Origin of the sequence: Nonomuraea sp. SYSU D8015, from assembly GCF_008065375.1 — a bacterium.
Classification (GTDB): Bacteria; Actinomycetota; Actinomycetes; order Streptosporangiales; family Streptosporangiaceae; genus Nonomuraea.
Genome location: NZ_VJYI01000005.1, coordinates 571,081 through 625,469, shown reverse-complemented (window position 1 = coordinate 625,469; position 54,389 = coordinate 571,081). Strand labels below are relative to the sequence as shown.

60 protein-coding genes (2 of these 60 only partly in view) are annotated in these 54,389 nt (G+C 71.6%); 32 read left to right on the top strand and 28 right to left on the bottom strand.

Annotated features, from left to right (window positions below):
- Positions 1–320, bottom strand: the start of a protein-coding gene (locus ID574_RS25215; RefSeq protein ID WP_188191398.1) for a sensor histidine kinase. It extends 910 nt beyond the left edge of the window; 320 of the gene's 1,230 nt are visible here — the first part of the coding sequence; the start codon lies at positions 318–320; the stop codon falls past the left edge of the window.
- Between the two features lie 440 nt (positions 321–760).
- Between ID574_RS25215 and ID574_RS25210 the strand changes: the two genes are divergently transcribed.
- Positions 761–1,810 carry an esterase-like activity of phytase family protein gene (locus tag ID574_RS25210; protein WP_442939321.1) on the top strand — a complete coding sequence of 350 codons (1,050 nt, stop codon included), beginning with the start codon at positions 761–763 and terminating at the stop codon, positions 1,808–1,810.
- Between the two features lie 51 nt (positions 1,811–1,861).
- Here ID574_RS25210 and ID574_RS25205 read toward each other — a convergent pair whose 3' ends face one another.
- A complete protein-coding gene (locus ID574_RS25205) occupies positions 1,862–2,779 on the bottom strand; it encodes a CHRD domain-containing protein (RefSeq protein WP_188191397.1) in 918 nt (305 codons plus the stop codon).
- Positions 2,780–2,880: 101 nt separating this feature from the next.
- On the opposite strand from ID574_RS25205, the gene ID574_RS25200 reads away from it, so the two are divergent.
- Entirely contained in the window at positions 2,881–3,333 is a 453-nt protein-coding gene (locus tag ID574_RS25200) for a GrpB family protein (RefSeq protein WP_188191396.1), read from the top strand.
- On the opposite strand, the gene ID574_RS25195 is transcribed toward ID574_RS25200, so the two are convergent.
- On the bottom strand, positions 3,244–4,050 hold the full coding sequence (locus ID574_RS25195; protein ID WP_188191395.1) for a hypothetical protein: 807 nt from the start codon (positions 4,048–4,050) through the stop codon (positions 3,244–3,246). The two genes, ID574_RS25200 and ID574_RS25195, sit on opposite strands and share 90 nt — an antisense overlap.
- A 198-nt stretch (positions 4,051–4,248) precedes the next feature.
- Here ID574_RS25195 and ID574_RS25190 point away from each other — a divergent pair, with 198 nt between their 5' ends.
- The 3 genes from ID574_RS25190 (at position 4,249) to ID574_RS25180 (ending at position 6,342) form a co-directional block, all read left to right on the top strand.
- Positions 4,249–4,641, top strand: a complete 393-nt coding sequence (locus tag ID574_RS25190; RefSeq protein WP_188191394.1) for a hypothetical protein — start codon at positions 4,249–4,251, stop codon at positions 4,639–4,641.
- A 70-nt stretch (positions 4,642–4,711) separates the two neighbouring features.
- Positions 4,712–5,377 (top strand): helix-turn-helix transcriptional regulator, encoded by a 666-nt coding sequence (locus ID574_RS25185; RefSeq protein WP_188191393.1) that lies wholly within the window; start codon positions 4,712–4,714, stop codon positions 5,375–5,377.
- Positions 5,374–6,342, top strand: coding sequence for a threo-3-hydroxy-L-aspartate ammonia-lyase (locus ID574_RS25180; protein ID WP_188191392.1), 969 nt, complete (start codon positions 5,374–5,376; stop codon positions 6,340–6,342). The genes ID574_RS25185 and ID574_RS25180 overlap by 4 nt, the downstream gene beginning before the upstream one ends.
- Here the strand turns inward: ID574_RS25180 and ID574_RS25175 are convergent.
- On the bottom strand, positions 6,329–7,312 hold the full coding sequence (locus tag ID574_RS25175; RefSeq protein WP_188191391.1) for an MDR family NADP-dependent oxidoreductase: 984 nt from the start codon (positions 7,310–7,312) through the stop codon (positions 6,329–6,331). The two genes, ID574_RS25180 and ID574_RS25175, sit on opposite strands and share 14 nt — an antisense overlap.
- Before the next feature lie 101 nt (positions 7,313–7,413).
- Positions 7,414–8,262 carry an SAM-dependent methyltransferase gene (locus ID574_RS25170; RefSeq protein WP_188191390.1) on the bottom strand — a complete coding sequence of 283 codons (849 nt, stop codon included), beginning with the start codon at positions 8,260–8,262 and terminating at the stop codon, positions 7,414–7,416.
- A 184-nt stretch (positions 8,263–8,446) separates the two neighbouring features.
- Here ID574_RS25170 and ID574_RS25165 point away from each other — a divergent pair, with 184 nt between their 5' ends.
- Together ID574_RS25165 and ID574_RS25160 are read left to right on the top strand one after the other, a co-directional pair.
- Positions 8,447–8,821, top strand: a complete 375-nt coding sequence (locus ID574_RS25165) for a BlaI/MecI/CopY family transcriptional regulator (protein WP_223167043.1) — start codon at positions 8,447–8,449, stop codon at positions 8,819–8,821.
- A complete protein-coding gene (locus ID574_RS25160; RefSeq protein WP_188191389.1) occupies positions 8,818–9,768 on the top strand; it encodes a M56 family metallopeptidase in 951 nt (316 codons plus the stop codon). The genes ID574_RS25165 and ID574_RS25160 overlap by 4 nt, the downstream gene beginning before the upstream one ends.
- A 50-nt stretch (positions 9,769–9,818) precedes the next feature.
- Here ID574_RS25160 and ID574_RS25155 read toward each other — a convergent pair whose 3' ends face one another.
- The 6 genes from ID574_RS25155 to ID574_RS60060 form a co-directional block, all read right to left on the bottom strand.
- Positions 9,819–10,997, bottom strand: coding sequence for a TolB-like translocation protein (locus ID574_RS25155; RefSeq protein ID WP_188191388.1), 1,179 nt, complete (start codon positions 10,995–10,997; stop codon positions 9,819–9,821).
- Positions 10,994–11,473, bottom strand: a complete 480-nt coding sequence (locus tag ID574_RS25150; RefSeq protein ID WP_223167042.1) for a SigE family RNA polymerase sigma factor — start codon at positions 11,471–11,473, stop codon at positions 10,994–10,996. The genes ID574_RS25155 and ID574_RS25150 overlap by 4 nt, the downstream gene beginning before the upstream one ends.
- Positions 11,474–11,571: 98 nt before the next feature.
- Positions 11,572–11,784: a dihydrofolate reductase family protein gene (locus ID574_RS25145; RefSeq protein ID WP_188191455.1), complete on the bottom strand. Its 213-nt coding sequence runs from the start codon at positions 11,782–11,784 to the stop codon at positions 11,572–11,574.
- A 46-nt stretch (positions 11,785–11,830) separates the two neighbouring features.
- Entirely contained in the window at positions 11,831–13,111 is a 1,281-nt protein-coding gene (locus ID574_RS25140) for a BtrH N-terminal domain-containing protein (RefSeq protein WP_223167041.1), read from the bottom strand.
- A 289-nt stretch (positions 13,112–13,400) separates the two neighbouring features.
- Complete coding sequence (locus tag ID574_RS25135; RefSeq protein ID WP_188191386.1) at positions 13,401–13,913, bottom strand: MarR family winged helix-turn-helix transcriptional regulator; 513 nt, start codon at positions 13,911–13,913, stop codon at positions 13,401–13,403.
- Positions 13,914–13,972: 59 nt separating this feature from the next.
- Complete coding sequence (locus ID574_RS60060) at positions 13,973–14,803, bottom strand: Rv1678 family membrane protein (protein ID WP_223167040.1); 831 nt, start codon at positions 14,801–14,803, stop codon at positions 13,973–13,975.
- A gap of 299 nt (positions 14,804–15,102) precedes the next feature.
- Here ID574_RS60060 and ID574_RS25125 point away from each other — a divergent pair, with 299 nt between their 5' ends.
- The 3 genes from ID574_RS25125 to ID574_RS25115 all read left to right on the top strand — a co-directional run bounded on the left by ID574_RS25125 (position 15,103) and on the right by ID574_RS25115 (position 18,021).
- Positions 15,103–15,642, top strand: coding sequence for a hypothetical protein (locus tag ID574_RS25125; protein ID WP_188191385.1), 540 nt, complete (start codon positions 15,103–15,105; stop codon positions 15,640–15,642).
- Positions 15,643–15,678: 36 nt separating this feature from the next.
- Entirely contained in the window at positions 15,679–16,596 is a 918-nt protein-coding gene (locus ID574_RS25120; protein WP_188191384.1) for a DUF4097 family beta strand repeat-containing protein, read from the top strand.
- 96 nt (positions 16,597–16,692) lie between these two features.
- Positions 16,693–18,021: a hypothetical protein gene (locus ID574_RS25115; RefSeq protein WP_188191383.1), complete on the top strand. Its 1,329-nt coding sequence runs from the start codon at positions 16,693–16,695 to the stop codon at positions 18,019–18,021.
- 468 nt (positions 18,022–18,489) lie between these two features.
- Here ID574_RS25115 and ID574_RS25110 read toward each other — a convergent pair whose 3' ends face one another.
- Positions 18,490–19,032: a hypothetical protein gene (locus ID574_RS25110; protein ID WP_188191382.1), complete on the bottom strand. Its 543-nt coding sequence runs from the start codon at positions 19,030–19,032 to the stop codon at positions 18,490–18,492.
- 204 nt (positions 19,033–19,236) lie between these two features.
- On the opposite strand from ID574_RS25110, the gene otnK reads away from it, so the two are divergent.
- Positions 19,237–20,496: a 3-oxo-tetronate kinase gene (gene otnK, locus ID574_RS25105; RefSeq protein ID WP_188191381.1), complete on the top strand. Its 1,260-nt coding sequence runs from the start codon at positions 19,237–19,239 to the stop codon at positions 20,494–20,496.
- Between the two features lie 163 nt (positions 20,497–20,659).
- Here otnK and ID574_RS62265 read toward each other — a convergent pair whose 3' ends face one another.
- Positions 20,660–23,407: a helix-turn-helix transcriptional regulator gene (locus ID574_RS62265; RefSeq protein WP_188191380.1), complete on the bottom strand. Its 2,748-nt coding sequence runs from the start codon at positions 23,405–23,407 to the stop codon at positions 20,660–20,662.
- Between the two features lie 102 nt (positions 23,408–23,509).
- On the opposite strand from ID574_RS62265, the gene ID574_RS25095 reads away from it, so the two are divergent.
- The gene (locus ID574_RS25095) at positions 23,510–24,124 is read left to right on the top strand and encodes a LysE family translocator (RefSeq protein WP_188191379.1); all 615 of its coding nucleotides are present in this window, start codon (positions 23,510–23,512) and stop codon (positions 24,122–24,124) included.
- Between the two features lie 19 nt (positions 24,125–24,143).
- Positions 24,144–24,683: a TetR/AcrR family transcriptional regulator gene (locus tag ID574_RS25090; RefSeq protein ID WP_188191378.1), complete on the top strand. Its 540-nt coding sequence runs from the start codon at positions 24,144–24,146 to the stop codon at positions 24,681–24,683.
- Positions 24,684–24,714: 31 nt separating this feature from the next.
- Here the strand turns inward: ID574_RS25090 and ID574_RS25085 are convergent, their stop codons facing one another.
- Positions 24,715–26,169, bottom strand: a complete 1,455-nt coding sequence (locus ID574_RS25085) for a flavin-containing monooxygenase (protein ID WP_188191377.1) — start codon at positions 26,167–26,169, stop codon at positions 24,715–24,717.
- 96 nt (positions 26,170–26,265) lie between these two features.
- Entirely contained in the window at positions 26,266–26,439 is a 174-nt protein-coding gene (locus tag ID574_RS25080; protein WP_188191376.1) for a hypothetical protein, read from the bottom strand.
- A 105-nt stretch (positions 26,440–26,544) separates the two neighbouring features.
- On the opposite strand from ID574_RS25080, the gene ID574_RS25075 reads away from it, so the two are divergent.
- Positions 26,545–27,327, top strand: coding sequence for an SURF1 family protein (locus tag ID574_RS25075; RefSeq protein WP_188191375.1), 783 nt, complete (start codon positions 26,545–26,547; stop codon positions 27,325–27,327).
- A gap of 3 nt (positions 27,328–27,330) precedes the next feature.
- Positions 27,331–27,642: a DUF3817 domain-containing protein gene (locus tag ID574_RS25070; protein WP_188191374.1), complete on the top strand. Its 312-nt coding sequence runs from the start codon at positions 27,331–27,333 to the stop codon at positions 27,640–27,642.
- Between the two features lie 19 nt (positions 27,643–27,661).
- Here ID574_RS25070 and ID574_RS25065 read toward each other — a convergent pair whose 3' ends face one another.
- The 3 genes from ID574_RS25065 to ID574_RS25055 all read right to left on the bottom strand — a co-directional run bounded on the left by ID574_RS25065 (position 27,662) and on the right by ID574_RS25055 (position 29,983).
- Positions 27,662–27,856: a hypothetical protein gene (locus ID574_RS25065; RefSeq protein ID WP_188191373.1), complete on the bottom strand. Its 195-nt coding sequence runs from the start codon at positions 27,854–27,856 to the stop codon at positions 27,662–27,664.
- Between the two features lie 105 nt (positions 27,857–27,961).
- Complete coding sequence (locus ID574_RS25060; RefSeq protein ID WP_188191372.1) at positions 27,962–29,032, bottom strand: protein kinase domain-containing protein; 1,071 nt, start codon at positions 29,030–29,032, stop codon at positions 27,962–27,964.
- A 66-nt stretch (positions 29,033–29,098) separates the two neighbouring features.
- On the bottom strand, positions 29,099–29,983 hold the full coding sequence (locus ID574_RS25055) for an arylamine N-acetyltransferase family protein (RefSeq protein WP_188191371.1): 885 nt from the start codon (positions 29,981–29,983) through the stop codon (positions 29,099–29,101).
- 72 nt (positions 29,984–30,055) lie between these two features.
- Here ID574_RS25055 and ID574_RS25050 point away from each other — a divergent pair, with 72 nt between their 5' ends.
- From ID574_RS25050 to ID574_RS25040, 3 genes are read left to right on the top strand one after another with little or no spacing between them, the layout of a single operon-like run.
- Positions 30,056–30,739: a response regulator transcription factor gene (locus ID574_RS25050; RefSeq protein ID WP_223167039.1), complete on the top strand. Its 684-nt coding sequence runs from the start codon at positions 30,056–30,058 to the stop codon at positions 30,737–30,739.
- Positions 30,736–34,113 (top strand): DUF4153 domain-containing protein, encoded by a 3,378-nt coding sequence (locus tag ID574_RS25045; RefSeq protein ID WP_188191369.1) that lies wholly within the window; start codon positions 30,736–30,738, stop codon positions 34,111–34,113. The genes ID574_RS25050 and ID574_RS25045 overlap by 4 nt, the downstream gene beginning before the upstream one ends.
- 8 nt (positions 34,114–34,121) lie before the next feature.
- A complete protein-coding gene (locus ID574_RS25040) occupies positions 34,122–35,663 on the top strand; it encodes an N-acyl-D-amino-acid deacylase family protein (RefSeq protein WP_188191368.1) in 1,542 nt (513 codons plus the stop codon).
- Positions 35,664–35,686: 23 nt separating this feature from the next.
- Here ID574_RS25040 and ID574_RS25035 read toward each other — a convergent pair whose 3' ends face one another.
- On the bottom strand, positions 35,687–35,839 hold the full coding sequence (locus ID574_RS25035) for a hypothetical protein (RefSeq protein WP_188191367.1): 153 nt from the start codon (positions 35,837–35,839) through the stop codon (positions 35,687–35,689).
- A 156-nt stretch (positions 35,840–35,995) separates the two neighbouring features.
- On the opposite strand from ID574_RS25035, the gene ID574_RS25030 reads away from it, so the two are divergent.
- The 4 genes from ID574_RS25030 (at position 35,996) to ID574_RS25015 (ending at position 39,803) form a co-directional block, all read left to right on the top strand.
- Complete coding sequence (locus ID574_RS25030; RefSeq protein WP_188191366.1) at positions 35,996–37,003, top strand: BtrH N-terminal domain-containing protein; 1,008 nt, start codon at positions 35,996–35,998, stop codon at positions 37,001–37,003.
- Between the two features lie 136 nt (positions 37,004–37,139).
- Complete coding sequence (locus ID574_RS25025) at positions 37,140–38,207, top strand: alanine racemase (protein WP_223167038.1); 1,068 nt, start codon at positions 37,140–37,142, stop codon at positions 38,205–38,207.
- 9 nt (positions 38,208–38,216) lie between these two features.
- On the top strand, positions 38,217–38,597 hold the full coding sequence (locus tag ID574_RS25020; RefSeq protein WP_188191365.1) for a RidA family protein: 381 nt from the start codon (positions 38,217–38,219) through the stop codon (positions 38,595–38,597).
- 9 nt (positions 38,598–38,606) lie between these two features.
- Positions 38,607–39,803, top strand: coding sequence for a hypothetical protein (locus ID574_RS25015; RefSeq protein WP_188191364.1), 1,197 nt, complete (start codon positions 38,607–38,609; stop codon positions 39,801–39,803).
- A gap of 2 nt (positions 39,804–39,805) precedes the next feature.
- Here ID574_RS25015 and ID574_RS25010 read toward each other — a convergent pair whose 3' ends face one another.
- The 5 genes from ID574_RS25010 to ggt all read right to left on the bottom strand — a co-directional run bounded on the left by ID574_RS25010 (position 39,806) and on the right by ggt (position 43,643).
- A complete protein-coding gene (locus ID574_RS25010) occupies positions 39,806–40,183 on the bottom strand; it encodes a VOC family protein (protein ID WP_188191363.1) in 378 nt (125 codons plus the stop codon).
- Positions 40,167–40,931: a class I SAM-dependent methyltransferase gene (locus ID574_RS25005; RefSeq protein WP_188191362.1), complete on the bottom strand. Its 765-nt coding sequence runs from the start codon at positions 40,929–40,931 to the stop codon at positions 40,167–40,169. Before ID574_RS25005 ends, ID574_RS25010 begins: the two co-directional genes overlap by 17 nt.
- Before the next feature lie 237 nt (positions 40,932–41,168).
- Complete coding sequence (locus tag ID574_RS25000) at positions 41,169–41,639, bottom strand: Clp protease N-terminal domain-containing protein (protein WP_188191361.1); 471 nt, start codon at positions 41,637–41,639, stop codon at positions 41,169–41,171.
- A gap of 9 nt (positions 41,640–41,648) precedes the next feature.
- On the bottom strand, positions 41,649–41,852 hold the full coding sequence (locus ID574_RS24995; protein ID WP_188191360.1) for a helix-turn-helix domain-containing protein: 204 nt from the start codon (positions 41,850–41,852) through the stop codon (positions 41,649–41,651).
- A gap of 60 nt (positions 41,853–41,912) precedes the next feature.
- Positions 41,913–43,643, bottom strand: coding sequence for a gamma-glutamyltransferase (gene ggt, locus ID574_RS24990; RefSeq protein WP_188191359.1), 1,731 nt, complete (start codon positions 43,641–43,643; stop codon positions 41,913–41,915).
- A 94-nt stretch (positions 43,644–43,737) separates the two neighbouring features.
- Here ggt and ID574_RS24985 point away from each other — a divergent pair, with 94 nt between their 5' ends.
- The 5 genes from ID574_RS24985 to ID574_RS24965 all read left to right on the top strand — a co-directional run bounded on the left by ID574_RS24985 (position 43,738) and on the right by ID574_RS24965 (position 48,173).
- Positions 43,738–44,847, top strand: a complete 1,110-nt coding sequence (locus tag ID574_RS24985; protein ID WP_188191358.1) for a sensor histidine kinase — start codon at positions 43,738–43,740, stop codon at positions 44,845–44,847.
- On the top strand, positions 44,844–45,491 hold the full coding sequence (locus ID574_RS24980) for a response regulator (RefSeq protein WP_188191357.1): 648 nt from the start codon (positions 44,844–44,846) through the stop codon (positions 45,489–45,491). The genes ID574_RS24985 and ID574_RS24980 overlap by 4 nt, the downstream gene beginning before the upstream one ends.
- A gap of 204 nt (positions 45,492–45,695) precedes the next feature.
- Positions 45,696–45,848 (top strand): hypothetical protein, encoded by a 153-nt coding sequence (locus ID574_RS24975; protein ID WP_223167037.1) that lies wholly within the window; start codon positions 45,696–45,698, stop codon positions 45,846–45,848.
- Between the two features lie 17 nt (positions 45,849–45,865).
- The gene (locus tag ID574_RS24970; protein WP_188191355.1) at positions 45,866–46,738 is read left to right on the top strand and encodes an urease accessory protein UreH domain-containing protein; all 873 of its coding nucleotides are present in this window, start codon (positions 45,866–45,868) and stop codon (positions 46,736–46,738) included.
- Positions 46,739–46,793: 55 nt separating this feature from the next.
- Complete coding sequence (locus ID574_RS24965) at positions 46,794–48,173, top strand: tetratricopeptide repeat protein (RefSeq protein WP_188191354.1); 1,380 nt, start codon at positions 46,794–46,796, stop codon at positions 48,171–48,173.
- Here the strand turns inward: ID574_RS24965 and ID574_RS24960 are convergent.
- The gene (locus tag ID574_RS24960) at positions 48,170–48,538 is read right to left on the bottom strand and encodes a VOC family protein (RefSeq protein WP_188191353.1); all 369 of its coding nucleotides are present in this window, start codon (positions 48,536–48,538) and stop codon (positions 48,170–48,172) included. The two genes, ID574_RS24965 and ID574_RS24960, sit on opposite strands and share 4 nt — an antisense overlap.
- Before the next feature lie 61 nt (positions 48,539–48,599).
- Here ID574_RS24960 and ID574_RS24955 point away from each other — a divergent pair, with 61 nt between their 5' ends.
- A complete protein-coding gene (locus ID574_RS24955) occupies positions 48,600–48,917 on the top strand; it encodes a PadR family transcriptional regulator (RefSeq protein WP_223167036.1) in 318 nt (105 codons plus the stop codon).
- Positions 48,914–49,363, top strand: a complete 450-nt coding sequence (locus ID574_RS24950) for a VOC family protein (RefSeq protein ID WP_223167035.1) — start codon at positions 48,914–48,916, stop codon at positions 49,361–49,363. Before ID574_RS24955 ends, ID574_RS24950 begins: the two co-directional genes overlap by 4 nt.
- Here the strand turns inward: ID574_RS24950 and ald are convergent.
- Together ald and ID574_RS24940 are read right to left on the bottom strand one after the other, a co-directional pair.
- Positions 49,360–50,469, bottom strand: a complete 1,110-nt coding sequence (gene ald, locus ID574_RS24945; RefSeq protein WP_188191351.1) for an alanine dehydrogenase — start codon at positions 50,467–50,469, stop codon at positions 49,360–49,362. The two genes, ID574_RS24950 and ald, sit on opposite strands and share 4 nt — an antisense overlap.
- Positions 50,470–50,522: 53 nt before the next feature.
- A complete protein-coding gene (locus ID574_RS24940; RefSeq protein WP_188191350.1) occupies positions 50,523–51,905 on the bottom strand; it encodes an aspartate aminotransferase family protein in 1,383 nt (460 codons plus the stop codon).
- Positions 51,906–52,147: 242 nt separating this feature from the next.
- Here ID574_RS24940 and ID574_RS24935 point away from each other — a divergent pair, with 242 nt between their 5' ends.
- Complete coding sequence (locus tag ID574_RS24935) at positions 52,148–53,503, top strand: dipeptidase (protein ID WP_188191349.1); 1,356 nt, start codon at positions 52,148–52,150, stop codon at positions 53,501–53,503.
- A 7-nt stretch (positions 53,504–53,510) separates the two neighbouring features.
- Here ID574_RS24935 and ID574_RS24930 read toward each other — a convergent pair whose 3' ends face one another.
- Positions 53,511–53,966 (bottom strand): NUDIX domain-containing protein, encoded by a 456-nt coding sequence (locus tag ID574_RS24930; RefSeq protein ID WP_188191348.1) that lies wholly within the window; start codon positions 53,964–53,966, stop codon positions 53,511–53,513.
- A 69-nt stretch (positions 53,967–54,035) separates the two neighbouring features.
- On the opposite strand from ID574_RS24930, the gene ID574_RS60045 reads away from it, so the two are divergent.
- Both ID574_RS60045 and ID574_RS24925 read left to right on the top strand, forming a co-directional pair.
- A complete protein-coding gene (locus tag ID574_RS60045) occupies positions 54,036–54,188 on the top strand; it encodes a hypothetical protein (RefSeq protein ID WP_223167034.1) in 153 nt (50 codons plus the stop codon).
- Positions 54,189–54,198: 10 nt separating this feature from the next.
- Positions 54,199–54,389, top strand: partial view of a hypothetical protein gene (locus tag ID574_RS24925; RefSeq protein WP_223167033.1) — the 5' portion only. 118 nt of this gene lie beyond the right edge of the window; only the first 191 of its 309 coding nucleotides appear in the window; its start codon is at positions 54,199–54,201; its stop codon lies off the right edge, out of view.

Genomic DNA, 54,389 nt, shown 5'->3' with positions numbered 1-54,389 from the left:
AGCAACTGGGTGTACCACTGCCAGGCCCCCGGCGGCTGCTGGGCCAGCAGGAACACCGCCAGGCTGGCCCCGGTGAACACGCACACCACCGGGAACGGGAAACGCCGCCGCACCAGCACCAGGAACGCGGTCAGCAGCGCCCCGCCCAGCCACAGCGCCAGGACCGGCCGGTCAGGCAGGTCCGCGGGGTTCCTCAGCTCTTCGACCAACGCGAACAGGCCGATCACGGCGGCGAGGAGCCAGTCGATCGTCCTCAGCCGCGTCGTACGTCGCCCGGCGCCGCTGTCGGACACGGCAGGGGAAGGGGGAGAGTCGGCCATGAGCGGAGCCTAGATCACCACATGAGGGTGGTCATCAGCCCAGCGCCGCACCCCGTGTCCCCCTCTGGGCGGATTCGCGCGGATCACGACATCCCTCGCCAACCATCCCCACCCACGGCGTATGCGGGTGTTCACTCCGGCTTCGGCGATCGGACATCGAACCTCGGTACTTTGCACCCCTATCTCCAAACTTGCCCCAAGGGAAGCGTCATGTCTCGTCACCTCATCGCCGCGCTCGCCGTCGGCACGGCACTGGCCACCACGATGGCCGGACCGGCGGCCGCCTCACCAGGAGGGCCGGCGCGGGTCCTGTCCGACGTGACGCTGCCCGCGCGGACCTGGCCACGTTCGAGGCGGGCATCGTACGGGACTCCAGAGGGGTCAAGCTGGGCGGCGTCGGCAGCGGCCTGTTCCCTGCCGGACGCCCGGGCGTGTACTGGATGGTTACCGATCGCGGCCCGAACGGCGAGCCCAAGGTCAACGGCGAGAAGCGGCGGACGTTCCCGGTGCCGGAGTTCGCGCCCGCGATCGTCCGCGTGGCCGTGCGGGACGGCAAGGCGCGCATCGTACGGAGCATCCCGCTGAAGAAGTCCGACGGCACGCCGATCACCGGCCTGTCCAACCAGGCCGGTCACGACGAGACGCCCTACACCTGGGACGGCCTGACCCGGCTCTCCTACGACCCGAACGGGCTCGACACCGAGGACGTCGTCACGGACGGGCACGACGGCTTCTGGCTGGTGGACGAGTACTCTCCCTCGCTCGTGCACGTGGCCGGCGACGGCCGCGTCAAGGCCAGGTACGTCCCCAAGGGACTCGGCCTCACCGGAGCCGGTTACCCCGTGCACGAGACGCTGCCCGCGGTCTTCGCCACCCGCCAGCAGAACCGCGGCATCGAGGCGCTCGGCATCTCGCCCGCCGAACGCGCCCTGTACCTGGCCGTACAGAGCCCGCTGGCCAACCCGGACAAGGCGACCGGCAAGGCCTCCAGCGTCGCCCGCATCCTCCGCGTGGACCTCCGGACCGGGCGGCCCACCGGCGAATGGGCGTACAAGATGGAGGACGTCGCCACCTTCGACCCGGCCGCGGAGCAGGGCGACATGAAGATCTCCGCCCTCACCGTGCTGCGGCCCGGCCGCCTGCTGCTGCAGGAACGCACCGACGCCGTCTCCCGCCTCTACACCGTCGATCTCCGCAAGGCGACCGACCTCCTCGGCGGCGTCCACGACGATCCGGCCACCACGCCGTCGCTGGAGGCGGCCCTTCCCGCGGACGTCACCGTGGCGGCCAAGTCACTGGCCGTGGACCTGGCGGCGATCGACGGCCTGCCCGGCAAGATCGAGGGCGTCGCGGTGCTCGACCCCAAGACGATCGCCGTCGCCAACGACAACGACTTCGGCCTCGGTACCTTCGGCCCCGACGGCCGCCTGGTGGATTCCGGGGTCACCAGCCGCATCCTGACGATCCGGCTCCCCCGGCCGCTTCGCTAGCTCACGCGCCGTGCGGGCCCGTGCCCCCACGGCGCGTGCTCGGGCCTCCTGTCACCAGTCGCCGTCTTCGTAGTCGTTGCCCTTGTAGAGCTGGCCGCGTACCGCGCCGCCGGGGAAGACGGCGTTGTGCAGGTTCGTGTACCAGTTGCTCGGGTTGTTCCAGATGCGCTTCGACACGGCGGGGGAGGTCGTCGCGCTGCCCGCGAGCCCGTTGACGCTGGGCGGCAGGCCCTTCTCTGCCTCGAAGAAGGGCACCACGACGGGCCCGTTCTTGCCCTTCGGGGCACGGTGGATGTGTGCCATGGTCGGTGCGGCGATCTTCTTCCAGGCGGCGGCGAACCACACGCGGTTGCCCGCCGGTTGCACCAGCCAAGCGGCCCGGCCGTTGCTGTCGCCGACCTTCGTCTTGGGCGCCGGCACCTCCTGCCGTCCGTTGGCCTGCGTGGTGAGCGTTTCGGTGAACCCGTGCGTCAGCACGGACTCCAGCTCGACGGGGCGGACGCGGTGCAGCTGGGCGCGTACGGCCCCGCCGCCGAACTCGGCGTTGTGCAGGTTGGCGTACCACCCCATGGGGTTGTTGACTATGCGACCGAGCAGGTTGAGGTCCTTGACGAAGACCGTTCCCTTGATCGCGTGGAGTTGAGGGGGCAGCGCCGTGCCGATGAAGGGGATCCTGACTTCCCCGTTCTCGCCCTCATCGCCTACATGGATGTGGAACCCGCTGGGCGCGGAGATCTTGTGCCACCGGATGGCGTAGTCGACCCGGCTACCGTGGATCCGGAACACGGCGAGCGCGCTGCCGTCCGGGTCACCCACCTTCATGCCCTCGACGGGCACTTCGTTCTCGCCCAGGAGCGAGGCGGCCAGATACACGGGAGTGCTCGCCTGCGCTGTGGCCGGATTGACGGCGGTGGCGACCAGCGCCGTGGCGATGGCCAGGCCAGGGACGGCGAGGGTGCGCATGTTCATGACTGAACCTTTCAGCTGCCTCGACTGTGAGGCCTAATTGGGTGCTCCCTCGGGGGTACGGGCAGCTGCCGGAGCGGGGTTCAACCATGGCGTGTGGATAAATGATCGCAAGCAGGGCCGTGCCCACCCTGGCCGCCAAGCCGATCATCGACCTGAGCCACCACCCGCACGTCGTCACGGCCGACATCTGGGACACCGAGCGGCTGCTCCGCGACCACCTGCGGGCGAACCCGCAGGCGGCCGCCGAGTACGCCGGGCTGAAGCGGCGCCTCGCCGCCGCCGGTCACGCGGCCTGCCGCTGGTCTCCGTATGGGAGGAGGGAGCGCCCTACCACCCCGCCCCGACGGTTCACAAGTGATCTCCAAGTGGCCGCCGCCATAGTACGGGGCATGAAGACGAAGACGATCACCCTGACGGCGGCTCTGCTCGCCGCCGTCGGCCTCGCCCCGGCCGCGGTGGCCGCATCACAGGACGGCGGCGCCCACGTGCTCGCCGCCGACGGCGAGGGCGAGTACGACATCAAGGACGTGCCGCACGCGCTGCTCAAGCGGTGACCCCGATGGCGGGCGGCGACCACCGGGTCCATCGTGCCGGCTCCTCGGTGCAAAGCCGTGCGCCAGGTCCTCGTCGTCGACCTCGGTACGCCAGGCCATGCAGTGGAGGAACTGGCGGGCGACCACGGCCGCCTGGAACGGCGTCACGGCCAGCGCCGTCACGAACCCCGCCAGCCCCCATCCCAGGGTCGTGAGCGGCTCGGGGAGCAGGCTGAGCCCTCGCTGAAGCCCCCACACCGCCGCGGCGGGCAGGATGACGACGCCGAAGGCCAGCGTGAACGGGGTCGGCAACTCGCGATACTGGATCAGGTGATAGGCGCGGCCGATCGCCCCCAGCGCCGTGCAGCCGTGCAACACGACGCTCGGCACGGCCAGCAGCCCGGGCATGGCCACGAGCGCCAGCACCGCCGACGCCATGGAGGCCGCCCACTCCGCCTCGGTCGCCAGCAGCACGCCCGCCCCCGCGGCCACCGTCAGCACACCCGTCCAGATCAGCAGCGGGCCATCGGAGATTCCGATCAGCTGGAACCGCCCGTTGACCACCGCCGCCGAGCCGCTCGACGCCACCGCCAGCACCAGCAGGGAGAGCGTGGCGAGCGGCACGTGCACCATCACACCTGGAAGGGCCAGCCCGGCCAGGTGTCGTCCGGCGCTCAGATAGCTCTGCAGCAGCACGCCGGGCCAGCGCAGCCGCTCGACGTGGTCCAACGAGGTCATGGGCCAAACGCTGACAGGACGTTCGTCCCGTTCGCTGCCTACTCATCGCAAATGGTCTCGGCATCGTCCGAGAGCCCGCCGTGGATGTGTGGGACTGATCACCTCCGATGTGTGGACTCCTGCACAGAGCGTCGCTTGGAACCTCCGTAATGTCCCTGCTGCCGGAACGACCGGCAGACGAAAACGGGAGGAAATCCAATGCGTAAGACCCTTGCGATCGCGGCTCTCGCCGGCTCGATGGCCGTCACCGGCCTCGCCGTCGCCCCGGCCGCTCAGGCCGCCACCCACTCCACGACCGGCACCAGCTGGGGCAAGCTCTTCTCCAGCGACCACAAGGCCTACACCTTCGGCAAGACGTGGAAGAAGGGCGGCAAGGTCTTCACGAAGTGGTACGGGGTCGACAACAAGGGCGGCAAGAAGGGCTGGGTCTGGTTCGAGTACTACCAGAACGGCGGCTGGCACAAGTTCAACCGCTCGTGGGACGGCAAGGTCGTCGGCGCCTGGAGCGGCCACGGGATCAAGAAGGTCTACACCTTCACCTGCTGGGCCGGCAAGTTCGACAACTGCGGCAAGAAGTACCGCATCTACTAGGATCCGGCAGGCTTGGACTTTTCATCCAAGCGCTATACATTGTGTCCAGACAGTCTTGTCTGGAGGACCGATGAGTGCCGAGCAGGATGCGATCATCGCCGCGCTGGCCCCGGTGGCCGACGGGATCGCGGCCACTCTCGGGTCGTTCTGCGAGGTCGTGGTGCACGACTTCCGCCGCCCCGAGCGTTCCGTGGTCGCCATCGCCGGCTCCGTCACCGGGCGCGGCGTCGGCGGGTCGATGAGCGAGATCGGCATGGGCATCCTGGCCCGCGGCGACGAGGCGGAGGACGAGCTCAACTACGTCACCCGCACCCGGGACGGCAAGCTCGTCAAGTCCTCCACCATGGTCCTGCGCGACAGTGAGGGCGCCGTGTTCGGCGCCCTGTGCCTCAACCTGGACATCAGCGCGATCTCTCAGGCCCACGCGCTGATCGGGCAGCTGGCCGGGGTGTCCGCCCCGGCCGCCGTGCCGACCACGACCTTCGGCGACGACATCGACTCCGTCGTGAACGCGGTCGTGGACGCCCACCAGCTCGACCGGCACAAACCCTGGGCCGAGCTCACCCGCGAGGAGCGGGTGGAGCTGTTCAGGAGCCTGGACGAGAGCGGCGTGTTCGCCGTGCGCCGCGCGGTCCCCCAGGTGGCGGCCCGGCTCGGCATCTCGCGTGCCTCCGCCTACGCCTATCTGTCGCAGGCCCGCACCGGATCCGACACCCCGCAGGAGCAGCACACATGACGAACTCTCTCCCGGTCACCCTGGACGACGTCCACGACGCCGCGGCCCGGCTCAAGGGCGTCGCGCACCGCACGCCCGTCCTGCGCTCGCGGACGCTGGACGCCCTGGTGAGGGCGGAGGTCTTCGTCAAGTGCGAGAACTTCCAGCGCATCGGCGCGTTCAAGTTCCGCGGCGCCTACAACGCCGTCTCCCGGCTCACGCCCGAGCAGCTGGCCCGGGGCGTGGCCGCGTACTCGTCCGGCAACCACGCCCAGGCCGTCGCCCTGGCCGCCCGCGAGCTGGGCAGCACCGCGGTGATCGTCATGCCGGAGGACACGCCCCGCTCCAAGCTCGAGGCCACGGCCGGATACGGCGCCGAGGTCGTCACCTACGACCGCTACACCGGCGACCGGGTGGCCATCGGCGAGGCGCTGGCCACCGAGCGCGGGCTGACGCTCATCCCGCCGTACGAGCACCCGCACGTCATCGCCGGCCAGGGCACCGCGACGCTGGAGCTGATCGAGGAGGTCGGCGAGCTGGACGCGCTGCTGGTGCCCATCGGCGGCGGCGGCCTGATCGCGGGCAGCGCCACGGCGGCCAAGGGCCTGCTGCCCGGTGTCCGGGTGATCGGCGTGGAGCCCGAGGCGGGCGACGACACCAAGCGCTCACTGAGCGCGGGCAGGCGGGTGTCCATCCCGGTCCCGCGGACGATCGCGGATGGTCAGGCCGCGGACATCCCGGGCGAGCTCACGTTCTCCATCAACAAGCACCTGGTGGACGACGTCGTCCTGGTCTCCGACGACGAGATCAGAAGGGCGATGCGGCTGGCGTTCGAGCGCATGAAGATCGTCATCGAGCCCAGCGGCGCGACCCCGCTGGCCGCGCTGCTGGCCGGGCGGCTCGAACCCGTGCCGCGCCGGATCGGCCTGATCGTCTCCGGTGGCAACATCGACGTGCGCCGCTTCGCCGAGATCATGACAGCTTGACCAGGGCGGTGCCCCGGTAGGCGCCGCGCAGCTGCGCGACGAGGGCCCGGGGCACCTCGGCGATCCCTCCCTCGACCACCGTGTGCGGGAACACGAAGCGGCCCTCGCGCAGCCACCGGCTGTAGTGCTCGGTCCACGCCGCGTACGACTCCGGCTCGTACGACGTGGTGAACCCGCGGAACGTGACGTCCCTGAGCACGGCCGGCTCCAGGTCGAGGGTCGGGTTCCGGCCGGACAGGCCGCCGCAGAGGACGAAGCGGGCGTTCGGCGCCGCCAGCCGCAGGGCGGCCTCGAACTGCTCGCCCGCGACGTTGTCGAAGAAGACGTCGATGCCGTCCGGCGCGAGCTCGGCCAGCCGCTCGGCCACCGGCCCGTCGTGGTAGTCGAAGGCGGCGTCGAAGCCCAGCTCGTCCACCAGATAGCCGATCTTGTCCTTGCTGCCCGTGCTGCCGATCACCCGCGCGGCGCCCCGGCAGCGGGCGATCTGGCCGGCCACCGAGCCGACGCCCGAGGTCGCGGCCGACACGAACACGGTGTCGCCCTCGCCGGCTCCCGCGAGCTCCACCATGCCCCGCCACGCGGTGGGGCCCTGGTTCAGGTGGTAGTGCGGGCCTGGCAGCAGATCGGGATCCAGCTTGGTGAACGCCCAGTCGCCGGCGTCGCCGACGACGTGCTCGCGGAATCCGTACGTGTGCCGCACCAGGTCGCCGACGGCGTACTCGGGGCTGTTGGAGCGGACGACGGTGCCGACGGTGGGCGCCCACGGCGGCTCGCCCACCTGGTAACCGGACATCGGCAACTCCGGGTGGGGCTCGGCCTCCATCAGGTCGCGCATGACCACGGACAGCAGCATCCAGTCGTTGCGCACGAGGAACTCGCCCTCGCCCGGCTCTCCCACCTCGGCGTCGACGAGCTCGAAATGCTCCTCGGTCAGCTCGCCGACCGGACGCGACGCCAGCCGTGCTTCCATGACTCAGCCCTCCTTCTGGGTTCGGAAGGGCCACGGTAGGAAGGATCGAGGTCAGCTTCGTGCCGCGATGGGACCACAGTGACCGGATCGCGGTGGGGCCGTCAGGGTTTGCGGGCCAGACCGGCCACGACGTTGTAGCGGGTCAGGTCCTGGCGGATGAGGTCGTCAGGCTCGGAGCGCCAGTCGGCCAGCGGCACCAGGCCCGGCTCGACGAGCTCCCAGTCGCCGAAGTACGACAGGATCTCGGCGCGGGTGCGCCAGCGCCCGGTGCCCAGGTTCTGGTTGAAGTTCCGCTCCGCCTCCACGGCGATCCTGGCGGCTTCGGGGTGCTCCTCGCCGGGGTTGTGGAAGTGCACGATGGCCAGGTGACTCCCGGGGGCGAGCCGCTCGCGGAGACGGGCCGTCACGCCGCCGGGGTCCTCGTCGTCGTTGATGTGGTGCAGGACCGACACGAGCAGCAGCCCGACCGGCCGGCTGAAGTCCAGGAAGCCCGTGACCTCCGGGTTCTCCAGGATCTCCCCCGGGCGGCGCAGGTCGCCGTCCACCACCGTGGTGACGTCATCGGTGGCCAGCAGCGCCCTGGCGTGCGCCAGCACGACCGGGTCGTTGTCGACGTAGACCACGCGGGCCTCGGGCGCCGCCGCCTGGGCGATCTCGTGCACGTTGCCCTGGGTGGGCAGCCCGGAGCCGATGTCCAGCAACTGGCGGAGGCCGGCCTCGGCCACCATGTACCGCACCGCCCGGCGCAGGAACGTCCGGTTCGCCCGGCCCGCCTCGCGGGCGTCGGGGGCGATCTTCAGTGCCTCCTCGGCGACCTGGCGGTCAATCGCGAAGTTGTCCTTGCCGCCCAGGAAGTAGTCGTACACGCGGGCGATGCTGGGCACGGTGGGATCCACGCCCGGGGGCACCCGGCCCTGTCGCGACTCGCCCGGTACCGTGCTGTCGCCCATGATCCACCTCGCACCCTCGCCCGGCCCGGTGATCGATAGGAATCGTAGCGCCGCCCGCCCGGAATGTCCCCCGCCGATGATCCGCACGCCGGACGGCCCGGCCCCGTTCCCGCATTCTCCGCCCGCAGCAGAGGCGATCACGCGATATATGGGCTGAGCCGCGATGGCCGGTAGCATCGGCGGCATGATGCGCGGGTTGGGCGAACTCGAGTCCACGGTCATGGATCGCATGTGGGCCCGGCGCCGTCCCGCCTCCGTGCGGGACGTGCTGGAAGAGCTGCGGCAGGAGCGCCACATCGCCTACACCACCGTGATGACCGTGATGGACAAGCTGCACACCAAGGGCCTGCTCAAGCGCCGGCCCGTCGGCCGCGCCTACGTCTACGAGCCGGTCGCCTCGAAGGAGTCCTACACCGCCGACCTGATGCGCAGCGCGCTGGCGGGCAGCGGCAACCAGGCGGCCACGCTCGTGCACTTCCTCGAACGGCTCACCCCCGAGGAGACGACCGCGCTGGAAGCTGCCCTGCAGGTGTTCCCGCCCAAGGGCAAGCAGTCGTGATCGCCGCCGCCGTTCTCTCCGTCTACGCGATCGGCGCCGCGTTCGGGCTGCCGGCGCTCGGGCGGCGGGCCGCGAGCCGGGCCGACCGGGCGCCGCGCCTGGCGATCGCGGCGTGGCTGGCGGCCGCCGTCTCGGTGGTGGCCTCGGCCGTGCTGTCCGCGCTGGCCTTCGCCGTCCCCGCCGACGTCGTGGGGCACGGTCTGGCAGGGCTGTTCGAGGCGTGTGCGGCCATGCTGACCGACCACTCCAGCCTGACCAGGGCAGGCGTCGCGGCGCTGCTCGCCGCCGCCGTGGTGGTGGCCCGCCTGCTGTGGTGCGGCGCGGCCGTGCTGGCCCGTACGGGGCTGGAGCGGCGCGAGCACGCGGCGCTGCTCGGGCTGCTCGGCCGGCGCGACCGCGAGCTCGGCGCGATCGTGCTGGAGCACGACGAGCGGCTCGCCTACTGCGTGCCCGGCCGGCACGCGGAGACCGTGATCACCACGGGCGCGCTGCGCAGCCTGTCGCCCGAGCAGGTCGCCGCCGTGCTGGCGCACGAGCAGGCTCACCTGCGCGGCCGTCACCACCTCGTGCTGGCCGCGGCACAGGCCCTGGCCAGGGCGTTCCCGAAGGTGCCGGTGTTCGGGGCGGCCCGGGTGGAGATCGCGCGGCTGATCGAGCTGCTGGCCGACGACATGGCGGCCCGCCGCCACCCGCGCGTGCAGATCGCCGCCGCGCTGGTCGGCCTGGCCACCGGCCGGGCGCCGGCGTTCGCGCTGGGCGCCGGCGGCGAGACCGCCCTGGCCCGCGTGCGCCGCATGCTCAACCCCGAACGCCCGCTGCGGCGGGCCGAGCGCCTGGTCGGCCTGCTGGCCGTGGGCGCGTTGCTGGGCGGTCCCGCGATGGTGGCGCTGGTGCCCGGCATCGCGTCGTTCATCGCGCACCACTGCCATTCGCTGCTCACGTTCTGACCCGGGGTCGGTGACGGGCAGGCTGCAGACGCGCTTGCCGGTGCCGGGGTTCAGATCTTGGCGAGGTCGATGACCACGTATTTGCCTTTGAGCTCGTAGGACAGCAGGCGGTCGGTGACATCCGGCTGGATGCTGATCATGCGGCCCTTGGCGTCAGGACGCAGGCCGAAGTCTCCGGACTCCCCGGTGACCAGGTCGAGCAGCGCCTCACCATTCCTGTTCGGAAGGCGGACCGTCGTGAACCGGTCGTAGGCCGCCCCGAACAGCGGCCTCTGGGACAGAGCCCGTTCCAGAGAGCCGTCGCGCAGCCGGAAGAAGTAGCGTTCGTCGCCGCTCGTGCCGGTGCACGTCGTCACACCGCAGCGTACGTACCGGTCACCGGGCCGGACCAGCGCCTTGCTCGTCTCCCCCGTCTCGACGTTGAGGATCTCCTCGAAGCTGGGCTCGTTGTCGGGCGTGTAGCTGCCGGGGGTCCCCACCCAGGGCCAACGCAGGATGTGGTGGCGCTCCGCACCCTCGACCGGGGTGACCGTCCCGCCCTCCAGCGGGAGCGTGAAGACGCCGCCTTCGCTGAGCGAAAAGGCGATCTTGCCCCCGATCACGACCAGCCCGTCGCCGCCGCCCTTGACCGGGGCGTCGGTCGGTATGGCGGCGGGCGTCCCGCCGCGGAGCGGCACCGACCAGAATTGCGTGCGCCTGTCGTCGATCGTCTGCCAGACGATCCGTCCTTCGCCCGCCGCGTACCCGGAGGCGAAGACGCCCTTCGGTGTGCGAATGTCGGCGATCTTGCGGCTCTGGCCGGTGTCGAGATCGTAGGCGTAGATGGCGTCGGCCTTCTCGAAGCTCTCCCACGTCTCCAGGAGCAGCGTGCGTTCGTCGATGAAGATCTGCGGACGGGCTTTCTTACCCCCGGGGAGCTTCGCCGGGATCTTGTACACCGCGTCCGGCCACACCTTCTCGATGGGCTCAGGCGCCTGCCCCGTAGGGGACGACGTCGGCGTCGGGTCCACCGCCGTGACGGGGCCGCCGTCGGTCATGGCCCGTGTCCCCGCCCCGACCCCGCCCGCCACGATCGCCACGGCGACCGCGGCGATCAGGGACTGCGTCCGCGCCCTCCGGCGGCGGGAACGGCCCATGACCTGCGTGGGGAGATCCTGTGGAGCCTGCGGCGCACGCCGGGAGGCGCGGCTGATGATGGTGGGCAGGTCGCGTTCCAAATCGTCGCTCACGGGGTCCTCCTCTTGGCGAGCATGCGGTGGGATATCGCGGAACGGAGTTTGCTCAGCCCGAGCGACGCGTGGCTGCGCACGGTCCCCTGGGAGATGCCGAGGAGACCGGCGATCTCCGCGTCGGAGAGCTGCTCGTAGAAGCGCAGGACGAGGACGGCGCGCTGCTTGCGTGGCAACCCTCCGAGCGCCTCCCAGATCTCCTGGTCGGCGTCGGAGGGCAGCACGTCCTCCAGCGGGGTCTCCGGCAGGGCCCAGGTCAGCTGCTCGCGACGCCGTCGCCGCCAGACGCTGATGTGCAGCCGAGCCATGATCATCTTGGTGTAGCCCTCCGGGTCCTCCTTACTGCGCACCCGCGCCCAGGCACCGTGCAGCCTGACCAGCGCCTCCTGGGTCAGGTCCGCCGCGTCATGCGGGTTGCCGCTCAGCGCATAGCCGTAACGCAGCAGCGCATTGGCGCGTTCAGCGACAAACTCCACGAATCTGGAGTCGTCTTCCACTTGGCCTCGCCCTTCCGTGGTCCGTCACCCCTCAGACGGGCTCGGCCCCCGATTTGTTGAACGGGCGCGGCACCCGGTCACCAGTTGCCGGTCTCCGGGCCCATCGCGCCGTACGTGATCGCTCCCGCCCGCTCGTACGTGCTGACCACGACCCCGGTGCTCGACGTCACGCTCCCCGCGAGCCTCAGCCCGGCCGGGACGGTGCCGTCCCCGAAGAGCCGCTTGCCCGAGCCCACGAGCACCGGGAAGACCAGCAGGCGGAACTCGTCGACGAGATCGTGCGCGAGCAGCGTCTGGACGAGCTACGACCTACGGGATGAGCGGCGATCGACACCTTCAGCGCACGAGTTCCGACAAGCGCGCGACGGCGGCCGTCTCCGCCGCGTGGATCGCGCCCAGCCGGGTGCCGAGGTCGGCGAAGAGCGCGGCCGTGTCGGTGGCGGCGAGGGACTCGTTCGCGGCGGCGCGGGCCTGCCACAGGAGCCGGCCGTTCTCGGCCGCCTCGTCAGCGCCCGCGCTGCCCTCCCCCATGACACTCTCCTTGATCGCCACGGTCAGCTCGCGCACCCGGGCGAACTCCGGCACCTCGGCCGGGAGCGCCGCCTCCGCCAGCCCGTGCCACAGAGCGTGAATCTCCCTGAACCGCTCGGCCAGCCCCGCCAGTTCCGGCTCTCCCAGCAGTGGGACGGCCTCGTCGAGCGCGTCGGCGAACAGCTCGCGCAGGTTCCCGCCGTCCATGCCGGCCGGCTCCGCGCCCTCCCACACCGAAAGGAGGGCGTCGGCCAGGCCGCGCCCGTCGGCGAACACCTTCGGCCACGCCTTCGCGTTGCGGGTGTCCGCCATCAGCCGCGACCACTTGCGCCAGGCGGGCAGGGAGAACGAGTCGGAGGTCGCCGACAGATGGGCCGCGCAGTCCCGCAGCCCCTCGCGGGCCGCGCCCGCCAGCGTGGCCTCGTCCAGCTTGGCCTCGCCGAGCACGTGCATGACGTTCTTGTACGACGGCACGCGGGCCCGCGCGGCGTCCAGCCGCTCCCTCGGGACGCGGATCGGGGCCTGGCCTCGGTCGTCGAGCCACACGCCGCCCTCGTCCCGCCGGTAGGCGACCACCGGGCCGCCGCCGTGGCCGTCGAACGCGGCGGGCAGCTGCCAGTAGCCGAGGTGATAGCGGTCGGGCAGGATCACGCAGGGCCGCCCGGCGTCCAGTTCGGCTGCCAGCCTCTCGCTCGCGCCGCGGGCGCCGGCCGTGCGGTGCTCCTCGTACGGCACCCCGAGCCGGGCGAGCGTCTTGGCCATCCACCGGTCGTGGTACTGCCACTGGTTGCGGAAGCCCAGCGTCACGTGGCGGGAGTCGTCGTGCTTGAACTCCCACAGGATGTAGCCCGCGCCGATGCCGCCCCCGGCCAGGAACACCAGCGGCTCCCGGACGTCGGCACCCTGGTTGACCAGGACGGCGGTGATCGCCGCGCTGGACGGGTGCCGTCCTCCGGCGAACCGCCACCCCGCGTCGGCGTGCGTCTCGCTCCGGCCGAGCACGTGGTTGCGGGCGGTGGTGTAGCTCTCGCCGGTCTTGGCCATCCGCGCGCGGATGCGGGCCTTGAGCTGCTTCTTGCTGGTCATGACGGCGCTCCCCGCGGCCATTGCCAGGGCCCGGCCCACGCCCGCGGCCCGTGGCGGCCGCGACGGTTCGTTCGCCGGCCGGTCAGACCACGACTCCCGAGGCTCCTTGCGTCCCCTTTGCCTCCGCGATCGGCGCGCCGCGTGGGGACGCGCTCAAGAGGTTGGGCGGGAGAGTACCGCCACGCACCGGATCGTAGGAATTTGGCGGGCATTTCGCAATAGGCCCGGGTAAGGTGCCGGCCCCGGCGATCGGGTGACCCGACGTGCCGGGGGTCGCCGAAGGCACTGCTCAGCGAGCGGGCTGTTGCCCGTCACCCAAGATCTCGTCGACCACCTCGCAGGGGTCGGTGACGGGCTCGATGTCGGCCACGCCGCACGCGACCCGCCGCACCATCCTCCTGAAGGTCTCCCGCTCGTCCGGCTCCAGCGCCTGAAGGACGCGGTCCTCGGCCTCGCGTACCCGCCGCTCCAGCGCCCGCAGCACGCCTGCGCCCTTCTCCGTGGCGACGATCTTGCGTTGCCGCCGGTCGGCCGGGTTGAGCCGGCGCTCCACGAGGCCCGCCTCGACGAGGTCGTCGATGAGGTAGGTCATCACGGTCCGGTCGATCCCCAGGTGCGCGGCCAGTGCGAGCTGGCTCGGCTGATCGCCGTGCACGACCGTGGACAGGGTCTGGTAGCCCCGGGGCCCGTGCGGGAGGTCGCCGAGCACCGTGACCATCGAGTCGTGGAAGGCGCGCAGCAGCACGCCGAGAGACCACCCGAAGTCACCCTCAGGCTGCCCGTTCTTCTCGTCGATGCTCATACCTTGAAATATACCGACAACCCGTGGTACGGCCGCCTATCTGTGCCTCATATCGTCTGCTACACAGAGGGGCTCGCGGGCGCCACCGAAGGACGCCACCTGGCCGCCGCCACCAACCCAACGCCGAGCCCCGCCCACAGGCTGAACAGCGATCCGGTGCCACCGGTCAGCCTCCAGCCGAACGTCATGTCGCCCAGCACCAGCAGGGCCGCCAACAGGAACAGCACCCCGACGGCGAGGATCAGCGACGGCCGGCCCAGCCGGGCGGCCACGCAAGCCACCAGCCCGAGCAGCACCGCGGCGACAGCACTCACGGCGGTCATCTCCACGAACCGCCAGTCCCCGCTCGCGAACACGAACACAGCGCTGACCACCGACCCGACACCGAGCGCGAGCGCGTACCTCGGCGGCTCCCATCCCCTCACCCCCAACCCGTCCGCGCCGTAGTAGCGCCCGGCCGCGGTCGCGAGGAGCACGCCGTGAACCATGAACATCAGGAGGTACGACCAGTGCCACTCGTTCGGCGTGTTCAGCACCGACAGCGTGATCGCCGCCGTCTGGCCGATCCCGATCAGCGCCCACGCCCTCGTCCACAGCCCGGCCAGCAGGAACGCGCCCAGCCCCGACTCCACCAGCAGCACCGCCCAGCCGAACAGCGCGAAGTTGGGCAACACCACGTGCTCGACCAGCCAGGCGTAAGGAGCGAGCACAGGGTGTTCGACGGCGTAAGAGGTCCACTGAAACAGCCCCTGCGGCCTCGGCGCGTTCTGACCGAAGCCGTCCGCGGGCGTCTTCCATCCCGCGTTCTGGATCCACAGCAGGGCGGTTGCGACGCGGACGGCCGCCAGCGTGGCGGGCGCCCCACGGGACAGGACGGCGACCTCGGACATCGGACGGCTCCTCGGAGTCGGATCGCCCTCAATCCCATACCGGAACGGCCTCACCGATCCTTACGGATCGAGAACGTCCCGCGGCCCCTCCATCAAGATCCATGACGTCAATGTGATGCCACCCTTGGGAACCTTCGCCGTCCTCAGCGGGGTGGCGCTCACCCGGCCCGCCGTCACCGGCGGGTCCCGCCCTCGCAGGCATCCGCCAAGTGCAGGGTCGGGCGGACGGTGGTGCCCGCCGGTGCCGGTCGTGAAGGCGGGAGTTTGCGATGACGCCAAAATGGCGCCATAGTGGCACCATGGATCTCAAGCCGTATGTCGACAGGCTCCGCCGAGACCTCGCGGTCGCCGCCGAGGCCGGAGGTGACGAGGCGCGTGCCCTTGCCGAGCGGCTCACCTCACCCCTCGAATCGTCCATCCGGCTGATCCTGCTGGAGGCCCTGTCGGCGGCGGCCGACGAGATCAGCCGTGATCTCGCACCGGGCTCGGTGGAGGTGCGCCTGCGCCGCGCCGACCCCGACTTCGTCGTCACCCCGTCACCGGCGGGCCATCCGTTCGGCCACGACACCCACGACGACGACGCCGGACCCGCCGAGCCTTCCGATGCCGACGCCCTGCCGGCCGGTGCGACGGCGGCCAAGGACGGCGGCACCGCGCGGATCAGCTTCCGCCTCCCCGAGCACCTCAAGGCACAGATCGAGGACGCCGCCCGCCAGGAGGGCCTGTCGGTCAACACCTGGCTCGTCCGCTCCGTCGCGGCCACCCTCGAATCCGGCGGTCGCCGCTCGGCCCGGCGCGTCCCGGCGGGCGGGCGCCGCTACACCGGCTGGGTCGGCTGAGGCCCGGACACCCACAACGAAGAGGAGGAGGGTCTCATGCCAACATTCGACACCCCCGAACCGATCTCGGTCCGGATCGACCTGCCGGGCGGCGAGGTGAGGATCATCGCCGGCGACCGCACCGACACGGTGGTGGAGGTGTGGTCCGGAGACGACGAGGAGCAGGTCCCGATCCAGGTCGGCTACGCGGGCGGCACCCTCGTCGTCAAGGCCGCGCGACCGGAGACCTCGACCCTGTCGAGTTTGTCCCGGCACGCGGGCGGCACCGGCGCGCTCGTCGCGGCGGCCTTGAGGCAGAGCTGGAGCTGGTCCGGACTGTCCGGCCTGTTCGGCGACTGGGATTCCACCCGTGTGACGATCGAGCTGCCGTCGGGCTCCCACGTGCAGGGCGAGGCGATGGCGGGCGAGTTCCACTGCGCGGGCCGTCTGGGAGACTGCCGGCTGAAAACCGACTACGGCGACATCCGGCTCGACAGCGCGGCCACGATCCGCCTGAGCAGCGACAGCGGCGAGATCACCGTGGAGCCCGCGACCGGCCGCGCCGAGATCACCGCCGGCAGCGGCGACATCCGGATCAACGAGCTCGACGGCACAGCTTTGATCAGGAACGACGACGGGGAGATCTACCTTGGGGAGGTCACCGGCGACCTCCGTCTGATCGGCGTCAACGGCGACATGCACGTCCATCGCACCCACGGCGACGTCGAGGCCAAAACGGTGCACGGCAGCGTACGGATCGGCGAGATCGCACGCGGCTCGGTCGTGCTGACGAGCACGACCGGCGACCTGGAGGTCGGCATCCGGCAGGGCACCGCCGCCTGGCTCGACGTGAGCACCGCCAACGGCAGCCTCGTCAATTCCCTCGCCCCGCACGACGGACCCGAGGCGTTCGACGAGAGCGTCGAGATACGCGCCCGCAGCCACGACGGCGACATCGTGATCCGCCGCGCCTGACGTCCCGACACCACAGTCCATAGCCGACGGTCGTCACCGTCACTTTTGGGTGGGGCGGTTGGGGCAGATGGTACGGGACTGCACCAGAATGGGGGGATGGCATATCCTCCCCAGCCTCAGGAGCCTCACCCGCAAGGACCGTGGGGCCCGCAGGCACAAGGAGCACCCCAGGGACCTGGCCGGCCCGGCTACGGCCCGCCGCCCGGCCAGACCGCCCCGCAGCCGGGCTACGGCCCGCCACCGGGGCAAACGCCGCACCAGCCCGGCTACGGTCAACCGCCGCAGGGGCAGGGGGCACCACAGCCTGGACCCGGCCACCAGGCCCCGCCCCCGGCCTACGGCCCTCCGCCCGGCCAGGGGAGCCAGCCCCCGCAGGGACAGGGAGCCCCGCACTCCGGCTACGCCCAGGCCCCGCAGGGACAGGGGCCGTCGCAACCCGGCTACGACCAGCCCTCGCGGGGACAGGGATCGCCACAACCCGGCTACGGCCAGCCGCCGCAGGGGCACGGGACCCCGCAGCCCGGGTACGGTCAGCCGCCCGGCGGGCAGGGCGGCGCACCGTACGGGCCGCAGAACCCCTATGGCCAGCCCAACCAGTACGGCCAGGGCAACCCCTATGGCCCGGACCAGCTGCCGCCGGTGCAGTACGGTCCACCGCCCAAGCGCAACAACGCCCTGATCATCGGTCTCTCCGTGGGGTTAGGCGTGCTCCTCCTGGGCGGCGGCACGATCGGCGCGGTCGCCCTCCTCAGCTCCCCTGCCCCTCGGCCGTCCCTCGCCCTGGAGAGCCACGTACCCACCGTCCCCGCGACACCGCCGACCGAGTCGGACCCTCCGTCCACCCCGTCGGACCCGCCCGCGTCCGACCAGGCCGACCCCGCCGACCCAGACCCCGCCGACCCGACCACGGCGCCCACCGACGATCCGCCCACCTCCAAGCGGGTCACGCCGAACTCGCCGATCACGCACAACGAGTTCGACGACTGGAACTTCGGCCTGGGCGGCGTCAAGTTCAAGGCCAACAAGGTCGGCGGCTGGACGTACAACAGCTGCGACCCGGTGGACGGCGAGGGCGTCCTGGCCAGGTACAACTGCCAGCGCGCCATCCAGGTCGCCTACTCGGCGTACGGCGGGCACCTCAAGGCCGTGCAGATCATGATGTCCTTCCCGAACGAGCGGGCGGCCAGGAACACCGCCACCCGGCTGGCCAACCTCACCTCGGACGCGGTGACGTGGCGCAAGGACAAGGCCCACACCACGTACGCGTACGGAAAGATCCGATCGGGTGCGTCGAAGAAGTATGTGATCGTCACGGTCGTCACCGCGGACAGGTCCGCCAAGGCGCAGGCCGAGAAGTTCCACGGCTACCTGCAGGCCGACCACGCGAGCTACTTCGAGCTGCGCGACTTGACCATCACCAGCTGACCCCGACCTCCGCCCCATCGTCTCTCTCACACCTCTCAACGTGGCGGACGTGGGGGCCAACGCGGGTGGCACGGGGCCGAACATGCGACGAAGAACGCCGATCATGGGACGAACCAGCCGGCCTTCCGGCGGAACTCGGCGGGCGGCAGCCCGGACGCGGCGCGGAACGACCTGTTGAACCGCGTCGCGCCGGGGAGCCCCAGCGTGCTCCCGTGGCGCGTACCGGCCGGTCCGCCGGCGCGTGGTCGAGCAGGTGGTGGCGGCAGCTCTCCAGCCTGCGCCGCCTGATCCAGTCCGCGACGCCGCAGCCCTCGGGCTCGAACAGCTTGTACAGGTAGCGGAATCCGCGTCCATTGCTGCGATTATCCGGCCGGCCGCCGGACACGTCTGTGCGCTTGTACACACTTGTCCGGGTAAACGCCGTGGCGGGCCGGCCCAGATGCCGGCCCGCCACGGCGTCGTCCCTGGTCAGCCGACGCTGAAGTGGCCCTTGAAGTCCGCGCTCTTCACCCCGCCGAACAGCGCCCCCGCCGTGCACTTCCCGCCGCCCATGAGCAGGTTCGTGTCGAACTCGCCGCGGAACGGCCGGCCCGCGAACGGGCCCTGAGTCACGACGCCGGACACCCTCGCCCTGTTGAGCACGGTCTCGTCGATCCTGATGTCGGCCTTGCTGGTCACCTTGGCGCCGTTCAGGTACCACTCGATGGTGGCGGTGCCGGTGCCGGTGCCGAAGTCGCTCGCCACGCAGCTCAGGTCCACGTCGTCGAAGGTCGCGCTGATGCGGGCCGAGGTGATGCCGAGGTTGCCGTGGTCGACGCAGGCGACCTTGGCGCCCCGGTACGTCACGGTCTCCGACTGCGGGAACATCTGCACGCCCGGCAGGAAGTGCGTCTGCCCGGAGGCGTTGCAGGAGACCTCGCCGGCGGCGTACGCGGCCTGCGGGGCCGCGAGGAACAGGGCGGAGACGCCGAGCGCGGCGAAGGCGGGCAGGGTCTTGGCCAGAGTGGACATGGAGCTGCTCCTTTCGAGGGCAGGACGAGATGGCGGCGGAGGGTGTACGAGGCCGCCGGCCCTCCGTTGAGAGGTTCTCGATCAGTGGACGCTATGAGCCGCAGGGCAAAGGCCGTGGAAAACCATGGCCTGTGGCGATCAAGAGATTTGCGGTCGATACCGTCGGTTCATGTCCGAGTTCCACCGAACCCATTCGGGGCCTCGATGATCGGCGCCATCGCGGACGACTTCACCGGGGCCACCGACGTCGCTGTCGCGCTGCGCCGGCGCGGGATCCGTACCGTGCTGTTCTTCGGGATGCCCCGGGAGGAGGCGGCCGCCGAGCCCGGCGCCGTCGTGATCGCGCTGAAGACGCGCACGATCGCCAGGGACACCGCGGTGGCGCAGTCGCTGTCGGCCCTGGAGTGGCTGCGGGCGCGCGGGGCGGAGCAGGTCTACTTCAAGTACTGCTCCACGTTCGACTCCACCGTCGAGGGCAACATCGGCCCGGTGCTGGACGCGCTGGCCGACGCCCTGGACGTGCCCGTGGTGCCCATGACGCCGAGCTCTCCCGAGCACGGGCGCACGCAGTACAACGGCTACCTCTTCGTCGGGGACGTGCTGCTCGCCGAGTCCCACATGCGCCACCACCCGCTGACGCCGATGACGGACTCCTATCTGCCGCGGGTGCTGGAGGGGCAGAGCGCCTACCGGGCGGGAGTCGTGACGTTGGCGCAGGTGCGGCGGGGCGAGCTCGCGCGCCGGCTGGCCGAGCTGCGGGCCGAGGGTGTCCGCTACGCGCTGGTGGACGCGGTCGAGGACGCCGACCTCGCCGCCGCCGGACGGGCGCTGGCCGACGCGCCGCTGGTCGCCGGCGCGGCCGGCCTCGCCGGAGGACTCGCCGCCGCTCGCGCCCGGACCGAGGGCGGCGACGTGACCGGCGCCGTGCCGGCAGGCCCTGCCGCGGTGCTGGCGGGCAGTTGCTCCGCCCGTACGCTGGAGCAGGTCGCCGCCATGATCGACGCTGGCAGGCCGGCTCACCGGCTGGACCCCTTGGCCGACCCGGATCCCGGGTCGCTCGCCGCGGGGGCGCTGGCCTGGTACGACGCCCTCGGCGCGGTCGCCCGTCCCGGGGGTGGGCCGGCCTTCGAGGGCTCCGGCGCTCCGCTGGTCTATTCCTCGCTCGAGCCCGCCGCGCTCCGCCGCGTCCAGGAGGCTCTGGGGGGCGAGCGGTCGGCCGCGATCCTGGAGTCCGCCCTCGGCCTCATCGCCCGAGGGCTGGTCGAACGCGGGGTCACCCGGCTGATCACGGCCGGCGGGGAGACCTCCGGAGCTGTCGTGAGCGCGCTCGGGGTCTCCGGCGGCGTGATCGGCCCAGAGGCGGCCCGCGGCGTTCCTTGGATCTTCACGCCGTCCGGCCTGAGCCTGCTGCTGAAGTCCGGCAACTTCGGCGACCCCGACCTGTTGCTGGAGGCATCCCGCTGATCCGGCCGCGCCCGACACCACCACACCCGCCCGGCCCGCCCGACCGCGCCCGACACCACCACACCCGCCCGATCCACCCGGCCGCGCCCGACACCACCGCGCCATCACCCGGCCCACCTGACGAGCCCCACCCGGCGAGCGCCCCACCCGACCGGGCGTTCGTCTACGTCAGCAGCCCCCGCCGGCGTGCTGCCGCGGCCGCCTGGGTGCGGGTGGAGACCTCCAGCTTGGCCAGGATGTTGGACACGTGAACGCTCACCGTCTTCTGGGCGATGAACAGCCGCTCGGCGACCTCCCGGTTGGTCAGCCCCTCGGCGACCAGCCGTAGCACCTCGACCTCCCGAGCCGTCAGCCCGCCATCGCCGCCCTGTCCGCCGGCGATCCCGAACCGGGCCCGCCGCCCGAACTCCAGCAGCGCGTTCTCCAGCGGCGTCGCCCGCAGCTTGCCCGCGGTCTCCCTGGCCAGCTCCCACTCGGCCTGCGCCGCCTCCCGCTCGCCGGCCGCCAGCAGCGCCTCGGCCAGCCGCCAGCGGGCCCGCGCCACCTCGTAGACGAAGCCGAAGTCGAAGGCGGACACCACCCGCCGCCACAGCTCCACGTCGTAACGGCCGTGGACGCGGTGCCACTCCGCCTCGGCTCGCAGCGCCCACGCCTGCCCCTCGGGCCCCAGGTAGCCGCGCTCGCCGATGGGGCCGTGCTCGACGGTGAAGCGGGCGCGGGCCAGCAGGTCGTCGGCCCCCTCGGTGGTGCCGAGCTCGGCCAGGGCCCACAGCCCGACGGCGGCCAGCCGCAGCAGGCCGTTGTCGCCCGGGACCAACGGCGCGATGGCCGCGCGCACGTGTTCGAGGGCGGCGGCCGGGTCGCCGTGCCACAGGGCGTGTTCGGCCGCCATGCCCCGGGACATGAAGGTGACCAGCTCGTCGGACCAGAACGGCCGCAGCCAGCTGAGCCTGCTCTCCACCGCGGGCAGGTCGCGCCCCACCTCGACGAAGAGCGCGAACGACGACAGGGTCGCCTCGGGGATCGTGCCGACCCGCACCGGGAAACCAGCGGCCACGGCCTCCGCCTCGTCCCACTCGCCCGCCGCGTAGTGGATGAGGAATCGCAGGAAACGCAGGTCGGTGCCGTAGGTGCTCCATTTGAGCCCGGTGTCGAAGGCCACCCTGATGCCGGCGTCGGCCACCTCGGCGGCCTCGGCCAGCCTGCCCTGCTCGAAGTGGATGCGGGCGTGGTGGAAGTGGGCGCGCAGGTCCATCGCCAGGTCGCCGGTGCTCTCCGCGGAGGCGGTGTGGACCAGCTCGTGGGCCCTTGCCACGTCGCCCCGGTGTTCGACGTAGACGGCCAGTGTGAGCAGCGCGCCGGCCTCGGCGTCTCTCGCTCCCGCCGTGCGGGCCGTCTCGAGCGCCCTGGCGGCCAGGGCCTCCGCCTCCCGGTGGCGCGGGCTCCACAGCAGCGTGCGGGCCTGGGTGGCCAGGGCGCGCGCGAGGGCGGCCTGGTCTTCCGCGGTCTCGACCGCGCGTTCGGCCGCCGCGATGGCGCCCGGCCCGTCGTCGATCTCGGAGAGGTAGTAGGCCAGGCGCTCGCAGACCTCGGACGTCTGCGGCAACGCCCGCAGCTGGACGATCGCGCGATGGTTGTCGCCGCTGTCGGCCGCCATGACGGCGCTGCGGAACGCCAGCGCGAGCCGGCTCTCCCCGGCCAGCTCCGCCGCGCCGTCCACCCGGTCCCACAGGCTCAGCGCCTGGTCGTAGTGGCTGTGCGCCTCGGCGGGGGCGCCCAGCCGCTCGGCCGCCCGGCCCGCCTCCACGGAGGCGGCGAGCGCGCCCGCCAGGTCGTGGCCCGCGAGGTAATGGTGCGCCAGCTCGGCGGGCGAGGTCAGCAGCCGGGCGAAGGCGGCGTGCAGCCGGGTGCGCTCGCCGGGCAGCAGGTCGGTGTAGACGGCCTCCTGCAGCAGCGCGTGGCGGAAGGCGTAGCCGAAGCCGTCGACCCTGAGCAGCCCGCGCGAGACGATCTCCCTGACCGCCTCCTCGAACTCGGCCAGTGGCAGCCCCGACACCTCACGCAGCAGCTCGTCCTCCACCCGCCGCCCGGCCACCGCTGCGGCCCGCAGCACCCGCTGACCGGCCTCGGAGAGGATCTCGACCCTGGACATCAGCAGGCTGGCCAGCCCGTCGGGCAGGCTGTCGCCCTCCGCCATGGCCGCGAACAGCTCCTCGGCGTAGAACGGGTTGCCGTCGGCCCGCGAGACGATCTCGTCCAGCTCGCGTGCGTCGACCTCGCCGAGCGTGGTGACGTAGTCGGACAGCTCGCCCGAGCCCAGCGGCCCCAGCCCGACGTGGGTCACCGTGGGCAGGCGCTTCAGCTCGGCCAGCACCGACCGCAGGGGATGGCGGCGGTGGAGGTCGTCGGTGCGGTAGGTGCCGACGACGCAGACCTGCTCGGTCTGCACCATGCGGCTGAGGAAGACCAGCAGGTCGCGGGTGGAGCGGTCGGCCCAGTGGAGGTCTTCGATCACGAACAGCACCGGCTGCAGGTCGGCCAGCAGCCCGAGCAGGGAGCCGAACAGCCGCTGCTGGGTGAGCCCCGGCGAGGGCGCGCTCTCCGTGCCGGGCAGCAGCTGGCCCAGGAAGGGATGGGCGCCGACGGCCTCGCGCACCGCGGGCTCCGCGCCGCGCAGCGCGTCGGCCAGCGGCAGGTAGGGCAGCGCGTCACCCAGCTCGGCGCACTGGCCGACCAGCACGTGGAAGCCGCGCTCCCTGGCCCGCTCGACCAGCTCGGACACCAGCCGGGTCTTGCCGATGCCGGCGTCACCGCCGACGAGCGCGACGCCGGCCGTGCCCTCGGTGGCGGACCGGAGAACTCCTTCGAGTCTGGCCAGCTCCACCGAGCGCCCGACGAGTTGACCATTCACGTCAGCCACTATGCCACGCCGCGCCGACAGTTGATTGGTCCACGAAACTGAGCCGAGATTGGCCTATATAGGCGTACCAAAGCATCTTTAAGCTGCTGTTTCATGATCTCCCCCACGAATTTCGCCTTCTTCGTCACCGCCTCGCTCGCGCTCGTGCTCATCCCGGGCCCGAACCACCTCTACATCACCGCCAGAGGGCTCGCCCAGGGCAGGGCTGCGGGCCTGGCCAGCGCTTTCGGCGTGGAGACGGGCACGCTCGTGCACATCGCCGCCGCCGCGGCGGGCCTGTCGTACGTGATCTCGCAGTCGGCCACGCTGTTCACGATCATCAAGTGGGCGGGTGTGGCGTATCTCGTCTACCTCGGCGTCCGCGCGTTCACGAGCAAGGACGTGGCGGGCGCGACGCCGCCCCCGCAGCCGCTGCACAAGGTGTTCCTGGAAGGCGTGCTGGTCAACGTGCTGAACCCCAAGGTGGCGCTGTTCTTCCTGGCGCTCCTGCCGCAGTTCGTGGACCCGGGCGCGGGCTCGCCGGCGCTGCAGGTGGTGGTGTTCGGGGCGACGCTGCTGCTCCTGGGGCTGCTGGCGGACATCGTGTACGCGTACGCCGCCGGCGCCCTCGGCCACCGCCTCAACAGGCGCGCGCGGGCACTGCGGTACGTCAGCGGCGTCGTCTACCTCGGCCTCGGGGTCGCCACGGCGTTCGCCGGGCGGAGATGACCGGGAGAAAATGGCCCGTATGGCGCCGAGGAAGCAGCAGGAGATCTTCGATGCGACGTTGCGGCTGGTCGCGGAGAAGGGCTACGACGGGCTGACCGTCGAGGGGGTCGCCGAGCGCTCCGGCGTCAACAAGACCACGATCTACCGGTGGTGGCCGTCGAAGGCCGCGCTGCTGGGGGCGGCGCTGGTGGAGGCCGACGTGCTGGGGTTCGACCCGCCCGACACCGGTAGCCTGCGCGGCGACCTGGTGGCGCTCGTGGAGGGCGTCGCGCGGCTGCTCACCGAGCCGCCGGCGGCCGACATCGCCGTGGCGGCGCTCGGTGCCGCCGTACGCCACCCCGAGCTCGACGCGCGGCGGTTCTTCGCCGACCGGTTCGCGCGGGAGCGGGAGATCTTCGAGCGCGCGGTGCGGCGCGGCGAGCTCAAGGAGTCGGTCGACCCGATGCTGATCGTCGACCTGCTGGCCGGGGCGGTGTGGATGAGGGCGGTGTTCAGGGGGCTGCGCGTGACGGAGGACTTCGCCGACGAGGCGGTGGCGGCGCTGCTCGACGGCATCTAGCCGCTCGACGGCATTTGGCCGCTCGACGGCATCAGGAGATGAGCTCGTATGCGCCGGGGTTCACCCGGCGGGTGCGTGCCCAGTACTCGAAGCTGAAGCCCGGCCAGATCGTCCGGTTCACGCCGTGCTCGTCCAGATACCAGGACCGGCAGCCGCCCGCGTTCCACACCAGCGGGTCGAGCCGGGCACGCAGCCGCCGGTTGAACGCCCGTTGGGCCTCCGGGCGGACGTCGAGGGCCCGCGCCCGGGTACGGGAGAGCAGCCGCAGGCACTCGAGGACGTAGTGCACCTGTGACTCGATCATGAACACGACCGAGTTGTGCCCCAAGCCGGTGTTGGGGCCGAGCAGGAAGAACAGGTTCGGGAAGCCCGAGGTCGCGATCCCGTAGTAGGCCTCGACGCCGTCCTGCCAGGCGTCCTGGATCTTCAGCCCGCCCCGGCCGACGATCCGCTTCTCGGCGAGCGCGTCCACGACCTTGAAGCCGGTGCCGTAGACGATCGCGTCGGTCTCGTGCTCGGCGCCAGCGGCGTCCACGATCGACTGCTCGCGGATCTCGGCGATCGCGTCGGTGACGAGGGTGACGTCGTCTCTCGTCAGAGCCGGGTAGTAGTCGCTGGAGATGATGACGCGCTTGCAGCCGATCAGATAGTCAGGGGTGAGCGCGCGGCGCAGGTCAGGGTCGGGGACCTGCGATTCCAAATGCTTGAGCGCCAGCCGCTCGTGGGGCTTCATCAGGCTCGGGTGCACGGCGAAGCCGAGCGCCCTGGTCTCCAGAGCGCAGTAGATGGCGTAGCGGAGTGCCCGGGCCGCGCCGGGCAGGCGCAGGAACCGGCGCACGCGCGGGGAGAAGGCGAAGTCGGGCTTCGGCAGGAGCCACGGGGGCGTGCGCTGGAAGACCGTCACGTGGGCGGCGGCCGGGGCGATCTGGGGGACGAACTGGGCGGCGGAGGCGCCGGTGCCGACGACGGCGACCCGCTTGCCGGTCAGATCGACCGAGTGATCCCATTCGGCGGAGTGGAAGGCGGGGCCGGCGAAGGACTCCCGCCCCGGTATTTCCGGAAATTTCGGGATGTGGAGTGCGCCGCCGGCGGAGACCACGGCGTTGGCCCGCATCGTCTCGCCGTCGTCCATGGTGACCGACCAGGCGCGGCGCTCGTCGTCGTACTCGAGGGCGGTGACGTTCTTGCCGTACCGGATGTGCGGGGTGACCCCGTACTTGGCGGCGCAGAAGCGCAGGTAGTCCTGGATCTCCTGTTGCGGGGCGAACATCCGGGACCAGCCGGGGTTGAGCTCGAACGAGTAGGAGTACATGTGCGACGGCACGTCGCACGCACAGCCGGGATAGGTGTTGTCCCGCCAGGTGCCGCCCGGCTCGGCGGCCTTCTCCAGGACGACGAAGTCGTGGTACCCGGCTTCCTTCAGTTTGATGGCCATGCAGATCCCGGCGAAGCCGGAACCGACGATCACTATCCCTGGATCTCCCACGAGGGCCTCCTATTGGACCATAAGTCCAATGTAGGTCAACGAGGGAACGACGAAAACCCGCCACGGCGTCGTGGCGGGAGCGTCCGGTATTCGGACTTACCGCAGGAGGAGGAAGGCGGCGACCCCGATGATCACGATCGCCGCGACGACCGCGACGATGGGCAGCAGGGGCGACTTCTTGGGCTTGGCCGCGGCCTCCTGCTCACGCGCCTGCGCGAAGGCACGGAAGGCCTGGGTGTTGCCCGCGGGGTCGATGTGCTGGTCAGACATGGCCAGCAGCCTAGCGTGATCTCCTGCGCCGTTTGCGCCTTTTGGCGGGATCCATGGGCATGGGCTGATTAGGGGACCACCCCACCCTGCGGATAGCTTTGAAGCATGCTCAGGACCCTGCTCTCGCCCCGCATGCTGGGGTTGCACCTGCTCACGATCGGGGTCCTGATCGCGTTCATCCTGCTCGGACGCTGGCAGCTCGGCATCTTCCAAGATTCGGGAAAGCCTCAGGCCGCCGCGGATCCCGGGCCCGTCGCGGTCGCCACGCTCGCCCAGGTGGGCTCGCAGATGAGCGGCGAGGTCGTCGGTCGCAGGGTCACGGCGGAGGGTGTCTACGAGGCCGGCCGCCAGCTGCTGGTCGCCGACCGGCGGGCCGACGTCGACGCGCCCGGCGGCAACGTCTCGCGCGACCGCGGCTACTGGGTGCTGACCCCGCTCAGGCTCGACGACGGCACGCTCATGCCGATCGTGCGCGGCTGGGTGGCGAAGAGCGACGACCCCGCGGTGGCGGCCGTGCCGGAGGGCCGCGTCACGGTGGCCGGGCGCCTGCGGCCGCAGCAGGGCACCGACAGCGTCCAGCGGCGCGCCGAAGGCCTGCCCGCCGGGCAGGTGCAGACGGTGTCCACGGGTGAGCTGATCAACTTGTGGACGGGCCAGAAGGTACGCACCGGCTACGTGGTGGCGCAGCCGCCGTCCGGCTCGCTCACGCAGGTCAAGGTGGCGCCGCCGGCGACGGAGGGCACGCTGACCTGGCGTAATCTGGCATACGCCGCCAACTGGTGGATTTTTGCTGGATTCGCCGTATTCATGTGGTTCCACTTCGTACGCGATGCCGTGCGAAGTGATCGGGATCGCGCCAAATCCCCCGAGATGGCGCTGGAAGGTTGAATCGTGGAATCGGCCCTGAAGCCTTTCCGGGTGCTCGCCTACGTGGTCGGCGTCATGCTGCTCATTCTCTGTGTCGCCATGGTGCTGCGTTACGGCTTCGGCAACCCTGCCCTGTCGAAGATCACCGCGCCCATTCACGGCGGGTTCTACATGATCTATCTGATCGCGGTCATGAATCTGGGCATGAAGGCACGCTGGACCTGGCCGTACATGCTCGGCGTCATGCTCGGGGGCACGGTGCCGTTCCTGTCGTTCTACGTCGAGCGCAGGGTGACCCAGCGCGTACAGTCGGCGCTGGCCGCGGCGGAGGCCTGAGCCCCCGCCGCCAGGGGCCTCAGCGGCCGATGCCGCGCCTGCGGGCCCTCTTGAGCCGCTCACGCTGCGACGGGTCGAGCATGAAATAACCAACCACCGGGGCGCCGATCACGCCGAGGATGACCAGCAGGGTGACCCATCCGGGTAGGGGCAAGATCAGCGTGAGCAGAACCACGATGCCTGCGCCAATGGCGTACTTCTGGACTGGCGACATCCTCAACATCCTCCAGACGCGGAGCGCACGCCCCGCCTCTCCCACATTCTGCGTCGCCGGTCCAACGATTGAGAGCACCCCGCTGGTTCCCACTCGCGATGTATCTCAATTGTTGCGCCGGCGTACGAGGGCTTTCAGCTCCCGGCGGAGCTCCTCCGGGGACGGGCGGTCGGCGGGATTGCCCGAGAGCAGCCTGAAGAGGATCGGCGCCAGCGGTCCTGCCCGGCCCAGGGGCGCGCCGGGCGCGGGCGGCGTCCCCTCGACGGCGGTGAACAACGTGGCCCCGAGCGACCACAGGTCGGCCGCCCGGCTCCGCACCCCCTCGGGCGCGGTGTACGCCGGCGGGGTCCCGGACCGCAGCGACGGGAGCAGCGTCGCCCGGCCGTTCCCGTCGATCAGCACGTGACCCGGCTGCACCCCGCCGTGCGTGCCCGGCGTGCGCTGGAGCCGGTCGAGCACGGCCACGCCGATCGCGGCCACCTCGGCGGGCGGCAGCGGCCCCAGCGACTCGACGAGCCGATCCAGCGGCTGGTCCAGAGCCAGCCGTTCGAGCGTCTCGCGGACCACCTCGACCGGCGGCGGCCCCGCGGGATGCACCATCGCCCTGATCAGCGACCTGAGCGGATCCGGGCCCTCGGCAGGCGCCTGTCCGGGCGGGCGGCCCTCGATCGCGAAGTGCAGCGTGGCGCCCAGCGACCACAAATCTCCGGACGGCCACGTGCTGCGGCTCGGCAGCCCGAATCCTGTCAGCACCGCCCGGCCCGTCGTCGTGAGCAGCACGTTGCCGGGGTCGACGTGCCCGTGCACGAACGCCGCCGCGTGCGCGGCCGTCAACGCCGACAGCACGCCGACGCCGACCCTGGCCGCCTGCATGACGGGGAGCGGGGCCCGCGAGCGCACGGCCTGCTCCAGCGACGCCCCGGACACGAACTCCATCACCAGCCACGGCGACCCGTCGTCGACCACCACGTCGAGCACCCGCACGATCGAGGCGTGCCGCAGGACCATCGCCCTGCGCGCCCGGTGCAGCGCCGAGTCGCGCAGTTCGGCGGGGACCCGTAACTCCCTGACCGCGACGTCACGGTGTCCGGACTCGTCGAAGGCCAGGCGTACGGATCCCGCGCCCAGGGGGTTGAGCAGCCGGTATCGACCGGCGAGCTTCCTGGTTTCTCCCATTTCGAGGTGCACGATAACCCTCCGTACGCACCTGTGGCCATCACGCCGGTCGCCCCGCTCTGGTCGCTACGCTCCCGCCGCTCCTCCAGGCGACGGCGCTCCGTCACCGCCGGCCAGAAAGGCCTCGTGAGCCTCGTGCAAGCGGCGCCAGAGCTTGTCCTTCTCCGGTGCGCTCACGTCGTCGAGCGGAAGGTGGAACACGTCCGCCAGCGCCGCGTAGTAGTCGCGCGCCGTGTCGATGGTGACCGAGTGCGCGCCGGTGCCGACGCGCGACAGGACGAGCCCGCGCAGCAGATCCACGCCCGAGGCGTCGCGCCGCGCGACCGAGGCCACGCGCACGAACCCGGACGTCGGCGACGTGGTCAGATGGCGGTGCATCTCCTCGAACGCCGATATGTCGGCAGACTCCGGACTGAAGTCCATGCCCACGAAGGAGCCGCTCGGGTCGTGGTCGAACCGCCAGCCGCCGGGCGCGACCTCCGAGGGGCGCAGGACGTACTGGAACGGTCCTTGCCGGTACGTGCCCGCGATCAGGGGGATCGGCTCGTGCAACGCGTCACCGAGCCCCAGGTCCACCAGCCACTCGCCGCCCGGGTTGTCCGCCGACGGCAGGCCGCGCACGGTCAGCACCAGGTGGTTGGCGCTGACGTTGGGCTGCTCGTTTCGGCCCTGCACGCCGCCGACGTGCCTGGTCACGTCGTAGCCGAGCGCCGTGATCAGCTCTGAGAACGCGCCGTTGAGGTGGAAACAGTAGCCGCCGCGGCCACCGATGATGCGCTCGGCGGACTCGAGCGGATCGACGGTGGTGGGACGGCCCAGCCAGATGTTCAGTGCCTCGTACGGGACCTTCTCGATGTGGGCGACGTGCAGATCCCGCAGGTTGCCGGCGGTGACGGGGGCGTCGATGAGGTCCGGCAGGCCGATGCGGCGGAGGTATCCGGGAATGTTCACCCGCCAAGTCTGCACCGTATGTGCACGAAGGAGATATGTCTGTCTGCACAGGGCGCTTCTAGGCTTTCGTTCGTGGCAGAGCAGCGACGCATCCTCGTGGTCGAGGACGATGAGACGATCGCGTTGGCCGTACGGAACCGCCTGGCCGCCGAGGGCTTCGACGTCAGGGTGGCCGGCGACGGGCAGGACGCCCTGGCCCAGTACGGCAAGGCGGAACCGGACCTGGTGATCCTCGACCGGCTGCTGCCGGGCCTGGACGGGCTCGAGGTGTGCCGGCGGATGCAGGCGGCCAGGCCGGTGCCGGTCCTCATGCTGACCGCGCTCGGCGAGGAGACCGACGTGCTCGTCGGGCTCGGTGTGGGGGCCGACGACTACCTGGCCAAGCCGTTCAGCATGCGCGAGCTGGTGGCGCGGATCCACGCGCTGCTGCGCAGGGTGGAGCGGGCGGCCCAGCTCGCCGCCGAGGACACCGTGATCAGGGTGGGCGAGGTGGAGATCGACACCGCGGCCCGCAGGGTGTTCGTGCGCGGGGCCGAGGCGCAGCTCACCAGGACCGAGTTCGACCTCTTGCGCCGGCTGGCCGAGCGGCCGGGGCAGGTCTTCGAGCGCGACCGGCTGCTGTCCGACGTGTGGGGGTTCTCCGAGGCCGCCGCGACCAGGACCGTGGACAGCCACGTGCGGGCGCTGCGCCGCAAGCTGGGCTCCGACGTCGTACGCACGGTGCACGGGGTCGGCTACGCCCTGGTGCGGCGATGAGGCCGCTCGACTTCCTCGGCCGTATCAAGGTCAAGCTCGGCATCGTGATCGTGCTGGCCGTGGGGACCGCCTTCGTGGTGAACGAGGTCGGGCTCAACTCGGGGTTGTCCCGTGAGGTGCGCATCGCGGTCGCCGTCGTGCTGGCGTTGATCATGGTGCAGCTGCTGGCCATGGGGATGACCAAGCCGCTGCGCCAGATGGCCAGCGCCGCCCAGACCATCGCCAAGGGCCGCTACGGGCTGCGGGTCAGCGCCACCTCGCGGGACGAGGTGGGCGAGCTGGCGAGGGCGTTCAACGCCATGGCGGCCGACCTCGGCGAGGTGGACAGGCAGCGCCGCGAGCTCGTCGCGAACGTCAGCCACGAGCTGCGTACCCCCATCACCGGCCTGCGGGCCGTCCTGGAGAACGTCGTGGACGGCGTCTCCGCGCCCGACCCCGTCACCATGCGGACCGCCCTCGCCCAGACCGAGCGGCTCGGGCGGCTCGTGGCGCAACTGCTGGACCTGTCGCGGCTCGACTCGGGCGTACGGCTCATCGAGCCCGAGGCCGTCGAGCTGGCGCCGCTCATCGAGCAGGCGGTGCGCGAGGCGGGGCTGGCCCGCGAGGACGTCGTGATCCGGGCCGTCGTAGCGGGCGATCTGGTGGTGCGGGCCGATCCGGACCTGCTCGCGCAGGTCCTGGCCAACCTCCTCGACAACGCGGTACGGCACAGCCCGCCGGACGGGCTGGTGACGGTGAGCGGCGTGGCCGACGGAGCCGGCGTGCGGATCGCCGTCGCCGACCGGGGGCCGGGGATCCCGGTATCGGCTCGGGGGCGGGTGTTCGAGCGCTTCTCCCGGCTGGACGCGGGGCGGGCGGCGGACTCGGGAGGCGCCGGGCTGGGGCTGGCCATCGTGAAGGAGATCGTCGAGCTGCACGGGGGATCCATTCGCATCGACGACTGCGCGGGATGCCGCATGGTCGTCGATTTACCAGGGAGGACGACGATGGCTGACGCGCCGTTAGAGGCGGAGCAGCAGCGGAACGCGGCGGAGAAGGCGCGGCCCGAACCGGCCGGCGTCACCGCCGAGGAGAACGTGGCCACGGGGGCGGCCGACCGGGTCTCCGACGAGGTCGGCGCGGGGGCGACCCCCGGCCTCGCCATGGACGGCGCGGCGACCGGCGCCTCGGACAGCGGCCCCGCGAGCGACAGGGGAGCCGGTGGCGGCGCGGTGGCCGTGGAGCCGATGGGCGCGGCCGGGGCGGGGCCGGTCGGCGTTGGGGATACGGCAGGCGTGGGCGGTGCGGTCACCGAACCGGTCGCGGCGGGCGCGGGAGCGTCCCCGGCACCGTCCATGCCGCCACCAGCCGTCGGCAGCGGTTTCGCCAGGATGATCGGTGGCGGCGTCGTCGGAGTACTGGTCGGCTTCCTGGTCGGCATGTTCGCCGCCGTCCTCGTCAGCGTGACCGTCGGCGACGGGATGGCGCTCGTCACGCTGGTCTTGTGCACGGCCGTCATGGGGGCCGTCGGTGCGGCGCTGGGAGCGGGCTCGGGACGCCGCGCCGCGGCGTACCAGTCGGCCTATCAGACGGCCCAGCTGATGGCCCATGCACCAGGCCGGCCGCAACCCCACGCGCCGGGCCAGATGCCAGGCCATGGGGCGACCCAGTCGGCGGCCCGGCCATCGGCGCAGACAGCGGGATACCCGTCGGCGCAGGCGCTGCGACCGGCGGGTCAGACGGGGGCGCAGGCCACGGACCAGCCCGCGAGCGACACGGGGAGCCGGTCGGCGGTCCACGCGGCAGGTCAGCCAGTGGGACAAGGGCCTGGGCCGTACAGCCAGCAGGTGGGACACGGGGTCGAGCCGTACCGCCCCATGGGACACGGCCCCGAGCTGTACCGCGGCCAGGCCCCTCCCCCGCCCTACGTTCCGCCGCCGCTCTTCCCCAGGCCCGAGCTGCCCGAGTCGCCCCGCTGGCTGCTGCCCGCGGCGGCCGGGGCCGGGATCTTCGCCGCCGTGGCCCTGCCCGAGGCGCACGTAGGGCTCGGGATGGTGCTGGTGGCGACGGTGCTGGGCGCGGCGGCGCTGCCGGCGGTGGCGCGGCGGATGACGCCGTGGACGGCGGCGTTCGGCGTGACGGCGTACTGGCTGATCTCCATGGCGGCGGTGCGCGACGCCGACTGGCTGGTGGCGATCCTGCTCGTGGCGGGGGCCGGGCTGGCCGCGCTGGCCGTCTCGGGAGCGGGCGCGGGCTGGCTCGGCGTCATCAGGGGCGGCGTGTCGGTGTTGCTGGCCCTGGGCCCGGTGCCGTGGTTCCTGGCCACCCCGATCAAGAAGCTGACGGCCCGGCGGCGGGTCATGCCGATGGTCGCGGCGCTGAGCATCACCGCGGTGCTGCTGCTGGTGTTCGGGCTGCTGTTCAGCTCGGCGGACGCGGTGTTCGCCTCGTACGTGGAACGGCTGACCACCGCGCCGGAGTGGGCGGAGTCGGCGCCGTTGCGGATCTTCCTGTTCGCTGTCTTCGCCGTGCTGCTCGCGGCCGTGGTGCTGGTCGCGCTCAGGCCGGTGGTCGACCCGGTGGGCCCGGAGAGCAAGTTCACGGTGAGCAGGAGCGTGTGGCTCGTGCCGCTGACGGCGGTGAACCTGCTGTTCGCGTCGTTCGTGGCGGTGCAGATCACGGCCCTGTTCGGGGGCAACACGTGGGTGCTGAAGACGGCGGGCCTGACCTACGCGGAGTACGCCAGGCAGGGCTTCTTCCAGCTCGTCGTGGTCAGCGTGTTCGTGCTGGGCATCGTCGCCGTGGCCGGGGGGCTGCTCAGGACCGAGCGCCGCGAGCGCTGGGTGCTGGTGTGCCTGCTGGGCGTGCTGTGCGGCCTGACCATGGTGGTGCTGGCCTCGGCCCTGCACCGCATGAACCTCTACACCGACGCCTACGGCCTGTCGAGGCTGCGGATCTCGGTGCAGGCCACGGTCTGGTGGCTGGGCGCGGTGTTCGCGCTGGTGCTGCTGGCCGGCGCGGTACGGCTGACCGGCCGCGGCTCCGGCTGGCTGCCGCGCACGATCGTCCTGGTCACCGGGCTCGGGCTTGGCATGTTCGCGGTCGTGAACCCCGACCTGCGGGTCGCGTACACGCAGCTGGAGGTGCGCGGCATCCACAAGATGGACTCCGACTACCTGGGGGACCTCGGCGCGGAGGCGGTGCCGGCGCTCGACCGGCTGCCGGAGCCGCAGCGCAGCTGCGTGCTGGCCGACGTGGTCAGGGCGAACGGGCTGGACCGGCCCGACCCGTGGAACGGCTGGAACCTGGCCCGGTCGCAGGCGCGCGACCTGCTGGCCGAGCGGCCGATCCGCGAGTCGGCCGCGTGCGACCGGGTGTCGTCGCGCTCTGATTGAATCTTGGAGTGGGCTTCGACGTAGTCATCAGCGGCGGGCGGGTGCTCGACGGGACGGGCGCCCCGCCGTACCGGGCGGACGTGGCGATCCGCGGCGACCGGATCGCCGCGGTCGGCCGGCTGGACGGCGCGCAGGCGGAGACCGTGATCGACGCCGCCGGGCGGTTCGTCGCGCCCGGGTTCGTGGACTGCCACGCCCACGGTGACGCGGCCGTCTTCGACCCGGCGGTGCAGCAGGCGGCGCTGCGGCAGGGGGTGACCACGTTCGTGCTCGGGCAGGACGGGCTGTCCTTCGCCCCCGGCTCCGCCGAGACCGTCGCCTACGCGGCCCGCTACTTCGCCGCCGTCAACGGCCCGCTCAGGGACGACTCCCGGGTCGACGGCCCGTTGACAGTGGGCGAGCTGCTCGCCTCGTACGACCGCGCGGTGGCTCTCAACACGGCCTACCTCCTCCCCCACGGCACGATCCGCTACGACGTCATGGGCCCGTCGCCCGATCCGGCCTCGCCCGGCGACCTGGCCAAGATGCTGCGACACGTCGAGCGCGGCCTGTCCGAGGGCGCGGCCGGGCTGTCGAGCGGGCTCGAATACCTGCCGGGCCGGTACGCCTCGGCCGAGGAGCTGGCCGCGCTGTGCGAGCCGCTCGGCGGCCTCCCGTACGTCACCCACATGCGTGCCTACGGCGCCCGGGCCGGGGTGGGCATGGCCGAGGTCATGGAGATCGCCACGCGCTCCGGGGCAGCCGTGCACGTCTCCCATCTGCACGGCCCCGCCGACGTGCTGCTGCCGCTGGTCGAGCACGCGCTGGCCGAGGACGTCGACCTCACCTTCGACGCCTACCCCTACCTGCGGGGCAATTCCATCCTGGCGATGTACGTGCTGCCGCCGTCCGTGCCCGGCGCCGAGCCCGGCCGCGCGCTGGAGATGATCGCCTCGGACGAGCTGGACGACTGGTGGCCGACGCTGAGCGAGACCTGGCCCCGGCTGACCATCTCGCATGCCCCCGGCATGGAGTGGGTCGAGGGGCTGACGATGGTGGCCGCGGCCGAGCGGGCGGGCGTCGAGCCCGCCGAGCTGTGCCGCCGCCTCCTGATGGAGACGCGGCTGGAGGCGGGCGTCGTGTTCGCCCGGCCCGACGAGGGTCCGGAGGGCGAGGAGTCCGTACGCCGGATGCTGCGCCACCCCGCGCACACCGGCGGCTCCGACGCCATCTACGTGGGCGGCCATCCGCATCCGCGCGGATTCGGCGCGTTCGCCCGCTACCTGGGGCGGCACGTGCGGGAGCTCGGGGACTGGACGTGGGAGCAGGCCGTCGTCCACCTCGCCTCCCACCCTGCCCGGCGCTTCGGGCTGACGGATCGGGGTCTGGTGCGCGCCGGATTCGCAGCCGACGTGGTGCTGTTCGACCCGTCCACGGTGACCGACCGCGCAACGTACGCGACCCCGCGTTCTCTCGCGACCGGCATCGACGACGTCCTGGTCTCGGGCGTCCGCGTCCTGTCCGCCGGCGCCCTGACCGGCGCCACCCCCGGCCGCGCCCTCCGCCCGTGAGACCGGCGCCGATCATGCCGGAATCACGGGGATGTCCCCCGGGAGTTCTGGCCGACCGTGGCGATGGTGCCGGTGCTCATGCTCTTCGCCGCCGCACCGGACGGTACGGTCTGGGTGGTGGGCTCCCGCCAGCCCGCAGGCCCGGCGACGGCGTGGCGGGATCCGGGGTCGCGCAAGTCTCCTACGGCGCGGTGTGGCGCACCGAACGCTGACGGTCGGAAACCGCCGAGCCGGCCCTGCGAGGCAGGGATCGAGACGCTGGACTCTCCCCTTATGGGAGGCCTCATGCTACTTCCCGGCGTTCGGCCCGGACATATCGAGGAGAGCGACGCATGACCATCGTGAAAGGCATCGAGGCTCGCGGCATGCAACACTGCGAGACGACGGCACTGGGTGTGCTGCTGCGGCATGAGGGACTCGATCTGTCCGAGCCCATGCTGTTCGGCCTCGGCTCGGGCCTGTCCTTCATCTATTGGGACGCCAAGAGCATGGAGTTCCCCTTCCTCGGAGGCCGCGTCAAGCCCTTCGAGCTCACCAGGAACCTCGCCACCAGACTGGGGCTGACCTTGCTGGTCGAGGAGACCACCTCACCACGCAAGGCGTGGGAGAACGTGTCCGCCCCCATCGATGCCGGACGACCGGTCGGCCTGCAGCTCGACTGCTACCACTTGGACTACTTCCAGTCCAAGGTGCACTTCGGTGGCCATGTCGTCGCGATGTACGGCTACGACGAGCACTATGCGTACCTGGTGGACACCGCGCAGCAGGGCGGAGCCGTGCGTACGAGCCGGACCGGCCTCGCCATGGCGAGGGCCGAACGCGGACCGATGACCGCCAGGAACCGCTCCTTCTCCATCACCCCGCCGGCGCGCCCGCTCTCCTGGGAGGACCAGATCGTCCCCGCGATCAAGGCCTGCGCCGACGCCTTCCTCGCCGCCCCCATCGCGAACCTCGGCCATCGCGGCATCGAGAAAGCCGCCCGCCTGGTGCCCAAGTGGCTGGCCCGCACGGACGAGCCGAAGCGGGACCTGCCGCAGGCCGCCGTCCTCATGGAGAAGGCCGGCACCGGCGGCGCCCTGTTCCGTGCCCTCTATCGCGACTTCCTCGGCGAGTGCACCGGGCTCATCGACGATGACCACCTCCGCACCGCTCACCGGCTGTACACCGAGGCCGCCGCCCTGTGGACGGACGTGGCCACCCTGATCGCGAAGGCCGGGGAGGGGAGCGACCAGGCGTACCTCGAGCAGGCCGGCGTCCTCCTCCACGACCTCTCGCGCATCGAGAGGGATGCCATGCTGGCGCTGAGTGAGATGCAACCGCCGGCGGCAAGGCGCTCTTAACGGCACCTTCCCCACCGGCCGGGATCAGGTCGCCCCCCTACCCCCAAGACCCCAACCGGAGTACGGCCGGGTGGGAGCGGGCGAAGAGCAGGGGGCAGGGGTTGGGATAAGGTCGGACGCGGGTGAAGGGGGTGCCGTGCCAGCATCGGTCTTCGACGGCGGGTTCCGCTTTCCGCTGATGGTGGTGCATCGGGATGCGTTGGAGCACAACGTCGCCACGATGGCGGCCTTCGTCCGCGACCACGGGCTCGAGCTGGCCCCCCACGCCAAGACCCACCTGTCCGCCGAGATCGCCGCCATGCAGCTCGCCGCCGGCGCCTGGGGCCTGACCGTCGCCACGCCCCGACAGGCCCAGACGGTCAGGGACTTCGGGGGCGTCGACCGGATCATGGTGGCCAACCAGGTCGTCGATCCGGCGGGCCTCGCCTGGGCGGCCGCCGAGCTGGAGCGGGATCCGGCCTTCGAGTTCCTGAGCTTCGCCGACTCCGTGGCCGGGGTGGACATCCTGGCCGGTCACGCCGGGGCGCGGCCGTTCCGGGTGCTGGTGGAGCTGGGGCACGAGGGCGGGCGGGCCGGCTGCCGCACGCTCGACGAGCTGCTGCGGGTCGCCGCGCACGTGCAGCAGACGCCCGGGGTCGAGCTGGCAGGGGTGGCCGGGTACGAGGGCGGGCTGAAGACCGCCGGCGAGGTCAGGAAATATTTGGATTCGCTCCAGGAAGCCGTCGAGTACGTCCGCGTCAAGAGCCCGATCCTCAGCGTGGGCGGCAGCCAGTGGTTCGACGTGATCGGGCGGGAGCTCGTCGCCGCCCAGGCCAGGATCCTGCTGCGCAGCGGCGCGTACGTCACCCACGACGACGGCTATTACCGCGAGCGCACCCCGTTCAACCGCATCGACGGCGAGCTGCGCCCCGCGCTGGAAGTGTGGGCGCACGTGCTGTCCACGCCCGAGCCCGGGCTGGCGATCGTGGGCATGGGCAAGCGGGACGCGCCCTACGACGAGGGCCTGCCGATCCCGCGCCGCGAGGGCGTCACCGTCGTGAAGATGCAGGACCAGCACACCATCGTGCGCGCCGACGGGCTCAAGCCCGGCGACCTGCTGGCTTTCGGCATCTCCCACCCCTGCACCGCGTTCGACAAATGGCGCGTGCTACCCCTGGTGGACCGGGGCTACCGTGTCATCGGCACGATAAGCACCAGCTTCTAGGGAGATTGCATGAAAAAGGAGCTCCGTACCAGCGAGGGCGCCGCCCCCGTCGGCGCGTACTCGCAGGGTCTCGTGGTCGGCGACTTCGTCTACACCTCCGGCATGGGGCCGCTCGACCCGCAGACGGGCGAGATCGTCGGTGACGACGTGGCCACCCAGACGCACCAGGTCATGCGCAACCTCGGTGCCATCCTCGCCGCGCACGGACTCGGCTTCGACGACGTGATCAAGTCCACGGTCCACCTGCAGCACCTCCATCGCGACTTCGCCGCCTACAACGAGGTGTACAAGTCGTACTTCAACGAGCCCTACCCCGTACGCACCACCGTGGGGTCCGAGCTGATGGGCATCCTGGTGGAGATCGACTTCGTCGCGCACAAGAGCGCATAAGGTCGGTTCGTGGACAGTTCGGTATACGTCTTCGTCGAGGACCTGCGCGGCGAGGGCGTCGAGAGGGTGCTCGACAGGATCAGCGGATACGGCGCGACCGGCGTCACCGTCGGAGCCGTGCACCACGCCTCCCGCGACGTCACCCCGCACGGACTGTCCCGACTGACCGTCCGGCACGACGGGGCGCATTTCGCCCCGCCGGCCGACCTGTTCGCCGGGCTGCGGCTGTCGCCGGTGCCGGGCTATCTGGACGCGTTCGACGGGCTTCGGGAGGCCTGTGCGAAACGCTCCATGAAGCTCCACGGATGGACGGTCTTCCTGCGCAACGCCACGATCGGCATGGCACATCCGGACGTGACCGTACGCGACTGCTTCGGCGACCGCGGCGCCCCGGCCGACCTGTGCCCGGCTCATCCGGACGTGCGCGAATACGCCGTCGCGCTGGCCAGGGCGGTGGCCAGGCTCGGGGTCGACAGCGTGGTGGCCGAGTCACTGCACTTCCGGCCGCTCAAGGCGCAGCGGTCGTTCGTGCCGCTGGGGCCGATGGACGCCTACCTGTTCGGGCTCTGCTTCTGCGACTACTGCATGCGGCGGGCCACCGACCTGGGCGTGGACGCCGAGGTGGCGCGGGACGAGTGCGCCGGGATCGTGGGCCGGGTGTTCGACGGCGACGCGCCCGCGCAGGGGGAGGTGACCAGGGCGGCGCTGACCGCGTACGCGGGGCCGGACGTCGTGGCCTATGCCCGGGCGCGCTCGGAGACCGTCACGACCCTGGTGTCGGAGGTGGCGTCGGCGGTCGCCGAGGAGGGCTCCAGGCTGGTGTTCGTCGACTCGACGGGCGCGGTCAAGGGATACGCCGACGGGCTGCCCACGCCGGTGCTGGCCGCGCACGACGCGTGGCAGTTCGGGGTGGACCTGGTGGCTCTGGGCGACCTCGTGCCGGCGTTCGGGGTGCTGGCCTACGCGCGGGACGCGGCGCGCGTGGCCGACGACGTGGCGGCCTACCTGCGGTCCGTGGGCAAGGACCGGGAGGTGCGGGCGGTGCTGCGGCCGGGCTACCCCGACAGCGACTCCGCCGACCGGCTGGTGGCCAAGGCGCGGGCGGCGAAGGCGGCGGGCGCGCTGGCGGTGGACTTCTACGCGTACGGGCTGGCGCCGCACCCGGTGCTGGACCGCATCCCGGCCGCCCTGTCAGAGGCCCTCTGACCTCACTTCACGAACAGACAGAACTCGTTGCCCTCCGGATCGGCCAGCACCACCCAGTCGTCGTGCGTGGCCAGCAGGGTGGCGCCCAGCGCGGCGAGCCGGGCGATCTCGGTGTCGAGGTCGCCGGTCTCCAGATCCAGATGGACGCGGTTCTTCACGATCTTGCGTTCGGGGACGCGCTGGAACCACAGCCGCGGCGGCCCTCCCTCGACCAGCACCGTCGGATCGTCCTCAGGGTCGTCGATCCCCTCACCGCGCAGCCGCTCCAGCTCGGCCTCGTCGTACGGCGCCACGGCGTAGCCGTCGAGAGCGGCGGCCCAGAACCTCGCGAGCGAGGCCGGGTGCCGGCAGTCGACCACGATGTCACGCAGCCCGGCCACCGGGCCGCCTCGCCTCGATGAGGAACCTGGCGGAGTGCGCGACGAACGGCCCTTCGGCCTCGATCCGCTCGTGCAGGGCCCGCAGCTTGTCCCGGTAGCGCTCGACCGAGAAGCCCGGCACGATCCAGATCACCTTGCGCAGGAAGTAGATCACCGCACCGATGTCGTGGAACTCCATCCGCAGCCGCTCGGAACGCAGGTCCACGACCTGCAGCCCGGCGGCCTCGGCCGCCGCCCGGGCCCGCTCGGGGTCGCGTCCGGAGCCGTCGTGCGGCCCGAGGAAGTAGTGGGTGAGCTCGGCCACGCTCCACGGCCCGACCTGCTGCGAGAAGTAGGACCCGCCAGGCCGCAGCACCCTGGCGATCTCCTCCCACCACGTCACGACCGGGTGACGGCTGCTCACCAGGTCGAAGACGCCGCTCGCGAACGGCAGCCGCGGCTCCTCGTCGTCGGCCACCACCCAGGCCCCGCGCGGGCGCAGCCGGGAGGCGGCCAGCTTCAGGTTGGGCGGCCACGACTCGGTGGCCACGGTCACCGGCGGCAGGGTGGGCAGGCCGGCCAGGATCTCGCCGCCGCCGGTCTGGATGTCGAGCACGGCCCGCGCTGCGCTCATGCGCTCGGCGAGCAGCCGGGAGTAGCCCCACGAGGGCCGCTCCTCGGTGGCCCGGCCGTCGAGCCAGGAGAAGTCCCAGCCGTCCACGGAGACGGTGCTCGCCTCCCGGACGAGGTCGTCGTACGTGCGCCGCATCCTTCGACCTTGTCAGCGGCGCGTCCTGGCGTTCAACCGAATTTCGGTCAGGCGGCGCGTCCGGGCCGACGGGACGCGGTCCCCCGGCCCGTCCGGGGCTCGGCCCGTTTTCCGCACGTGCCGCTTCGTCGCACTCAGCGCCATGGGTGCTTGGCGCCCTGCGACTTCCCTCTCCAGAAGGGACCCCCGCCGAAGTGCGGGGGCGGCGGAAGGAAAGGGCGAGCGGACGCGGGATGCTCAGGCCGTCGCGGGTCCGCCCCAGGCGCTGAGCACGGCCGCGCGGTCGATCCGGAGCTGGTCGACGAGCTGCGCGACGGGGTCGGGCGGCCGCTGCGCCAGCAGGGTGAGCGCGAGCTGCCGGTGCGCGTCCCGGGACCTGGTCTTCGCGGTCGTGGCCTTGATGGCCTGGTTGATCACCGCGCGGGCGCTGGAGGTCAGCGCGGTGGACGGGACCGGTTTGTGCTTGCGCGGGTTCTTCGGTAGGTCGCCGACCTCCAGGCCGAGCATCCGCAATGCCGCCTTGTCCAGGTCGTCGAGCGCGGTCCGCGCCCCCTCCAGGTCGACGCCCAGCGCCCGCGCCGTGTCCGGGTGATGCAGGAGCCCGAGCAGCAGGTGCTCGGTGCCGAGCCTCCTGTCCCCCCGCTGCCTGGCCTCCTCGAACGCGGCCTTGACGGCCACGTGGAACGGGGTCTTCTGACTGCCGAACATCGCGAGTCCTCACTTCCCGTACTTGGCGTGCACGGACTGCCGTGACATGCCGAGCGCGTCGCCTATCTGCTCCCAGGTCCAGCCCTGCTCCCTGGCGAGCGCCACCGACACGGCCTCGACCTGCTCGGCCAGCCGGTGCAGGGCGCCCACCGCCCGCAACCCCATGGCCGGGTCGTTCGACCTGATCCGCTCGGAGAGTTCTGCTACGTCCACGCCGTCAGGCTAGACTGACAACCCTGCGGTTGTCAATCCAGCCTGACACAGGGTGGCGTCTCACCTGGGGAAGACCACCATCGCGCTGCCGCCCCCTCGCCGCGTCGGCTCGGCGACGGCCTGGACACGGCCCCGGCCGAGGAACTCCAGCGCCGTGGCGGCGCCGATCTCCGGGGTGGACCCGAACGCGTGCCCACGGGCCCTCAACTCATTCAGGACCGGCCCCGGGAACGTCGGCTCGGCCAGCGTCTGCGGGGTATTCCGCTGCGTGAGGCGCGGCGCCGCCACCGCCTCCGGCAGGTCCATGTCGAACTCGTACCGGTTGAGCAGGATCTGCAGCACCGTCGTGATGATCGTCGACCCGCCGGGGGAGCCGACCGCCAGCACGGGCTTGTCGTCGTCGAACACCAGCGTCGGCGCCATCGACGAGCGCGGCCGCTTGCCGGGCCCCGGCAGGTTCGGGTCGCCGGGCGCCGGGCCGAACGTGAAGTCGGTCAGCTCGTTGTTGAGCAGCACGCCCCGCCCCGGCACCACGATGCCGTTGCCGCCGGTGGACTCGATGGTCAGGTTGTAGGCGATCACGTTGCCCCAGCGGTCGGCCACGACCAGGTGGGTGGTCTCGGGGCCTTCGTCCGCGATCGGGGTGGCGCTGCCGGTGGGCTGGGCGCAGGGCTCGTAGGAGCCGTCCGGGCTGCCGGGCGCGGCCGGGTGCGGCATCGCCGTGTCACCGATCAGGCAGGCCCGCTCCTTGGCGAAGCCGTCGGACAGCAGCTCCTTCAGCGGCACGCCGGGGATGTCGCCGACGTACTTGCCGCGGTCGGCGAAGGCCAGCCTGGAGGCCTCCAGATACTCGTGCAGGCCCACCTCGGGCAGGGATTCGAGGATGTTGAGCGCCTCGCCGACCGTCGAGCCGCCGGAGGACGGGGGCGCCATGCCGTACACGTCCATGCCCTTGTAGGAGATCTTGGTGGGCTCGCGCAGCAGGGCGCGGTAGGCACGCAGGTCGGACAGCTCCATCAGGCCCGGGCGGACGTTGCGGGTGCTGCCCGGGGTGACCGGCGGCTGCTTGACGGTGGCCACGACCTCCTTGCCGAGCTGGCCGCCGTACAACCAGCCGGGGCCGCGCTTGGCCAGCTCACGGTAGGTGTCGGCGAGTTCCGGGTTCCTGAAGACCGAGCCGACGGGCGGCGGGGCGCCGTTCGGGAGGTACAGCTTGGCCGTGGAGGTGAAGTCCTTGAAGCGGGCGGCGTTGGCGGCGGTCTGGTCGTAGAACGTCTGGTCCACGACGAAGCCCTTGGAGGCCACCTCGATCGCAGGCTGGAGCGCCTGCTTGAGCGAGATCGTGCCGAACCTGCGCAGGGCCAGGTCCCAGTTCGCGACCGTGCCGGGCACGCCGGCGGACAGGCCGCTGGTGACCGCCTCGTCGAACGGGATGCCCTCCAACGTCGTCGCCGTCATGGCCTGCGGGGCGGTCTCGCGGCCGTCGATCGTGAAGACCTTACGCTGCCTGGCGTCGTAGTAGACCATGAAGCCGCCGCCGGCGAGCCCGGCCGAGTACGGCTCGGTGACGCCGAGCACCGCGCCCGCGGCGACCGCGGCGTCCACGGCGTTGCCCCCCTTTCTCAGCACGGAGATGGCGGCCTTGCTCGCGTCCAGGTCGACGGTGGCGACGGCGCCGCCGTACCCCTTGACCTCCGCGACCTTCTGCTCGGGTTGGGGCTCGGCCGACGCGGGAGAGGTCGGCGCGAGCGCGATGAGGACTGCTGATGCGGGAACGATCACTCGGCGCATGGTCTCCACGATGGACCAGGTACGCCCGTCGCGGTAGGGCCCCCTGCTACATGAGGGTGATGCGCTGGTCAAGGCGGTGCCTTAGCGTTGGGGCGTGCGCTCGAAGTCCGGCTTCGCCCCCTATCTCGCTCTGATCGCGGCCGTGTTCCAGCTCGTGCTGTCCCAGGGCGCGGAGCGCGGGCAGCCGGACAGGGCGCCGCTCGATCCGCTGGCGTACGGGTTGCTGCTGGTCGGGCCACTGATGATCCTCCTGCACCGGAAGTTCCCGATCCCCACGGCGGTGGCCACCTTCCTGGCGACCTACGCCTTCGTCTGGGGCGGCTACCCCTACGGCGGCGTGTTCTTCGCGCCGATCGCCATGCTGTTCCTGCTGGTCCTGCACCGTCACCGGTTGACGGCCTGGATCCTGGCCGGGATCACCGACGTGGTCTTCATCGCCTACCCCTGGATCACGTCCTCGCCGAACCGCGGGCTCTTCCACGATCTGGCGGTCACCTCGTTCATCCTGCTCTTCATGATCGCGGCCGAGCTGGTCAGGATCGCCCGCGAGCGCCGCGCCCAGCAGCAGCGGGCCGCCGAGGAGGAGACGAGGCGGCAGGCCAGCGAGGAGCGGCTGACCATGGCGCAGGAGCTGCACGACGTGCTCGCGCACAACATCTCGCTCATCCACGTCCAGGCCTCGACCGCGCTGCACCTCATCGACGACGACCCCGGGCAGGCCCGCACCGCCCTGGCCACCATCAAGACCGCCTCCAAGGAGGTGCTGGGCGAGATGCGCTCGGTGCTCAACGTCCTGCGTGAGGGCGCGCCGCGCTCCCCCACGGCCGGGCTCGACCGCCTCGACGAGCTGATCGAGCGCTCCGGGATGGAGGTGACGCTCAAGCGCGTCGGCTCGCGGCCGTTGCCGCCCTCTGTGGAGCGGGCCGCGTACCGGATCGTCCAGGAGTCGCTCACCAACGCCGCCCGCCACGCCCCCGGCTCGGCGGTGACGGTGCGTCTGGAGTACGCCGCGCGCGAGCTGGTCATCCGCGTGACCGACACCGGCGCGACCAAGCCCGCAGTGCTGTCCGAGTCGGGCAGCGGCAACGGCATCCCCGGCATGCGCGAGCGGGCCTCCGCGCTGGGCGGGACCCTGGTCGCCGGCCCGTCGGACACCGGCTTCCAGGTCGAGGCCCGGCTGCCACTACCCGAGGAGACCTCATGATCAAGGTGTTGCTCGCCGACGACCAGGCGCTGGTCCGGGCCGGCTTCAAGGCGCTGCTCAACGCCCAGCCGGACATGACCGTGGTGGCCGAGGCCTCCGACGGCGCCGAGGCGGTGCGGCTGGCGAAGGAGCACGGGCCCGACGTGGTGCTCATGGACATCCGCATGCCGGGCACCGACGGCCTGACCGCCACCCGCCAGATGCCCGAGGGGCCGCGCATCATCATCCTGACCACGTTCGAGCTGGACGAATACGTCTTCGAGGCGCTGCGCAGCGGGGCGAGCGGCTTCCTCGTCAAGGACACCGAGCCGGCCGAGCTGATCCAGGCCGTCCGGGTGGTCGCGGCCGGCGAGGCGCTGCTGTCGCCCAGCGTGACCCGCCGCCTGATCGCCGAGTACGCCTCCCGCGCCAAGGAGCCGGTCGCCGCCGGCGGGCTCGACCAGCTCACCGAGCGCGAACGCGAGGTGCTCGCCCTGGTCGGGACCGGCATGACCAACGACGAGATCGCCGCCAAGCTGTTCATGTCGCCGGCCACGGCCAAGACCCACGTGAGCCGCACCATGATGAAGCTGCACGCCCGCGACCGGGCTCAGCTGGTCGTCATCGCGTACGAGTCAGGGCTCGTCAAGCCGGGCTGGGCCTAGCCGCACGAGGTACCCACGACGCCGCCCGGCGGCCGCCATCTGTTCTCAGGAGCAACGCACCCCTAAACATCACCGAGGGTGAGACAACTGCCACTGGCCGCGCCTGACACTCCGCGTTACGTTGCATTACACAGCGAGTTAGAAGGTGGGAGAAGGATGCGGTCCATCGCCAGGTTCTGCGGGCAGTGCGATTGCGGATGCCCCATGTTGTTCGTCGACCACAGCGCACCCGAGGAGCGCCGGGTCATCATCACCGACGACTTCGGGCAGCGCGTCGAGATGAGCCTCGACCAGTTCGGCTCGATCGTGGCGGCCGCCAAGAGCGGGTCCCTGGACAACGTGGCGCTCGTCCACTGAGCGCCCAGGCCGCCGCCATGTTCGCCGGCGGAGTCGCCGCCGGACTGCTGGCCGGGACCGTCACCTGCACCGCGGCCCAGGGTGGGCTGCTCATGGGCCTGGCCGACCGGTGCCACGGGCGCGATCCGGCGCTGGTGGGGTGGTTCCTGGCCGGGCGGCTGGCGTCGTACACACTGGCCGGGGCGCTGCTCGGGCTGCTCGGCTCGGCCGTCAGCCCGCCGCCCGCGGCACGTGCGGCGCTGCTCGTCGCGGCCGGCGTCACTGTGATCGTCTTCGCGGTGCGGATCATGCGGCGCGGGCGCTGCGCGACGCCGCCGGAAGGCGAGGTATCCCGGTGCAAAGCGCCGCTGCTCGGCGCCGCCACCATCCTGGTGCCGTGCGGCGCGACGCTCGGCGTGGAGATGATCGCCGTCTCCAGCGGCTCGCCGCTGTCAGGGGCGGCGGCCATGGCGGGGTTCGTGATCGGCACCGCTCCGGCGTTCGCGCTGCTCGGGTACGTGCTGCGGCGCGTCTCCCGCACCCGGCTCGCCAGGGTCGCGGGGCTGGCGGCGATCGCCGCCGGCCTCTGGACCGTCGGCGCCGGGCTCAACCTGGGCGGCTGGCTGCCCGGATTCACGCCGTCCGCTCCCTCCTCATCCACCCCCGCGTCACCGACGGTCACCGTCTGGGCGACGCGCGACGGCTACCGCCCGGCCGTGGCGTCCGCGCCGGCGGGTGTGCCGGTCGAGATCGTCTTCAGGCTGGCGGGACCGGGCTGCACCGGCACCGTCGCGATCGGCGGGCGGGACGTCGCGCTGCCCGCCACGGTGCGCCTGCCGCCGCAGCCGCCCGGCAGGTTGCGGTACGCCTGCGGAATGGGCATGTACACGGGGTTCGTCGAGTTCTCGTAGCGGCTTGTCGGCGATTACCGTTCGCAATCACGCGATCACGTGCCAGTCTGTCGCCATGGCCTGGCAAGGAGAGGTGGCGGCGCCGACCGTACCGGCGCCCCGCGTGGGAGACGAGCCCGAGCTGCTGGCCGCCGCGCACGCCGGCGACACGCAGGCCGCGCACCGGCTCGGCAAGCTCTACGCGCAGCACGGCGACCGAGCGGCCGCCAAGCACTGGTGGGAGCGGGCGGCCGCGGGCGGCAACATGGACAGCGCCTTCAACCTGGGCATCTGGCACGAGAAGCACGGCAGTCTGGAAGAGGCCGTCGCCTGGTACGAGACCGCCGCCGCCACCGGCGACGCCGAGGCGGCCGCCAACCTGGCGACGCTCCTGCTGGAGCAGCGCGGCGACGTGGAGGCGGCCAGGAGGTGGTACGAAAGCGCGGCCCGCGCCGGGTCCAGGATCGCGGCCCGCAGGCTGGCGCTGGTCTGCGAGGACACCGGCGAGCTCGCGGCGGCCCGCGAGTGGCACCGCCAGGCGGCGGCCGACGGCGACGTGGCCTCGGCCCACGACCTGGGCTTCCTGGCCTACTCCGCGGGCGACGACGAGGAGACCGTGCGGTGGTGGGAGTACGCCGCCCGCGGCGGCCACGCCGAGTCCGCCTACTGCATGGGCCTCTACCTCGACGCCGGACGCGACCCCGAGGGCGCCGAGGCCTACTACCGGCTGGCCGCCAAGAGCGAGCACCCCGGCGCCGCCTCCCGGCTCGGCGGGATCGCGCTGTCCAGGGGCGATCTGCGCGCCGCGCGGGCTTGGTTCGAGCGGGCCGCGAACGCCGGGCGCGTGGAGGACCAGCGGATGGCCGGGTTCGTGTGCGTGGAGCTGGGCGACTGCGGGGCGGCCAGCCACTGGTTCGGCCGGGCGGCGGTCGGCGGGGACGCCGAGTCGGCCTTCAACTACGGCCTGCTGCTCATCGCCGAGTTCGGCGACCTGGCCGGCGGCCGGCACTGGTTCCGCCAGGCCGCGCGGGCCGGGCACCACGGGGCCGCCGTCGAGCTGGGCGGGCTGCTGTCGGTGGCGGGCGAGCCGAGTGAGGCGTGGCTGTCCGACCCGCCGCCGCCCGGCTGGGCCCGCCCGGCCGAGCCGGAGCTGGCCGCGCGGGCCGAGCTGGCGGCGGCCTCCACCGGCCGCCGGGGCGGGATCTCGCTGGACGTGGCCGAGCTGACCGAGGTCCTCGGCACGTGGGATCTGGTGACCAGGCCGCTGCACGACCATTCGGACGTGGTCGGGTGGCTGGTGCGGCGGAGCGGGGTGCACACGAGCGCCATCGAGCATCTGGCGTCCGTACGCGGCACGCTGCTGCGCCCGGGCAGCGCGCCCTGGCCGAGCCCGGGCGAGATCCAGCACGTCCTGGCCACCGCCCGCGATCTGCGGCGGCGTCTGGGCGTGCGCTAACGCTGGCCCAGGTGGAACAGGTGGCCCTCGTCGTCCTTGAAGACCGCCGACCAGCCCCACGGCTGCTGCTGCGGCTCCTGGGTGAACTCGACGCCGCGGGCGGCGAGCTCCTCGTGCGTCTTGACGATGTCGTCGGCCTGGAACAGCACGTAGTTGGGCAGGTCTTTGGCCAGCCCCGGCCACTTGGGGTCGGCCTTGTGGATGACCAGCCCGGTGCCGCCGCCGGGCGGCTGGACCTCGATCCAGCGGTCCTCGCCGTACGGCATGTCCTTGGTGATCTCGAAGCCCACCTTCGCGGTCCAGAAGTCCACGGCCCGCTGCTGGTCCTCGACGTAGATGGTGACCTGGCTGATGCCGAGCGCCATTGCTCCTCCTCGTCGTTATATCCGCCATGGATATAACCACCGTGGTGCTATGGTGTCAATCATGCTCACCGCCGCCGGTTTCCACGTGCTGCTCGCCCTGGCCAGCGGCGCCGGGCACGGCTATGCGGTGATGCGGTTCGTCGAGGAGGTCAGCGGCGGCGCGGTGAAGCTGGGGCCGGGCACGCTCTACAGGACGATCAGCCGTTTGGTGGCCGACGGCCTGGTCGAGGAGTCCGACGACGCCGACCCCGCCGCGCCGCACGACGCCAGGCGGCGCTACTACAAGCTGACGCCGCAGGGCGAGCGGGCCGCGCGGGCGGAGGCCGAGCTCATGGCCCGCATGGTGACCGCGGCCAGAGAGGCAGGGCTGATCACGTGACATCGCTGCGCCCGCAGGGGCTGAGCCCGCATCTGTTCGTACGCGACACGCAGGCGGCGATCGACTTCTACCGCGAGGGCCTGGGCGCGGTGGAGGTGTTCAGGAACACGCTGCCCGACGGGGTGATCCTCTTCGTCGAGCTGCAGCTCGGCGCCGGGCGGCTGCTGGTGAGCGAGGAGACGCCCGACCTGGGCGCGCTGGCCCCGCCGACGCTGGGCGGCAGCCCGGTCCTGATCCTGCTGGAAGTGGACGACCCCGACGCGGTCGCCGAGCGGGCGATCGCGGCCGGGGCCGACATCGAGATGCCGGTGCAGGAGACGTTCTGGGGCGAGCGGTACGGCGTGCTGCGCGACCCGTTCGGCCACCGGTGGGCGGTGACGACGGCCAGGGAGCAGCTCACGCCCGACGAGATCGTACGGGGCACGACGTACCGCTCGGAGGACTAGACGACCTCGGCGACCGGCGTGTACTCCAGGCCGAGCGCCTCGGCGACCGGCTGGTTCGTCAGCAGGCCGTCGTGCGTGTTGAGCCCGCCCGCGAGGCCCGCGTCGGCCTTGACCGCCTCGCGCCAGCCCAGGTTGGCCAGCTTGACCGCGTACGGGAGGGTGGCGTTGGTCAGCGCGTACGTGGAGGTGTTGGCCACCGAGCCCGGCATGTTGGCCACGCAGTAGAAGACCGACTCGTGCACCTTGTACGTCGGGTCGGCGTGCGTGGTCGGGCGCGAGTCCTCGAAGCAGCCGCCCTGGTCGATGGCGATGTCGACGAGCACCGAGCCCGGCTTCATCCGGGAGACGAGGTCGTTGGAGACCAGCGTCGGGGCCTTGGCGCCGGGGATCAGCACCGCGCCGATGACCAGGTCGGCCTGGAGGACCTCCTGCTCGATCGCGTACCGCGTGGAGACCAGCGTCTTGAGCCGGCCCTGGTAGATCGCGTCGATGTAGCGCAGGCGGTCGATGTTGGTGTCGAGGACGGTCACGTCGGCGCCCATGCCGACGGCGATCTGCGCCGCGTTCAGCCCCGACACGCCGCCGCCGATCACGACCACCTTCGCCGGCGCCACGCCCGGCACCCCGCCCGGCAGGATGCCGCGGCCGCCGTTGAAGCGCATGAGGTTGTACGCGCCCACCTGCGGCGCCAGCCGCCCGGCGACCTCGGACATGGGGGCGAGCAGCGGCAACGCGTTGCCCACCTGGACGGTCTCGTACGCGATGCCCGTGGTCCTGGCGGTGAGCAGCGCGTCGGTGCAGGCGCGTGAGGCGGCCAGGTGCAGGTACGTGAACAGCACCAGCCCCTCCCGCAGCCGGTGGTACTCCTCGGCGATCGGCTCCTTCACCTTGAGCACCATGTCGGCCTCGCCCCACACGGCGTCGGCACTGTCGATGAGCTTCGCGCCCGCAGCGAGGTATTCCTCGTCCGTGATGTGCGAGCCCAGGCCCGCGCCCCGCTGGACCAGGACGTCGTGGCCGTTGCGCACCAGCTCGTGAACGCCTGCGGGCGTGGCGGCGACACGGTATTCGTGGTTCTTGACCTCGGCAGGAACGCCGATCTTCATGGCGGTGGATCCTTTCGGGAGCCGGCACACCGTTGTGCCGTGTTGAGGGGTCTTCAGACGCGGGCCCACGCCTCGGTGAGCACGCCGCGGAGGATCGAACCGATCTCCTCGAACTCCTTGAGACCGGCGACGAGCGGGGGCGCGAGCTGGATGACGGGGTCGCCGCGGTCGTCGGCGCGGCAGTAGAGGCCCGCGTCGAACAGCGCCTTCGACAGGAAGCCGCGCAGCAGCCGCTCGGACTCGTCGGCGTCGAACGTCTCCTTGGTGGCCTTGTCCTTGACCAGCTCGATGCCCCAGAAGTAGCCGGCGCCGCGCACGTCGCCGACGATCGGCAGGTCGCGCAGGTCGTCGAGGGTCTGCTTGAACAGCGGCTCGTTCTTCGTCACGTGGCCGAGCAGGTCTTCGCGCTCGAAGATGTCGAGGTTGGCGAGGGCCACGGCCGCGGAAACGGGGTGGCCGCCGAACGTGTAGCCGTGGGCGAACATGGTGTCGCCGCTCTTGAACGGTTCGAACAGCCGCTCGTGCGCGATCATGGCGCCGATGGGCGAATAGCCGCTGGTCATGCCCTTGGCGCAGGTGATGATGTCAGGCACGTAGTCGAACTTCTGGCCGCCGAACATCGTGCCGAGCCGCCCGAACGCGCAGATCACCTCGTCGGACACCAGCAGGACGTCGTACTCGTCGCAGATCTCGCGCAGGCGCTGCCAGTAGCCGGGGGGCGGCGGGAAGCAGCCGCCCGCGTTCTGCACGGGCTCGGCGAAGACGGCGGCCACCGTGTCGGGGCCCTCCATCTCGATGGCGCGGGCCACCCGGTCGGCGGCCCAGAGGCCGTACTCCTCCGGGGTCATGCCCTTGACGCCGGTGATCTCGTCCGCCCGGTAATGGTTGGTGTTGGGGACGCGCACGGACCCGGGCACCAGCGGCTCGAACATCTGCTTGAACGCCGGGATCCCGGTGATCGCCAGCGCGCCCTGCGGGGTGCCGTGGTAGGCGATCTGGCGGCTGATGACCTTGTGCTTGAGCGGCTTGCCGGTGAGCTTGAAGTACTGCTTGGCCAGCTTCCACGCGCTCTCCACCGCCTCGCCTCCGCCGGTGGTGAAGAAGACGCGGTTGAGATCGCCGGGGGTCTGCGCGGCCAGGCGCTGGGCCAGCTCGGCCGCCTTCGGGTGCGCATAGGACCACAGCGGGAAGAACGCCAGCTCCTGGGCCTGCTTGGCGGCGGCCTCGGCCAGCTCCTGGCGGCCATGGCCGACCTGGACCACGAAAAGCCCGGCGAGGCCGTCGAGATAGCGCTTGCCGTGGATGTCGTAGACGTACGATCCCTCACCGCGCACGATGGTCGGGATCTCGGACTGCTGGTATGCGCTGTGTCTGGTGAAGTGCAACCACAGGTGGTCTTCCGCGGCCTTGAGGACGTCGTGTTCCGGCTGCGTCATGGCTATCTTCCCTCGTCTGTGAACTCCCCACAGTCTGCATGTTCACCTGCGGTTTGCCAAGCGAATCGGTCGCAGCATTGTGCAAGAAAATCGAGATCCGCAGAACCGCTATGTAACAGCGACGAAATCCGCATGTAGATTGACGCGAGGATCCTGCCGGGCTACGTACGCCGGGACCTTCTGTGATCCAATGAGACCCGAACTGTCACATTCGATAAGAACCACCCCCGGGGGACCCTGCCGTGACTCCTGACCAGATTGAGAGCGCTGTCGCCGCCTCGATGCCCCAGGCCGTCGAGGAGCTCAAGCGACTTGCCGCCATCCCGTCCGTCGCCTTCCCCGGGCATCCGCAGGAGCCCGTGCTGGCCGCCGCCGCGATGACGGAGGAGTTGCTGCGGTCCGTCGGCCTCCCCCGCGTCCAGCAGGTGCCCGTCGAGGGCAGCTTCCCCGCGATCTACGCCGAGGCCCCTGCCCCGCCCGGCATGCCCACGGTCCTGCTGTACGCCCACTACGACGTGCAGCCCGCCGGTGACCCGGCCGCGTGGCGCACGCCGCCGTTCGAGCCGACCCTGATCGACGGCTGCCTGTACGGGCGTGGCTGCGCGGACGACAAGTCCGGCATCATCTCCCACGTCACCGCCCTGCGCGCCTTCCAGGGCCGGTTCCCCGTGGGCATCAAGGTGATCATCGAAGGCCAGGAGGAGTACGCGGGCGAGCGCCTGGAGGCGTTCGTCGAGCGCAACCCCGACCTGCTGCGGGCCGACTGCATCGTGGTGGCCGACACCGGCAACCCGCGCGTCGGCGACCCGGCCGTCACCACGTCGCTGCGCGGCATGGCCGCCTTCACCGTCGAGGTCCGGACGCTGCGCGAGGCCGTCCACAGCGGCTCGTTCGGCGGCGCCGCCCCCGACGCGCTGGCCGCGCTGATGCGCATGCTGACCTCGCTGCACGACGACAACGGCGACATCCGGGTGCCGGGGTTGCCGCGCGGGACCTTCCTGGGCCAGGGGCCGTCGGAGGAGGAGTTCAGGAAGACCGCGGGCGTGCTGGACGGCGTGTCGCTGGTGGGCTCCGGCGCGCTGGCTGACCGGCTGTGGTCCTCCTACGCGATCACGGTCACCGGGCTCGACGTGCCGACGGTGTCGGGGGCGGTCAACGCGGTGCAGCCGGTCGCGCGCGCCCGGGTGACGGTCCGGGTGCCGCCGGCCGGAGACCCGAAGACGACGGCGAACGCGGTGGTCGAGTTCCTGCGGCAGGTGGCGCCGTGGGGCGCGCAGGTGACGTTCAGCGACCTCACGGTGGGCTCGGGCTTCCAGGCGGACTCGGGAGGGAAGGCGCGAGCGGCGCTGAACAGCGCGATGACCCGCGCCTTCGGCCGCCCGCCGCGGGACGTGGGCGCGGGCGGGTCGATCCCGCTGGTCAACACGCTGCTGAAGCAGTTCCCCGCGGCGGAGATCCTGTTGTTCGGGGCGGAGGACGAGGACGCCGCCATCCACGCGCCGAACGAGCGCGTGGACCTGGAGGAGCTGCGGAGGGTCGCGACCACGGAGGCCCTGTTCCTGAACGAGCTGAGCCTTCCTTCGCCGCTGGGCGTGTAGGCCGCCGTCAGAGATGTGAACATTCCTGGAGGAGTCGCTGGTGGGACGGTTGTGTCCCCTCGGGCAGCCGGTCGGGCGGGCACCACTTCGCCTCCAGGATCTCCCAGGGGTCGATCTCGAGCGTGCCGCCCGTGAGCACGGCTTCGTAGGCCACCTCCAGCCGTAACCTGAAGCCGCTCTTCAGCCGTACGAGCCGGCCGACCTTCACGGTCAGGCCGGTCTCCTCGAGGACCTCGCGCTCGACGGTGCCCTCGAACGTCTCCCCTCGCTTCGCGTAGCCGGTGGGGAATCCCCACTGGCGGCCCTCCGGCCACAGCCGGTGTTTGAGCAGGAGCACCCGCCCTTCATCGTCTCGTACGACGCCGGTGACGCCGACCATGAACGTGGCGTGCCTCAGCCACACCAGCCGCCACTGCAGGCGACCGCCCAGCGACCTCCACACACGGGCGACAAGCCGTATCACCGTGCCCCCTTCAGCTCTGCGCCCATTATTCGCTGGGATTCGGCCGGGGGCCGCCCATATGGTCACGGCATGGACTGGCGCGTGTGGCATGACGAATACGATCGCCCGGACTCACGCTTGGCGCGGCGGCTGCGGGTCGTTCAGGAGCAGACCCGGCAGGCGCTCGATGACGCTCCGGCGGGTCCGGTGAAGGTGATCAGCCTGTGCGGGGCAAGGGCGTGATCTCCTTCCCGTGCTGCAGGAGCATCCGCGCCGGGGCGACGTCACCGATGAGGACATCGAGCGGACCGTCGGGTTCTTCCCGCAGTTGTGCGCCACGGGTGGCACGGTGATCTGGACGCGGCATCGGGAGGCTCCCGATCTCGTGCCGCGGATCTGCGACTGGTTCGAGGAACAGGGTTTCGAACTGCGGTGGGTGTCGGA

What these genes read in the sequence shown, in the direction of transcription:
- ID574_RS25210 (WP_442939321.1), top strand. Translation starts at nt 761, where the DNA reads ATGGTTACCGATCGCGGCCCGAACGGCGAGCCCAAGGTCAACGGCGAG.
- ID574_RS25205 (WP_188191397.1), bottom strand. Translation starts at nt 2,779, where the DNA reads ATGAACATGCGCACCCTCGCCGTCCCTGGCCTGGCCATCGCCACGGCG.
- ID574_RS25200 (WP_188191396.1), top strand. Translation starts at nt 2,881, where the DNA reads ATGATCGCAAGCAGGGCCGTGCCCACCCTGGCCGCCAAGCCGATCATC.
- ID574_RS25195 (WP_188191395.1), bottom strand. Translation starts at nt 4,050, where the DNA reads ATGACCTCGTTGGACCACGTCGAGCGGCTGCGCTGGCCCGGCGTGCTG.
- ID574_RS25190 (WP_188191394.1), top strand. Translation starts at nt 4,249, where the DNA reads ATGCGTAAGACCCTTGCGATCGCGGCTCTCGCCGGCTCGATGGCCGTC.
- ID574_RS25185 (WP_188191393.1), top strand. Translation starts at nt 4,712, where the DNA reads ATGAGTGCCGAGCAGGATGCGATCATCGCCGCGCTGGCCCCGGTGGCC.
- ID574_RS25180 (WP_188191392.1), top strand. Translation starts at nt 5,374, where the DNA reads ATGACGAACTCTCTCCCGGTCACCCTGGACGACGTCCACGACGCCGCG.
- ID574_RS25175 (WP_188191391.1), bottom strand. Translation starts at nt 7,312, where the DNA reads ATGGAAGCACGGCTGGCGTCGCGTCCGGTCGGCGAGCTGACCGAGGAG.
- ID574_RS25170 (WP_188191390.1), bottom strand. Translation starts at nt 8,262, where the DNA reads ATGGGCGACAGCACGGTACCGGGCGAGTCGCGACAGGGCCGGGTGCCC.
- ID574_RS25165 (WP_223167043.1), top strand. Translation starts at nt 8,447, where the DNA reads ATGATGCGCGGGTTGGGCGAACTCGAGTCCACGGTCATGGATCGCATG.
- ID574_RS25140 (WP_223167041.1), bottom strand. Translation starts at nt 13,111, where the DNA reads ATGACCAGCAAGAAGCAGCTCAAGGCCCGCATCCGCGCGCGGATGGCC.
- ID574_RS25135 (WP_188191386.1), bottom strand. Translation starts at nt 13,913, where the DNA reads ATGAGCATCGACGAGAAGAACGGGCAGCCTGAGGGTGACTTCGGGTGG.
- ID574_RS60060 (WP_223167040.1), bottom strand. Translation starts at nt 14,803, where the DNA reads ATGTCCGAGGTCGCCGTCCTGTCCCGTGGGGCGCCCGCCACGCTGGCG.
- ID574_RS25125 (WP_188191385.1), top strand. Translation starts at nt 15,103, where the DNA reads ATGGATCTCAAGCCGTATGTCGACAGGCTCCGCCGAGACCTCGCGGTC.
- ID574_RS25120 (WP_188191384.1), top strand. Translation starts at nt 15,679, where the DNA reads ATGCCAACATTCGACACCCCCGAACCGATCTCGGTCCGGATCGACCTG.
- ID574_RS25115 (WP_188191383.1), top strand. Translation starts at nt 16,693, where the DNA reads ATGGCATATCCTCCCCAGCCTCAGGAGCCTCACCCGCAAGGACCGTGG.
- ID574_RS25110 (WP_188191382.1), bottom strand. Translation starts at nt 19,032, where the DNA reads ATGTCCACTCTGGCCAAGACCCTGCCCGCCTTCGCCGCGCTCGGCGTC.
- otnK (WP_188191381.1), top strand. Translation starts at nt 19,237, where the DNA reads ATGATCGGCGCCATCGCGGACGACTTCACCGGGGCCACCGACGTCGCT.
- ID574_RS25095 (WP_188191379.1), top strand. Translation starts at nt 23,510, where the DNA reads ATGATCTCCCCCACGAATTTCGCCTTCTTCGTCACCGCCTCGCTCGCG.
- ID574_RS25090 (WP_188191378.1), top strand. Translation starts at nt 24,144, where the DNA reads ATGGCGCCGAGGAAGCAGCAGGAGATCTTCGATGCGACGTTGCGGCTG.
- ID574_RS25080 (WP_188191376.1), bottom strand. Translation starts at nt 26,439, where the DNA reads ATGTCTGACCAGCACATCGACCCCGCGGGCAACACCCAGGCCTTCCGT.
- ID574_RS25075 (WP_188191375.1), top strand. Translation starts at nt 26,545, where the DNA reads ATGCTCAGGACCCTGCTCTCGCCCCGCATGCTGGGGTTGCACCTGCTC.
- ID574_RS25065 (WP_188191373.1), bottom strand. Translation starts at nt 27,856, where the DNA reads ATGTCGCCAGTCCAGAAGTACGCCATTGGCGCAGGCATCGTGGTTCTG.
- ID574_RS25060 (WP_188191372.1), bottom strand. Translation starts at nt 29,032, where the DNA reads ATGGGAGAAACCAGGAAGCTCGCCGGTCGATACCGGCTGCTCAACCCC.
- ID574_RS25045 (WP_188191369.1), top strand. Translation starts at nt 30,736, where the DNA reads ATGAGGCCGCTCGACTTCCTCGGCCGTATCAAGGTCAAGCTCGGCATC.
- ID574_RS25030 (WP_188191366.1), top strand. Translation starts at nt 35,996, where the DNA reads ATGACCATCGTGAAAGGCATCGAGGCTCGCGGCATGCAACACTGCGAG.
- ID574_RS25020 (WP_188191365.1), top strand. Translation starts at nt 38,217, where the DNA reads ATGAAAAAGGAGCTCCGTACCAGCGAGGGCGCCGCCCCCGTCGGCGCG.
- ID574_RS25005 (WP_188191362.1), bottom strand. Translation starts at nt 40,931, where the DNA reads ATGCGGCGCACGTACGACGACCTCGTCCGGGAGGCGAGCACCGTCTCC.
- ID574_RS25000 (WP_188191361.1), bottom strand. Translation starts at nt 41,639, where the DNA reads ATGTTCGGCAGTCAGAAGACCCCGTTCCACGTGGCCGTCAAGGCCGCG.
- ggt (WP_188191359.1), bottom strand. Translation starts at nt 43,643, where the DNA reads ATGCGCCGAGTGATCGTTCCCGCATCAGCAGTCCTCATCGCGCTCGCG.
- ID574_RS24980 (WP_188191357.1), top strand. Translation starts at nt 44,844, where the DNA reads ATGATCAAGGTGTTGCTCGCCGACGACCAGGCGCTGGTCCGGGCCGGC.
- ID574_RS24975 (WP_223167037.1), top strand. Translation starts at nt 45,696, where the DNA reads ATGTTGTTCGTCGACCACAGCGCACCCGAGGAGCGCCGGGTCATCATC.
- ID574_RS24970 (WP_188191355.1), top strand. Translation starts at nt 45,866, where the DNA reads ATGTTCGCCGGCGGAGTCGCCGCCGGACTGCTGGCCGGGACCGTCACC.
- ID574_RS24965 (WP_188191354.1), top strand. Translation starts at nt 46,794, where the DNA reads ATGGCCTGGCAAGGAGAGGTGGCGGCGCCGACCGTACCGGCGCCCCGC.
- ID574_RS24960 (WP_188191353.1), bottom strand. Translation starts at nt 48,538, where the DNA reads ATGGCGCTCGGCATCAGCCAGGTCACCATCTACGTCGAGGACCAGCAG.
- ID574_RS24955 (WP_223167036.1), top strand. Translation starts at nt 48,600, where the DNA reads ATGCTCACCGCCGCCGGTTTCCACGTGCTGCTCGCCCTGGCCAGCGGC.
- ald (WP_188191351.1), bottom strand. Translation starts at nt 50,469, where the DNA reads ATGAAGATCGGCGTTCCTGCCGAGGTCAAGAACCACGAATACCGTGTC.
- ID574_RS24940 (WP_188191350.1), bottom strand. Translation starts at nt 51,905, where the DNA reads ATGACGCAGCCGGAACACGACGTCCTCAAGGCCGCGGAAGACCACCTG.
- ID574_RS60045 (WP_223167034.1), top strand. Translation starts at nt 54,036, where the DNA reads ATGGACTGGCGCGTGTGGCATGACGAATACGATCGCCCGGACTCACGC.